At 65.6% G+C, this 54,380-nt stretch carries 62 protein-coding genes and 1 tRNA gene (1 of these 63 running past the window's edge); 17 read left to right on the forward strand and 46 right to left on the reverse strand.

The window, feature by feature from the left end; translation table 11 throughout:
* On the forward strand, window positions 1–91 hold a 91-nt coding region (locus LC407_RS19820), incomplete at its 5' end, for an IS3 family transposase (protein WP_140227454.1).
* 483 nt (window positions 92–574) lie between these two features.
* Here the strand turns inward: LC407_RS19820 and LC407_RS19825 are convergent.
* From LC407_RS19825 to mdoH, 4 genes are read right to left on the reverse strand one after another with little or no spacing between them, the layout of a single operon-like run.
* Window positions 575–1,303, reverse strand: coding sequence for a LytTR family DNA-binding domain-containing protein (locus LC407_RS19825; RefSeq protein WP_025879008.1), 729 nt, complete (start codon window positions 1,301–1,303; stop codon window positions 575–577).
* 10 nt (window positions 1,304–1,313) lie between these two features.
* The gene (locus LC407_RS19830; protein ID WP_032976712.1) at window positions 1,314–2,357 is read right to left on the reverse strand and encodes a sensor histidine kinase; all 1,044 of its coding nucleotides are present in this window, start codon (window positions 2,355–2,357) and stop codon (window positions 1,314–1,316) included.
* A gap of 3 nt (window positions 2,358–2,360) precedes the next feature.
* A complete protein-coding gene (locus tag LC407_RS19835) occupies window positions 2,361–3,020 on the reverse strand; it encodes an alpha/beta hydrolase (RefSeq protein ID WP_025879010.1) in 660 nt (219 codons plus the stop codon).
* 50 nt (window positions 3,021–3,070) lie between these two features.
* Window positions 3,071–4,996, reverse strand: a complete 1,926-nt coding sequence (gene mdoH / locus LC407_RS19840) for a glucans biosynthesis glucosyltransferase MdoH (RefSeq protein ID WP_223483457.1) — start codon at window positions 4,994–4,996, stop codon at window positions 3,071–3,073.
* A 495-nt stretch (window positions 4,997–5,491) separates the two neighbouring features.
* Between mdoH and LC407_RS19845 the strand changes: the two genes are divergently transcribed.
* Window positions 5,492–7,528: a TonB-dependent receptor gene (locus LC407_RS19845; protein WP_223483458.1), complete on the forward strand. Its 2,037-nt coding sequence runs from the start codon at window positions 5,492–5,494 to the stop codon at window positions 7,526–7,528.
* A 57-nt stretch (window positions 7,529–7,585) separates the two neighbouring features.
* Here the strand turns inward: LC407_RS19845 and LC407_RS19850 are convergent, their stop codons facing one another.
* A complete protein-coding gene (locus LC407_RS19850; RefSeq protein WP_162887695.1) occupies window positions 7,586–7,756 on the reverse strand; it encodes a hypothetical protein in 171 nt (56 codons plus the stop codon).
* A gap of 216 nt (window positions 7,757–7,972) precedes the next feature.
* Between LC407_RS19850 and LC407_RS19855 the strand changes: the two genes are divergently transcribed.
* Complete coding sequence (locus LC407_RS19855; protein ID WP_025879013.1) at window positions 7,973–8,359, forward strand: DUF2628 domain-containing protein; 387 nt, start codon at window positions 7,973–7,975, stop codon at window positions 8,357–8,359.
* 72 nt (window positions 8,360–8,431) lie between these two features.
* On the opposite strand, the gene LC407_RS20910 is transcribed toward LC407_RS19855, so the two are convergent.
* Together LC407_RS20910 and LC407_RS19870 are read right to left on the reverse strand one after the other, a co-directional pair.
* A complete protein-coding gene (locus LC407_RS20910) occupies window positions 8,432–10,966 on the reverse strand; it encodes a methyl-accepting chemotaxis protein (protein WP_317850733.1) in 2,535 nt (844 codons plus the stop codon).
* 222 nt (window positions 10,967–11,188) lie between these two features.
* Window positions 11,189–12,082 (reverse strand): NAD(P)-dependent oxidoreductase, encoded by an 894-nt coding sequence (locus LC407_RS19870; protein WP_080149788.1) that lies wholly within the window; start codon window positions 12,080–12,082, stop codon window positions 11,189–11,191.
* 329 nt (window positions 12,083–12,411) lie between these two features.
* Here LC407_RS19870 and LC407_RS19875 point away from each other — a divergent pair, with 329 nt between their 5' ends.
* Window positions 12,412–12,708, forward strand: coding sequence for a KGG domain-containing protein (locus LC407_RS19875; RefSeq protein ID WP_025879016.1), 297 nt, complete (start codon window positions 12,412–12,414; stop codon window positions 12,706–12,708).
* Window positions 12,709–12,812: 104 nt separating this feature from the next.
* On the opposite strand, the gene LC407_RS19880 is transcribed toward LC407_RS19875, so the two are convergent.
* The 5 genes from LC407_RS19880 to LC407_RS19895 all read right to left on the reverse strand — a co-directional run bounded on the left by LC407_RS19880 (window position 12,813) and on the right by LC407_RS19895 (window position 16,512).
* The gene (locus LC407_RS19880) at window positions 12,813–13,163 is read right to left on the reverse strand and encodes a VOC family protein (protein WP_099844401.1); all 351 of its coding nucleotides are present in this window, start codon (window positions 13,161–13,163) and stop codon (window positions 12,813–12,815) included.
* Between the two features lie 101 nt (window positions 13,164–13,264).
* A complete protein-coding gene (locus LC407_RS20915; protein ID WP_033832284.1) occupies window positions 13,265–13,465 on the reverse strand; it encodes a hypothetical protein in 201 nt (66 codons plus the stop codon).
* Between the two features lie 83 nt (window positions 13,466–13,548).
* Complete coding sequence (locus LC407_RS19885; protein WP_059065222.1) at window positions 13,549–14,079, reverse strand: hypothetical protein; 531 nt, start codon at window positions 14,077–14,079, stop codon at window positions 13,549–13,551.
* A gap of 129 nt (window positions 14,080–14,208) precedes the next feature.
* Window positions 14,209–15,390, reverse strand: coding sequence for a CmlA/FloR family chloramphenicol efflux MFS transporter (gene cml / locus LC407_RS19890; RefSeq protein ID WP_223483459.1), 1,182 nt, complete (start codon window positions 15,388–15,390; stop codon window positions 14,209–14,211).
* Between the two features lie 216 nt (window positions 15,391–15,606).
* Window positions 15,607–16,512 (reverse strand): LysR substrate-binding domain-containing protein, encoded by a 906-nt coding sequence (locus LC407_RS19895; protein ID WP_223483460.1) that lies wholly within the window; start codon window positions 16,510–16,512, stop codon window positions 15,607–15,609.
* A 109-nt stretch (window positions 16,513–16,621) separates the two neighbouring features.
* Between LC407_RS19895 and LC407_RS19900 the strand changes: the two genes are divergently transcribed.
* Window positions 16,622–18,088, forward strand: coding sequence for an MFS transporter (locus LC407_RS19900; RefSeq protein WP_223483461.1), 1,467 nt, complete (start codon window positions 16,622–16,624; stop codon window positions 18,086–18,088).
* 84 nt (window positions 18,089–18,172) lie between these two features.
* Here the strand turns inward: LC407_RS19900 and LC407_RS19905 are convergent, their stop codons facing one another.
* From LC407_RS19905 to LC407_RS19925, 5 genes are all read right to left on the reverse strand, one after another.
* Entirely contained in the window at window positions 18,173–18,625 is a 453-nt protein-coding gene (locus tag LC407_RS19905) for a PA2169 family four-helix-bundle protein (protein ID WP_032952113.1), read from the reverse strand.
* A 209-nt stretch (window positions 18,626–18,834) separates the two neighbouring features.
* Window positions 18,835–19,332, reverse strand: coding sequence for an Ohr family peroxiredoxin (locus LC407_RS19910; RefSeq protein WP_025879021.1), 498 nt, complete (start codon window positions 19,330–19,332; stop codon window positions 18,835–18,837).
* Window positions 19,333–19,364: 32 nt separating this feature from the next.
* Entirely contained in the window at window positions 19,365–20,132 is a 768-nt protein-coding gene (locus LC407_RS19915) for an SDR family oxidoreductase (protein ID WP_108268298.1), read from the reverse strand.
* A gap of 115 nt (window positions 20,133–20,247) precedes the next feature.
* Window positions 20,248–21,279 (reverse strand): LysR family transcriptional regulator, encoded by a 1,032-nt coding sequence (locus LC407_RS19920; RefSeq protein WP_223483462.1) that lies wholly within the window; start codon window positions 21,277–21,279, stop codon window positions 20,248–20,250.
* Window positions 21,276–21,533: a sigma factor-like helix-turn-helix DNA-binding protein gene (locus LC407_RS19925; protein WP_223483463.1), complete on the reverse strand. Its 258-nt coding sequence runs from the start codon at window positions 21,531–21,533 to the stop codon at window positions 21,276–21,278. Before LC407_RS19925 ends, LC407_RS19920 begins: the two co-directional genes overlap by 4 nt.
* Window positions 21,534–21,677: 144 nt before the next feature.
* Between LC407_RS19925 and LC407_RS19930 the strand changes: the two genes are divergently transcribed.
* The 3 genes from LC407_RS19930 (at window position 21,678) to LC407_RS19940 (ending at window position 23,564) form a co-directional block, all read left to right on the forward strand.
* The gene (locus tag LC407_RS19930; RefSeq protein ID WP_025879025.1) at window positions 21,678–22,157 is read left to right on the forward strand and encodes a carboxymuconolactone decarboxylase family protein; all 480 of its coding nucleotides are present in this window, start codon (window positions 21,678–21,680) and stop codon (window positions 22,155–22,157) included.
* 35 nt (window positions 22,158–22,192) lie between these two features.
* Window positions 22,193–22,600 (forward strand): cupin domain-containing protein, encoded by a 408-nt coding sequence (locus tag LC407_RS19935; RefSeq protein ID WP_049466772.1) that lies wholly within the window; start codon window positions 22,193–22,195, stop codon window positions 22,598–22,600.
* Between the two features lie 82 nt (window positions 22,601–22,682).
* A complete protein-coding gene (locus LC407_RS19940; protein WP_025879027.1) occupies window positions 22,683–23,564 on the forward strand; it encodes an RNA polymerase sigma-70 factor in 882 nt (293 codons plus the stop codon).
* Between the two features lie 589 nt (window positions 23,565–24,153).
* On the opposite strand, the gene LC407_RS19945 is transcribed toward LC407_RS19940, so the two are convergent.
* The 7 genes from LC407_RS19945 to LC407_RS19975 form a co-directional block, all read right to left on the reverse strand.
* Window positions 24,154–25,107 carry an alpha/beta hydrolase gene (locus LC407_RS19945; protein WP_032976695.1) on the reverse strand — a complete coding sequence of 318 codons (954 nt, stop codon included), beginning with the start codon at window positions 25,105–25,107 and terminating at the stop codon, window positions 24,154–24,156.
* Window positions 25,108–25,198: 91 nt separating this feature from the next.
* Entirely contained in the window at window positions 25,199–26,119 is a 921-nt protein-coding gene (locus LC407_RS19950) for an MBL fold metallo-hydrolase (RefSeq protein WP_105164699.1), read from the reverse strand.
* A gap of 312 nt (window positions 26,120–26,431) precedes the next feature.
* On the reverse strand, window positions 26,432–27,496 hold the full coding sequence (locus tag LC407_RS19955) for a prolyl oligopeptidase family serine peptidase (RefSeq protein ID WP_088101451.1): 1,065 nt from the start codon (window positions 27,494–27,496) through the stop codon (window positions 26,432–26,434).
* Window positions 27,497–27,573: 77 nt separating this feature from the next.
* A complete protein-coding gene (locus tag LC407_RS19960) occupies window positions 27,574–27,873 on the reverse strand; it encodes a hypothetical protein (protein WP_025879032.1) in 300 nt (99 codons plus the stop codon).
* On the reverse strand, window positions 27,861–28,076 hold the full coding sequence (locus LC407_RS19965) for a hypothetical protein (protein WP_025879033.1): 216 nt from the start codon (window positions 28,074–28,076) through the stop codon (window positions 27,861–27,863). The genes LC407_RS19960 and LC407_RS19965 overlap by 13 nt, the downstream gene beginning before the upstream one ends.
* Window positions 28,077–28,119: 43 nt before the next feature.
* Window positions 28,120–28,377, reverse strand: a complete 258-nt coding sequence (locus tag LC407_RS19970; protein ID WP_223483464.1) for a hypothetical protein — start codon at window positions 28,375–28,377, stop codon at window positions 28,120–28,122.
* 97 nt (window positions 28,378–28,474) lie between these two features.
* Window positions 28,475–28,705, reverse strand: a complete 231-nt coding sequence (locus LC407_RS19975) for a hypothetical protein (RefSeq protein ID WP_133119357.1) — start codon at window positions 28,703–28,705, stop codon at window positions 28,475–28,477.
* Between the two features lie 167 nt (window positions 28,706–28,872).
* On the opposite strand from LC407_RS19975, the gene LC407_RS19980 reads away from it, so the two are divergent.
* Entirely contained in the window at window positions 28,873–29,175 is a 303-nt protein-coding gene (locus tag LC407_RS19980; protein ID WP_025879036.1) for a hypothetical protein, read from the forward strand.
* A gap of 17 nt (window positions 29,176–29,192) precedes the next feature.
* Here the strand turns inward: LC407_RS19980 and LC407_RS19985 are convergent, their stop codons facing one another.
* On the reverse strand, window positions 29,193–29,513 hold the full coding sequence (locus LC407_RS19985) for a hypothetical protein (RefSeq protein ID WP_080149919.1): 321 nt from the start codon (window positions 29,511–29,513) through the stop codon (window positions 29,193–29,195).
* A 195-nt stretch (window positions 29,514–29,708) separates the two neighbouring features.
* Here LC407_RS19985 and LC407_RS19990 point away from each other — a divergent pair, with 195 nt between their 5' ends.
* Window positions 29,709–30,350 (forward strand): glutathione S-transferase family protein, encoded by a 642-nt coding sequence (locus LC407_RS19990; protein ID WP_223483465.1) that lies wholly within the window; start codon window positions 29,709–29,711, stop codon window positions 30,348–30,350.
* Between the two features lie 120 nt (window positions 30,351–30,470).
* On the opposite strand, the gene LC407_RS19995 is transcribed toward LC407_RS19990, so the two are convergent.
* On the reverse strand, window positions 30,471–30,797 hold the full coding sequence (locus tag LC407_RS19995; RefSeq protein ID WP_218788028.1) for a nuclear transport factor 2 family protein: 327 nt from the start codon (window positions 30,795–30,797) through the stop codon (window positions 30,471–30,473).
* An 87-nt stretch (window positions 30,798–30,884) separates the two neighbouring features.
* Between LC407_RS19995 and LC407_RS20000 the strand changes: the two genes are divergently transcribed.
* Together LC407_RS20000 and LC407_RS20005 are read left to right on the forward strand one after the other, a co-directional pair.
* Window positions 30,885–31,229, forward strand: coding sequence for a winged helix-turn-helix transcriptional regulator (locus LC407_RS20000; protein ID WP_025879040.1), 345 nt, complete (start codon window positions 30,885–30,887; stop codon window positions 31,227–31,229).
* Complete coding sequence (locus tag LC407_RS20005) at window positions 31,226–31,480, forward strand: hypothetical protein (RefSeq protein ID WP_223483466.1); 255 nt, start codon at window positions 31,226–31,228, stop codon at window positions 31,478–31,480. The genes LC407_RS20000 and LC407_RS20005 overlap by 4 nt, the downstream gene beginning before the upstream one ends.
* 18 nt (window positions 31,481–31,498) lie before the next feature.
* On the opposite strand, the gene LC407_RS20010 is transcribed toward LC407_RS20005, so the two are convergent.
* From LC407_RS20010 to LC407_RS20025, 4 genes are all read right to left on the reverse strand, one after another.
* Window positions 31,499–32,275, reverse strand: a complete 777-nt coding sequence (locus LC407_RS20010) for a hypothetical protein (RefSeq protein WP_223483467.1) — start codon at window positions 32,273–32,275, stop codon at window positions 31,499–31,501.
* Window positions 32,276–32,368: 93 nt separating this feature from the next.
* Complete coding sequence (locus LC407_RS20015) at window positions 32,369–33,508, reverse strand: hypothetical protein (protein ID WP_223483468.1); 1,140 nt, start codon at window positions 33,506–33,508, stop codon at window positions 32,369–32,371.
* A gap of 537 nt (window positions 33,509–34,045) precedes the next feature.
* On the reverse strand, window positions 34,046–34,513 hold the full coding sequence (locus tag LC407_RS20020; RefSeq protein ID WP_223483469.1) for a PIN domain-containing protein: 468 nt from the start codon (window positions 34,511–34,513) through the stop codon (window positions 34,046–34,048).
* Complete coding sequence (locus LC407_RS20025) at window positions 34,513–35,691, reverse strand: ImmA/IrrE family metallo-endopeptidase (RefSeq protein ID WP_223483470.1); 1,179 nt, start codon at window positions 35,689–35,691, stop codon at window positions 34,513–34,515. Before LC407_RS20025 ends, LC407_RS20020 begins: the two co-directional genes overlap by 1 nt.
* 898 nt (window positions 35,692–36,589) lie before the next feature.
* Here LC407_RS20025 and LC407_RS20030 point away from each other — a divergent pair.
* Window positions 36,590–36,955 carry a hypothetical protein gene (locus LC407_RS20030; protein WP_223483471.1) on the forward strand — a complete coding sequence of 122 codons (366 nt, stop codon included), beginning with the start codon at window positions 36,590–36,592 and terminating at the stop codon, window positions 36,953–36,955.
* Window positions 36,956–37,126: 171 nt separating this feature from the next.
* Here the strand turns inward: LC407_RS20030 and LC407_RS20035 are convergent, their stop codons facing one another.
* The 15 genes from LC407_RS20035 to dtd all read right to left on the reverse strand — a co-directional run bounded on the left by LC407_RS20035 (window position 37,127) and on the right by dtd (window position 48,919).
* Window positions 37,127–38,164, reverse strand: a complete 1,038-nt coding sequence (locus tag LC407_RS20035) for a phage portal protein (protein WP_223483472.1) — start codon at window positions 38,162–38,164, stop codon at window positions 37,127–37,129.
* The gene (locus tag LC407_RS20040; protein ID WP_223483473.1) at window positions 38,164–38,913 is read right to left on the reverse strand and encodes a hypothetical protein; all 750 of its coding nucleotides are present in this window, start codon (window positions 38,911–38,913) and stop codon (window positions 38,164–38,166) included. The genes LC407_RS20035 and LC407_RS20040 overlap by 1 nt, the downstream gene beginning before the upstream one ends.
* Before the next feature lie 72 nt (window positions 38,914–38,985).
* Entirely contained in the window at window positions 38,986–40,836 is a 1,851-nt protein-coding gene (locus tag LC407_RS20045) for a DUF927 domain-containing protein (RefSeq protein WP_223483474.1), read from the reverse strand.
* Between the two features lie 58 nt (window positions 40,837–40,894).
* On the reverse strand, window positions 40,895–41,737 hold the full coding sequence (locus LC407_RS20050; RefSeq protein WP_223483475.1) for a toprim domain-containing protein: 843 nt from the start codon (window positions 41,735–41,737) through the stop codon (window positions 40,895–40,897).
* Complete coding sequence (locus LC407_RS20055; protein WP_223483476.1) at window positions 41,724–42,362, reverse strand: hypothetical protein; 639 nt, start codon at window positions 42,360–42,362, stop codon at window positions 41,724–41,726. The genes LC407_RS20050 and LC407_RS20055 overlap by 14 nt, the downstream gene beginning before the upstream one ends.
* Entirely contained in the window at window positions 42,359–42,574 is a 216-nt protein-coding gene (locus LC407_RS20060) for a hypothetical protein (RefSeq protein ID WP_223483477.1), read from the reverse strand. Before LC407_RS20060 ends, LC407_RS20055 begins: the two co-directional genes overlap by 4 nt.
* Window positions 42,571–42,780 carry a hypothetical protein gene (locus LC407_RS20065; RefSeq protein ID WP_223483478.1) on the reverse strand — a complete coding sequence of 70 codons (210 nt, stop codon included), beginning with the start codon at window positions 42,778–42,780 and terminating at the stop codon, window positions 42,571–42,573. Before LC407_RS20065 ends, LC407_RS20060 begins: the two co-directional genes overlap by 4 nt.
* Window positions 42,781–43,073: 293 nt before the next feature.
* Entirely contained in the window at window positions 43,074–43,358 is a 285-nt protein-coding gene (locus tag LC407_RS20070) for an ogr/Delta-like zinc finger family protein (RefSeq protein WP_223483479.1), read from the reverse strand.
* A gap of 10 nt (window positions 43,359–43,368) precedes the next feature.
* The gene (locus LC407_RS20075) at window positions 43,369–43,572 is read right to left on the reverse strand and encodes a hypothetical protein (protein WP_223483480.1); all 204 of its coding nucleotides are present in this window, start codon (window positions 43,570–43,572) and stop codon (window positions 43,369–43,371) included.
* A complete protein-coding gene (locus tag LC407_RS20080; protein ID WP_223483481.1) occupies window positions 43,569–43,841 on the reverse strand; it encodes an AlpA family transcriptional regulator in 273 nt (90 codons plus the stop codon). Before LC407_RS20080 ends, LC407_RS20075 begins: the two co-directional genes overlap by 4 nt.
* Window positions 43,842–44,459: 618 nt before the next feature.
* On the reverse strand, window positions 44,460–45,650 hold the full coding sequence (locus LC407_RS20085) for an integrase arm-type DNA-binding domain-containing protein (RefSeq protein WP_223483482.1): 1,191 nt from the start codon (window positions 45,648–45,650) through the stop codon (window positions 44,460–44,462).
* Window positions 45,651–45,831: 181 nt separating this feature from the next.
* A tRNA-Ile gene (locus LC407_RS20090) sits at window positions 45,832–45,907 on the reverse strand.
* A gap of 44 nt (window positions 45,908–45,951) precedes the next feature.
* Window positions 45,952–46,263: a hypothetical protein gene (locus LC407_RS20095; RefSeq protein WP_223483483.1), complete on the reverse strand. Its 312-nt coding sequence runs from the start codon at window positions 46,261–46,263 to the stop codon at window positions 45,952–45,954.
* A 274-nt stretch (window positions 46,264–46,537) separates the two neighbouring features.
* Complete coding sequence (gene rpoD, locus LC407_RS20100; protein WP_032976684.1) at window positions 46,538–48,388, reverse strand: RNA polymerase sigma factor RpoD; 1,851 nt, start codon at window positions 48,386–48,388, stop codon at window positions 46,538–46,540.
* A gap of 90 nt (window positions 48,389–48,478) precedes the next feature.
* Window positions 48,479–48,919 carry a D-aminoacyl-tRNA deacylase gene (gene dtd, locus LC407_RS20105; protein WP_032976683.1) on the reverse strand — a complete coding sequence of 147 codons (441 nt, stop codon included), beginning with the start codon at window positions 48,917–48,919 and terminating at the stop codon, window positions 48,479–48,481.
* Window positions 48,920–48,980: 61 nt separating this feature from the next.
* On the opposite strand from dtd, the gene LC407_RS20110 reads away from it, so the two are divergent.
* From LC407_RS20110 to LC407_RS20125, 4 genes are all read left to right on the forward strand, one after another.
* Window positions 48,981–49,901, forward strand: coding sequence for a lauroyl acyltransferase (locus tag LC407_RS20110; protein ID WP_223483484.1), 921 nt, complete (start codon window positions 48,981–48,983; stop codon window positions 49,899–49,901).
* 74 nt (window positions 49,902–49,975) lie between these two features.
* Window positions 49,976–51,109, forward strand: coding sequence for a GTP cyclohydrolase II RibA (ribA, locus tag LC407_RS20115; protein WP_032976682.1), 1,134 nt, complete (start codon window positions 49,976–49,978; stop codon window positions 51,107–51,109).
* 112 nt (window positions 51,110–51,221) lie between these two features.
* Window positions 51,222–51,698 carry a PH domain-containing protein gene (locus LC407_RS20120; protein WP_088101515.1) on the forward strand — a complete coding sequence of 159 codons (477 nt, stop codon included), beginning with the start codon at window positions 51,222–51,224 and terminating at the stop codon, window positions 51,696–51,698.
* The gene (locus tag LC407_RS20125; RefSeq protein ID WP_154881121.1) at window positions 51,695–53,236 is read left to right on the forward strand and encodes a PH domain-containing protein; all 1,542 of its coding nucleotides are present in this window, start codon (window positions 51,695–51,697) and stop codon (window positions 53,234–53,236) included. Before LC407_RS20120 ends, LC407_RS20125 begins: the two co-directional genes overlap by 4 nt.
* A 146-nt stretch (window positions 53,237–53,382) precedes the next feature.
* On the opposite strand, the gene LC407_RS20130 is transcribed toward LC407_RS20125, so the two are convergent.
* Window positions 53,383–54,380, reverse strand: partial view of a CDP-glycerol glycerophosphotransferase family protein gene (locus tag LC407_RS20130; protein ID WP_223483504.1) — the 3' portion only. Its footprint extends 61 nt past the window's final position; 998 of the gene's 1,059 nt are visible here — the last part of the coding sequence; the start codon falls outside the window, past its right edge; it ends in the stop codon at window positions 53,383–53,385.

Below are 54,380 nucleotides of genomic sequence, written 5' to 3' on the forward strand. Positions count from 1 at the left end.
CATCCGGTACTACAACGAAGACCGTATCCGACTGAAACTAAAGGGCCTGAGCCCGGTAAAGTACCGGGAACAGGTCGCGCTGGCCGCCTGATCCCCCAACTGTCCAACTTTAGGGGGTCACTTCACCCTGGGGGCTTGGCCGCGGCATCCATGCCGCGGACACCCCCACGCAGCCCACCCCGTCCGGCCTCTGACAGTTTCCGTGTGCGTCAGCCACGGAAGATCAAAAGAAAAAAGAAAGAGCAGAAGCAGAAGCAACAGCCGGCGACTTCCGGGGTCAGATCCCTTTTCCGCAGGAAAAGGGATCTGACCCCTCTTTCCCCACCCGATAACACCAACGCTCTTGCTGTCCGTCACCGGGAAATTCGCGAGGGCGAGGCGGGATGGGCGGGCGGGACCGTTGGCGCCATGGATGGCGCCATCGAGCCCCCATGGATGGGTTTACGGCGTGTCCCGCCCGCCCATCCCGCCTCACCCAACACGCAACAACACAGAGCCGACAACCCGCTGTTGCTGTTGCTGTTGCTGTTGATGTTGATGTCGAAGCAGTCGCGGCCGCAGGCCGCGCGGAACCTCACAGATGCCGCAATTCCTGCTTCAGCGTCGCCACGCAGCGCCGGCTCACTTCCAGCGGCTGCTTGCCATGCCGCAGCACCGCCTGCACCTGGCCTCCGCTGCCACGCCGCAGCTCCACCAGCTCGTGGCGCGCCACCAGGCAGTTGCGATGGATGCGCACGAAGCGGCTGGCGAACTCCTCCTCCAGCGACTTCAACGATTCCTCGATCAGGTCCTCGCCACGTGCGTGATGCACCACCACGTACTTTTCTTCGGCCTGCAGATAGTGGATATCGTCCAGCGGAATCAACCGCAGGCTGCCGCGCAGGCGGGCACACAGCATGCTGCGGGCCTGGCCGCCGGTGTGCTGGGGTTGCCCGTCACGGCCGGCCAGGAAGGTGCGGGCACGCGCGATCGCCGCCGCCAGCCGCTCGGCACGCACCGGCTTCATCAGGTAATCGATGGCCGCTGCCTCGAACGCCGACAGCGCGTGCGCATCGTAGGCGGTGCAGAACACCACCGCCGGCCTGGGCTCGAAACTGGCCAGGTGGCGGGCCGCTTCCAGGCCGTCCAGGCCGGGCATGGCGATATCCAGCAGCACCAGGTCCGGCTGCAGTTCGGCGCACGCGTGCAGGGCCTGCTCGCCGTTGCCGGCCTCGGCCACTACGTCCACCCCTTCCTGCGCGGCCAACAGGCTGCGCAGGCGCTCGCGCGCCAGCGGTTCGTCATCGGCGATGACTACCCTCACGATCGTCCCCTCACTGGATCGGCACTGTCACCTGGCAGGCATAGTAGCCCTCGCTCCAGCCAGCCGTCATCCGCGCGGCGCGGCCGAAGCGCCAGCTCAGGCGATGGCCGATGCTGTGCTGGGCGTGGCCCGCTCCCTGGGCCAGGGCCAGCCCGGGCACCTGCGGATCCGGTGCAGGATTGCGTACGCGGATCTGCAGCTCGCTGCCCACACAGGCCAGATGCAGCTCGATGGTGCCGCCTTCGGGCAGGCGCGAGATGCCGTGCAGCACCGCGTTTTCCACCAGCGGCTGCAGCACCAGCCGCGGCATCGGCAGGTCCCAGGGCAGGGGTTCATCGCGCTGCCAATGCACCCGCAGGCGGTCGCCCAGGCGCAGTGATTCAATCGACAAATAGCGCTCGGCCAGTTCGCACTCATCGCGCAGGGTCGAATCGCCCTCGCCTGCACCCAGTGCGGCGCGGAACAGATCGGACAGGTCGAGCACGGCACGCTCGGCCACCGCCGGGTCGCGATGCAGCAGGCTGGCGATCAGGTTCATGCTGTTGAACAGGAAATGCGGGCGGATGCGCGCCTGCAGGGCGTCGGCCTGCGCGCGGGCATTGGCCTGTACCTGCGCCGCCCAGCGGTCGCTGACATAGAAGTAGCGCAGCGCCAACGCGGTGATCAGCGCCGTGGTGGCCGCGCTGCCCAGGGTGAAGCGCCAGAAGCCGATGCCGCGCGCGAAGTTGTCGCCCAGCACGCCATACAGGGCATGGATGATGCCCGCGCACAGGATGGCGATCAGCGCGGCCAGGCCAACGGCGGCGACGGCGCCCAGCAGTTCCGGCAGCTTCGACAGCGCCTGCCGCAGCAGGCACAGGCTGGCGGTGACCGCCAGCGCCAGCCACAGCGCGAAACCGCTGGCCGAGGCCAGTTCCCCCATCGTCCAGTGGCGGCTGCCATCGGGCGCCAGCGCCAGCACCACCACCACCAGTTCGGCCAGGCCGAGCATCGCTGCCAACCGCGGCAAACGGCAGAGTTCCGGCATCCACGGGGTGGCAGCGCTCGCGGCCATGGGTCAGGCGACGCCCAGGCGTGCCTGCAGCCAGTCGCCCAGCGCGTCGATTTCCTCGGCGCAGACCTGGTGGGCCATCGGGTAGCTGTGCCACTGCACGTGCAGCCCAAGCGTGCGCAACGTCTCGGCGCTGTGCGCGGCCACCGCCTGCGGGATCACCGGATCGCTGCTGCCGTGGGCCATGAACACCGGCACATCCACCGCACCATCAACGCGCGACGCGGTTTCGGCCTCCGGCAGGTAGGTCGACAGTGCGATCAGTCCGGCCAAGGGGGCAGTGCGTGCCAGCGCAGCGCTGAGGATCACCGCCCCGCCCTGCGAGAAGCCGGCCAGGAAGATGTGATCAGCGGCGACACCGCGTTCGATCTCACGGGCGATCAGCGCATCCAGCTGCACCACCGACTCCTGCACGCCGGTCATGTCGGCGCGCGAACGGAAGTCCATGCCGACGATGTCGTACCAGCCACGCATCGGCACGCCGTTGTTGATCGTGATCGGCCGCACCGGTGCGTGCGGGAACACGAAGCGCAGCGCCGGCCAGTGCGGGCGCACCAGTTCGGGCACGATCGGCGCGAAATCATGGCCGTCGGCACCGAGGCCATGCAGCCAGATCACCGACCACTGCGGCGAGGCGCCGGTTTCCTGTTCCACCGTTTGCAGCATGTTGCGGCTCCTGTACGTTCGAGCCGCATTATGCCGCTGGCACGGTGCGATCAGTACAGCGGCGGTTGCTCGGCCGCTTCCCGGCGCAGCTGTGCGGCGCGCACCAGCACCGGCGGCGGGATGTTCTCCTCGGGAATGTCGAGCAGGCCCAGGCGATGCAGGAAGGCGCCCGGCCCACGCAGCGAGGTCAGTGCCACCACCGGCACCGCCAGCACCATGCCGATCACCACCGGCGCCATCCAGGCCGCCAGCGACGGCGACACCGCCCACGCCAGCACGCCCATGAAGGCGCCAAACACGCCCAGGCCGCCGTAGCCGCGCACCAGCGAAATCCACGAGATGCCACCGTCATCGCGCTGCTGTGCATCCCAGCCCGAGTCGCGGCCGGACAGCACTTCGGCCACGCCGCGCGACTGCACGTACATCACCACCGGCGCCATCAGCGCGGCCAGCACGGTTTCCACCAGCATCGACAGGAACGCCCGGATCGCGCCACCACAGCCACGGCGTTCAACCGGATCGAGCAGCATCGCAAAGTAACCCAGCACCTTGGGCATCAGCAGCACCGCCATGGTGGCGGCGAACAGGCGCACCACCTGTTCTTCATCCTGCGCACGCCAGTACACGCTGGGCGACAGGTGCAGCAGGGCGTTGAAATCGATGCCTTCCTGGAACAGCGGGATGGCGATGCCGATCAGCATCAGCATCGCCCACATCGGTGCGGTGAAGTAATGGCCGATGCCGATCAGCATGTGCACGCGGCTGATCCAGTGCAGGCCACGGCTGCCCACCACCTTGCCGTGCTGCAGGTTGCCCTGGCACCAGCGGCGGTCGCGCACCAGCAGGTCGGTCAGCGTCGGCGGGCCTTCCTCGTAGCTGCCGCCCAGGTAGGGCACCATGTGCGCGGCCCAGCCACCACGGCGCATCAGCGCCGCTTCCACGAAATCATGGCTGAGCACGTGGCCGCCGAACGGCTTGCGCCCCGGCAGCTCCGGCAGGCCAGCGTGGTCGGCGAAGGCACGGGTGCGGATGATCGCGTTGTGCCCCCAGTAATTGCTTTCGGCACCGTGCCACCAGGCCACGCCACGGGCGATCACCGGCCCGTACACGCGCCCGCCGAACTGCTGCATGCGCGAGAACAGGGTGCGGCCGCCGATCACCGACGGCAGGGTCTGGATCAGGCCGACGTCGGCGTTGTGCTCCATGCCGGCGACCAGGCGCACGATGCTGTCACCGGTCATCAGGCTGTCGGCATCCAGGATCAGCATCTGCGGGTAGGCACCGCCGAAACGGCGTACCCAGTCGGCGATGTTGCCGGCCTTGCGCGCGCTGTTGTCGCCACGGCGGCGATAGAACAGTCGCGCACGCCCATCGGGCACCAGCTCGCGCAGCTCGGCGAACACCTGCTCTTCGGCCCGCGCGATGTCCTCGCGACGGGTATCGCTGAGCACGAAGAAATCAAACCGCTGCAGCTGGCCGGTGGCCGCCACCGATTCGTAGATCGCACGCAGGCCGGCCAGCAGCCGGCGCGGGTCTTCGTTGTAGGTGGGCATCAGCAGCGCGGTGCGGCTGTGCACGGTCGGCAGCGGCTTGTCCGGATCGATGCCCAGGCGGTAGCCCCGGTCGAACACGGCCGTCAGGAAGCCGGCCACCGCACTGGCAAAGGACAGCGCGATCCAGGCGAACAGGCCGACGAACAGCACCAGCAGGCAGGCCTCCAGCACGCTGATGCCGTTGCCGGACAGCACCCGCCACATCATCCGGGTGGCCACGGCGGTCATCGCCACGGTGCCGCCGAGGATGTACAGGCGACGCAGGCCGATCATGCGTGGCGAGGTGCGATGGCGCCGGACCTTCAGCGAGCCTTGCCGCAGCGTCTGTTCGGGCATCACCAGCGGTGCTTCGGTCGGAAGCAGGGCCCAGCCCGCGTCGGGACCGGCCGTGACCGGTTCCGTGTCGATGGTTTCACTCCCCATGGCCGCCTACTCCCTGCAGGCCGCAGGACCAGCCGTCCCGGCCAGGCTGCATGCACCAAGGTTCCTGGCCCGCATTCCCGGCGTCCGCACTTGTCCTGTCTGCCACGGCGTCATGCCGCGCAGTCGCTGTCTGTCACTACCAGAACCCACACGATCTCCAACGGGGCGGAATCGAAAAATGCGGCCCAGTCTATGGCCCCGAATGTAAGCCGGGTGCGAAGGTCTACGCCGGAAAATCTCCCCATTCAGCAATCAGCAGGCGAACCACGCCGTGCGCCCCGCGGGTGTCGATCCATCCCGGAAAGTACTGGATCGTAACAAACGAGAACGGTTATCATTACGTTAACCAGGCAGGTCGCCGTGCTCCGCGCACCGGACCCACCCAGCTGCGCCGGACCCTCCGCGCGCCCGACGACCCAGGGAAGGGGTTGGCTGCCTGCAGTCTGCGTGCGCCTGCTGCTTCCACCGGGTCTCTCCTCTCCCTTGGAAGCCGTCATGTCCCCTCTCCGTTCCGCGCGCCTGTCGCGCACCCGCCTGGCCAGCGCCCTGGCCGCCGCCTGCCTGCTGGCCCTGCCTGCCCTCGCCGCCGCTGAAGCCAGCGCCGATGCCTCGACCAAGGACCTGGATACCGTGGTGGTTACCGCCTCGGGCAACCAGCAGTGGATCAAGGATGCCCCGGCCAGCATCAGCGTGATCAGCCGCGAAGACATCGAACGCCAGCCGGTGCACGACCTGGCTACCCTGCTCAGCCGTATTCCGGGCGTGACCGGTGGGCTCAGCGCCATTGGCGAGCAGTCCAAGATCAAGCTGCGCGGCATGCCGTCCAACTACACGCTGGTACTGGTGGACGGCAAGCGCATGGGCAGCTCGGCCTCGACCAACTATCGCCCCGACCTGGGCCGCCAGGACCTGAACTGGATTTCCCCCGACCAGATCGAGCGCATCGAAGTGGTGCGCGGTCCGATGTCCTCGCTGTATGGCTCAGATGCGATGGGCGGGGTGATCAACATCATCACCAAGCGCATCGGTGACAGCTGGAACGGCAGCGCGACCCACAGCTACACCCGGCCGCAGGATGGCGACCGTGGCGACACCCAGCAGATCGGCGCGACCTTCTCCGGCCCGCTGGGCGAGCGCTTCGGCCTGCGCATCGGTGCCAACAGCATGCGCCGCGACTCGGACCGCTCCAACGGCGGCGTGTATGGCAACGCCTACGCTGGCGAGAAGGACCGCAATGTCGACGCGCTGCTGCAGTGGAAGCTGAGCGAGGCACAGGAAGTGTCACTGGAAGCTGGCCACGGTGTGCAGCAGGCCTTCATCGCCCAGGCGCTGGAAAAGCAGGACGAAGGCGCCTGGGGTGCCAGTGAGCTCAAGCGCAGTTCGCTGGCGCTGAACCACGACGGCAAGTGGGATTTCGGTACTTCCAAGCTCAGCGCGTACTGGACCGAGTACAAGAACGACATCGGCGCCACCGGTCGCTCCGAGGCAACCGATACGATCATCGAAGGCAGCCTGAGCACGCCCTTCACCCTGGGCGTGGACCACCAGTTCGCGGTGGGCGGCCAGTGGAAGCGCCAGGAGTTGACCAACACCGACACCATCGGCCAGGCGCCGGTGGACTATGCCGGCAACCCGGTGGTCGGCTCCAGCCTGGAAGTGGACACCTGGGCGCTGTTCGTCGAAGACGAGCTGAAGCTGCACCGTACCCTGGCACTGACCCTGGGCGCGCGCCTGGACCACCATGAACAGTTCGGCAGCCATGTCAGTCCGCGTGCCTACCTGGTCTGGCACCCGAGCGAGCAGTGGACGATCCGTGGCGGCGTGTCCAAGGGCTTCCGCGCGCCGAGCCTGACCGAGAATTCGCCCAGCGCGGCGACCCAGTCCGGTGGCCGCGGCTGCACCTCGCTGTACCCGCTGGGCTATACCCGCGGCGGTTGCTACATGGCCGGCAACCCGGACCTGGACCCGGAAACCAGCACCAACCGCGAGATCGGCATCAGCTTCGACAACGACCTGGTCGACGCCGGCCTGACCTACTTCCATACCGACTTCAGGAACAAGATCGAGTATGAAGCGCTGGGCTTCTTCAACGGCTACTGGTGGACGCGCATGAGCAACGTGCAGCGCGCGCGCACCAGCGGCATGGAAGGCAACCTCAACTTCCGCTTCGGCGATCACTGGCGCTGGCGCACGTCGGCGACCTGGATGAAGGAAGCCAAGAACCTGACCACTGGCCGCAACCTGATCGACACCCCGGAGTTCTCAGGCTATTCGTCGCTGGACTGGACCCCGAACACCACGTTCTCCAGCAGCCTGTCGGCGCAGTACACCGGCAAGCAGACCGGCGTGGTCAATACCTTCCTGAAGGCCTACACGCTGTATGACCTGACCGCTGCCTGGAACGTCAATGAGGTGCTGACCCTGCGTGGCGGCGTCAGCAACCTGGCCGACAAGAAGCTTTACGCCGACGGCTCTACCGACTACTTCGTCGCCGGCCGCAGCTACTTCCTCAGCATGACCGCGCGCTTCTGATGCGCACTGCGATCGCGCTGGCAGCAGGCCAGCGCGATCGCCGCTGGTTTCCCAGGCTCAGTCGTTTTCCAGCACGGCCGGCGCAGCGTCGCGGCTGGCCGCGATGCGTGCACGGTCCATCGCCACCGCCAGTTGCTGGCGGGCGAGCAGTTGTTGTGCCTGCACCACTTCGGGTGTCGGCAGGAGCACCGGTCCGGGTGCGTTTTCCGGTGTAGCTGGTGTGGTCATGCAACCTCCATGGACATACCGCTGCCACCCGCAAACAGCCGGGGTAGCAGCGGAACTGCGCACCCTATCCTAAAAACAAGGCGGATGGGTGACGGTGCGGCACCGGGACGCAAGCCCTTTGCCGTAGGAACGTCACATTTTTGACGCTCCAAGCTGGTTTGCTGAATGTGACTCACTTATCATGAAAACGTTTTCCTAACAGGGAAGTCCCTACACATGAACACCGTTGACCTGACCCGCTTCAGCCCGAAGTGGCAGTTCCGCTTCAACTTCTTCCAGCAGCACGGCGCTCCCAAGGAGCCCGGCTTCAAGCAAGCCTGGAAGGCGCTGTCCTTCGGCGACCGCCTGAAGATCAACCTGAACTTCTTCGCCTTCTTCTTCGGCGCGATCTATCTGTTCATCCTGGGCATGTGGCGCAAGGCGCTGGTGGTGATCGGCATCAACATCGTGCTGATCGCGGTCAGCCTGGTGCTGCCGGACATCGTGGCCCGCGCACTGTTCATTGCAATGAACTTCCTGGTCGCCTCGAGCACCAACTACAGCTACTACCTGGAACAGGTGAAGGGCAACACCAGCTGGAACCCCTTCGAAGGCATGTTCTAAGCCCAGCGCACCGCATGCGCAGTGGCACATCGACGCCCGGCCTTGGCCGGGCGTCGTCGTTCAAGCCCCGGCTCAGGCGGCGCGCAACGCAGCAGCCGGTCGGGTGTCGGCCTGCAGGCGGAAGCGGGACACCGCCACCGCCAGCTGCTCGGCCTGTTCTTCCATCGCCCGCGCCGCAGCGGTGGCTTCTTCCACCAGCGCAGCATTCTGCTGGGTGGTCTCGTCCATCTGCACCACGGTCTGGTTGACCTGCTCGATACCGGCCGACTGCTCGCGCGAGGCGGCCGAAATCTCGGCCATGATCTCGTTGACCCGGCCGACCTGGCCGACGATCTCCTGCATCGTGCGGCCCGCACCGTGCACCAGCTGCGCGCCGGCGCCGACATGGCCGACCGAAGCGTCGATCAGCTCCTTGATCTCCTTGGCCGCGCCCGCCGAGCGCTGTGCCAGCGCGCGCACTTCGCTGGCGACCACCGCAAAGCCACGGCCCTGTTCACCGGCGCGCGCCGCTTCCACCGCTGCGTTCAGGGCCAGGATGTTGGTCTGGAAAGCGATGCCATCGATCACCGAGATGATCTCGGCGATGCGCTGCGAAGAGGTCTCGATCTGCTCCATGGTCTGCACCACCTGGCTGACCACCTGCCCGCCTTCGCTGGCAACGCCTGCGGCCGAGGCCGCCAGCTTGTTGGCCTGCAGGGCATGATCGGCGTTCTGGCGCACGGTGGAGGTCAGTTCCTCCATCGACGCGGCGGTCTCTTCCAGGTTGGCCGCCTGCTGCTCGGTACGGCGTGACAGGTCGCTGTTGCCCGACGCGATCTCGCCTGCGGCCAGGCGGATGCTGGCCGCAGACTGCTGGATCTGGCCGACGATCTGGGTCAACTGCTGCACAGTGCTGTTGGCATCGTCGCGCATCACCGCGAACACGCCGTGGAAGTCACCCTCCATCCGTGTATTCAGGTCACCGGCGGCGATGGCGCGCAGCAGCGTCGACAGCGCAGCCAGGTTCTGGTCGCTGACCTGCATCATGGTGTTGAGCGTTTCCACCATGCGGCGGAAGTCATGCTCGAAGCGCTGGGCATCGCCACGCACGGCGAAATCACCTGCCGCCGCCGCAGCGGCCAGCTGCTGGATCTGCTCGTTGATCGCCGCCAGGTTGGTCTTGGTGGTTGCCATGGCAGCGGTGAATACCGCCTTTTCGCCCGGCAGTGCCTCCATGTCCACGCTCAGGTCACCCACCGCGTAGCGCTGCATCACCTCGACCAGGCGTTGGGTGACCGCATTGCTGTCGGCCACCAGCTGGTTGCTGTCGGCCACCATGCGGCCATATTCGCCCGGGAACACCGAGGCATCCATGCGGTAGCTGATTTCACCGGCATCATGGCGGCGCGCCATCTCCGCCTGTGCGGCCATCACTGCCTGCAGCTGGCCACGCATGCCCTGCATGGCGTCCAGCAGGCGGCCCACTTCGTCGTTGCCCAGCGCCGGCATGGCGGTATCCAGCTTGCCCGCAGCCACGTCGCCGGCGATGCGCACGGCCTGCGCCAGCGGTCGCACGGCCAGGCGCTGCAGCAGCAGGTAGACACCACCACTGAGCACCAGCGCAGCCACCACCCCCACCAGCAGGATGATCCACAGCAGCTCGCGGGCCTGCGCGATGATCACCGCATGCGGCACCACCACGCCCAGCGCGAAACGCTGCGGCGCGTCACCCACCTGCAGCGGCACGTACAGGCGGACGTTGCCGGCAGCGTCGGGCTCGAACGCTTCGTAGGTCTTGTCGGCGGCGATCTGCGCCAGCATGCCGAGGGTGGCGGCATCGGTACGCGGCTTGCCGATCTCGGCAGCATCGGCCGAGGCCAGCACCACGCCCTTCGGCGACAGCAGTTCGACGCGGCCGGCGCCCATCGGCGTCAGCGTGGCCAGGTGCTTCTGCAGCGCGTCCAGCGAGAAGTCGACGGTGAAGACACCGAGGAAGGTGCCGTTCTCGACGATCGGCGTGCTCAGCGTGCTCATCAGCACCTGCTTGCCGCCGATGTCGTAGGCATACGGTTCGCTGACCAGCGGCAGCTTGTCGCGGCTGGGCACCATGTACCAGTTGCCCGAGCCGCTGGGCGTCTCGGTGTAGTCGGTCATCGTCGACTGCTGCGGCTTGCCGTCCTGCCAGGCCCAGTAGCTCATGTAGCGGCCGGTGGCGTCGTGCGCCTCGCTGTTGACGAACTCGGCGTCCTTGCCGTCGAAGGCATTGGCCTCCCACATGGTGCTCTTGCCCAGCCATTCCGGGTGCGCGTGCAACTGCTCGCCGATGACATTGGCCAGGCTGGCGCGATCAGGGGCATCACCGCGCGCACGCTGGGCCAGCACGGTTTCGACCATCGCATCGTTGCTGGCAAAGGCCGTGCCCAGGTCGGCAGCCACCTGCCGCGCCTCGGCACGGGCTTCGCTGGCCATGGTCTGCCGCGAGGACGACACCAGCGCCGAACTGGCCTGGTGATAGATCAGGAACGCGGTCGCGCCGAAGCACAGCAACGCGATCACCGCGGTGCCCAGCATCAGCTTGTGGGCGATGCTGCCGGGGCGACGGGCAGCGACGGAACGGGAAGAAGACATGGGAGGATCCGCAGGCAGTTCAGGTCGACCGGTGCCACCAGGGCACCGCGCAGATGCGCGATCCGTCGCGCGGGCCGCCTGCCCGCCGGATCGGAACCCGGCGCGGGAAGGCGCGCACCGGGTTAGCGGCCATGGCCGGGCGAGGTTGAGGCTCGCCGCACGCACAAAACCTGAACCCGCTCAGCTGCGGCCGTCGACCCAGGCCTGTGCTGCTCGCCTGCGCTATTCGGCGACGCGGTCGCGGATCCACTCCGCACGGGGCAGGACCTCGATGCTGCCCGCGGCGTACTGTTGCAGCACGTCCTCCGGACCGAAACGTGGCTGCCAGCCCAGCGCTGCACGCATCCGGCTGCTGTCATAGACCCGATCAATGCTGAGCGGCAGTGGCCAGCCACGGCGCTCGAACTCGGCCAGCAGCTGCGGTGCGCGGCGCGCCAGCACCTGGCGCGGATCGGCGGCCAGCTGCAGGCAGTCCTCGCGCCGGAAGGGCGTCGGCGCACAGGCGAGGTAACGCTGGAAGGCCGCGCCTTCATCGTGCAGCAGCGCGGCATGCGCGCTGGCCACGTCGCGCGCGTCGATACCACGGTGCAGGCGGAACATCGCCATGCGGTCAGGCGGTTCGGGGAAGCAACGTGCCATCCGCAGCACGCGCACGGTGAATGTTGCACTGGCCGCCGCTTCGGCAGCCGCCTCAGCCTGCAGCTTGGTGCGGTGGTAGATCGTGCGCGGCAGCGGCTCGGTGTCCTCGTCGATCCAACGGCAGCCGCCGGACACCACGGCATGGCCGTACAACGCCGTGGTACTGGTCAGCACGAAGCGCTGCACGCCGGCCTCGCGCGCCAGCTGCAGCAGGTTCGCGGTGGCCTCCACGTTGATCTGCTGGAACACCGCGTCAGGTACCAGGCCCACGTGCGGGGCGTGCAGGGCCGCGGTATGGATCACCGCGTCGACCCCCTGCACGGCGCGTTCCAGCGCCCGGCGATCGGTGACATCGGCAATGACGCGCGTGGTGGCGAACGGACTGCGATCCAGCCCCACCACCTCATTGGCAGCGGCCAGCGCACCGAAGATCGCCCGCCCTATCCGCCCGGAACTTCCGGTCAACAGAATCTTCATTGAATCCATTCACTCGACAGCGCCCGGGACCTACCGGGATGGCTTGATTCTAGGCATGCACGATGGCGTCGGCGATAGCAGACGATGACATTGTGCATGCCATCCACATCCGGCCAACCGCTCGGACTCTCCCTTGCCAGGGCGCCACGGGTGACTGCCGTGACGACCGGTTGCAGAGCCCGGCGCTTCCTGCACGGTAACCGGTTGTCAAACGCGTGCGCAGGCCATGTGAGCCTCGTACAGCCCACTTCGACCTGTCTTTAGCCTGCACTGTGCAACATGGGACCGTCACTGATGGCAGCGACCCATGTTCACACCGGAGACCGGTAATGACCAACTCACGCAATGGCAACAGCAATCGGGGCTTTGCCTCGATGGACGAAGACAAACAGCGCGCGATCGCGGCCAAAGGGGGACGTGCTGCCCACGCATCCGGCAATGCGCACCAGTTCAGCCCGGCCGAGGCACGGGTGGCGGGCCGGAAGGGCGGTGAAGCGATCAGCCAGGACCGCCAACACATGGCCGCGATCGGCCGTGAGGGCGGCCATGCGCGGCACGCCAGCAGCCGCCAGCAACAGCAACAGCAGGACATGGCCGACAAACCTGACAGCGGTCAACAACGTTGACGTGCTGCGGTTACTGCGCCGCGTACCGGCGGTGCGGCCGACGTCGATCAGCACTCAGCACTGCCAGCACAGTGGGAAAGCGCCGCTGAGCTGGCGCGCGCCGGCTAGGTGTGGGCGAGGATGTTCAGCAGGCGCCCAAACGGGTCGCGCACGTAGAAGCGACGTACACCCCATGGCTCTTCGGCCGGGCCATATTCAAGCGCAATGTCCGCGTGTCGCAGGCGTTCGAGCACGGCGTCCAGATCATCCACCTCGATCGAAAGATCCGGCACCGGCGTACCCGATCCGCCTTCGCTGGCAACGCTGAGCTGTGCCAGCGCAGCGCCCTGCCCACCGTAGGTGACGATCCAGCCGTGGTCCATCACGATGTCCATGCCGAGGATGTCGCCGTAGAACGCGGCCGCCTGCGCAGGATCGGCACTGGCGATGTTGGCGACGACACGTTTGACGGCCATGTTGCGGCTCCAGACGATCAGGACCGCGGACATCGTGCCTGCGGCTAGGTGAAAAGGGGCCCCTGGATCGGGCCCCCCCCATTGCGAACGGTATGCAGGCCTCAGACGGCGCCGCACCTGTCCATGACACAGCGATCGTATTCGAACTGGCACTCCATGGCATCGCCGCCGCCGGAAACGCAGGCCTGGTAGGCCTTCCAGCACGGGAAGTCGCACGGCTGGACCGGACCGGCCACCGCCACCGAACCGGTACACGCAAGTGCAAACACTGCAGCAACGATCACTTTCCTGATGGCTCGCATCGATATCACTCCCTGATAGGCCTGGTGACTCCAGGCTGCATCACCGTAGCCATGCGTGCGGGATAGGAAGTGAAGGCGCCGGTTCAGCCTGCCAGCAATTGCAGATCACGCAGCTGCGCGCGCAGCTCCGCGAGGTCATGCCACGGCAGTATCGGCGAGTTCCCGCGCTCATCGGGAGGGTTGCCCGGAAGCCCCTCCGACCAGCCACCCGCGCCCACCAGCGGCAGCAAAGGCCGCTTGTGCAGCCAGGCCAGACACACTTCGGAAATCGTGCCCGCGCGCCCGCCGATGACAATGCAGGCATCGCCGGCCAAGGCCATGATCAGGTTGCGGGCATCGCCCATGCCGCATGGCACCACCACCGTTGCCGGCCAGTCTGCTGCGGGCATGTTGCCTTCCGGAATCACGCTCAGCACCGTGCCGCCGGCTGCGACTGCATGCTCGGCTGCCACCCGCGTGGCTGGGCTGCCACAGCCGCTGACCAGGGTGATTCCATTTTCAGCGAGGAACCTGCCCGCCTGTGCAGCGAGGTCGAACGCCGGTGAGCCAGGATCGGCACTTCCCAGGATGGCGATCTGGGGCTTGCGGAAGGACTTGCGGGAGGTTGGTGTCATGGAGCGACCTGGGTGACCGAACGGAAGGACAGCATGGAGACGGAACCGATCCGGGCAGCCACTGTTCAATTGCCCGACGCGGGACCGTATCACGCCAGCAGTTTGTCTTTCTGATGCTGATTGCACAGTTCACCGCCTCAGCATCACCAGGCCACCCAGGCTCAGCGACGGCAGCAGCAGCCCAAAGGCCACCAGCGGCCAGACCGTATCGCCCGGCAGCAGCAGCGTCGCGAGCGTGCCAAGCGTTGCCACGATCAGGCTCTGCACGGCGTAGTACAGCGCCACTGCCGTGCCGGAGGCATCGGCAAAATCGCGCAGCGCACCGTTGGCCGCCACCGCAGCCACCATCACGATGCCGATGGCCACCAGCCACATCGGCAACACGACACTGGCAAAGGATGGCGGCAGCATCGCCGTCATCGCCATGACCAGCGCGCCGCCGATCATCACCATCAGCCCACGCAGGAAACTGCCGCCAATGCCCCATCGCCCGATGAATCGAGCAGCGAAGCGCGAGGTGACGATCATCACCAGCGCCACGGTCGCGAAGGCCAGGCTGAAGCCCATCGCCGAATAGCCGGCCCTCCCCATCAGCACCCGCGGGGCGATCGAGAAAAACACGAAGAACGTGCCCATCGCCGCACTGAATCCCAATGCATGAACCCAGAAGCCGGCATTGCCGAGGATGCGCGCGAAGGCTGGCGATGCGTGGACATGCTGCGGTGGCCGTGTCTCCTGCCAGCCGCGGCATGCGCGTGCACCCGCCAGCAATCCCAGCACACCCAGTGCGATGAAAATGGCCCGCCAGCCCAGCGTATAGGCGATCAATGCGCCGAGGATCGGACCGAGCGCCGGCACGAACGCCAACATCGAGGCGAACAGGCCATAGAGCGTGGCGCCCTCGGCCGTGTCGGCATACACGTCGCGCACCGTGGCGAAGGTGGCCACCAGTGCGGCCGACGCCCCAACCGCCTGCACGCCGCGCCACGCAAGGAATGCCGCACCACCGCTACACGCGGCCAGCGCGAACGACGCCAGCGTGAACAACAGCGCGCCCATCAGCAGCACCGGCCGTCGCCCGATCCGGTCCGACAGCGGGCCGAAGATCAGCTGGCCCAGCCCCAGCACGAGCATGTACAGGCTCAGCGTCAACTGGATGAGGGCGGGCGACGTGCCAAGTGCCTGCGGCATGGCCGATACGACCGGCAGGTAGATATCCATGGCCAGCGAAGCCAGGAGGTCGAAGGGAGCCATCAATGCGATGGCGCCCGGCAGGGAATGGGCCCAGCGAAGGGCTTTTCGATCAGACATGGGGAAACATCCGCTCAGGAGGGAATCCGGCGGTGATCAACCCAGTGCGTGGAAATCGCAGGACAAGATCACCGCAACAACGTGCGTACCGTTGTTGCGGCTCAGCGGACTGTCTGCGGACCGTTCCCGTTCATCTGATGATCCGGTGGAAGATCGAGTGCGGCCAGTGTAGCAAGGCCATTGCGGGGCAGCCCGGCAACGTCGTCCGGCAGGGCTTCAGGGCAAGGGCAGCATGTCGATGCGCCGGGAGGGGGTACGCCGCACCTGCTCGATGAGCCGGCGGACCGCTGGCGATGTTTCCTGTTCACGGTACAGCGCAGCGATAGTCGAGGCGATGACCGGCCCGGCGATAGGCAGATACACCACGCCTGGCAGCAGCAGCGTCCGCTGCAGCACCGACGGCACGATCGCCACGGCGCCATCGCCCACCGAGACCTGCGCGAGCACCGCGACAAGATGACCGGGACGGGAGCGGATGTCCGGCACGAATCCGCCACGGCGGGCGACTTCCAGCGTGCCGGCGGGCTGCTCCGGCATGATGAACGCCTCCTTCGCCAGCAGCGCCGGCTGCACCGGCACCCCCGCGTGGGCCAGCGCATGCGATGCCGGCAACGCCACGCAGAACTGATCTTCGATCAGGATGTGCGAACCGAGCGCATCGGGCACCTCCATCGGAAGCCGGCAGAACACCACATCGATGCGACCGTCCAGCAGGAGGTCCGGCAGGTCGGCCATCGGCCATTCGCCGACCTTCAGCTCCACGTCGGGCGATGCGCTGCGGAACCGCTGCAACTGCTCCTGCAGCGCGCCGGCATGGACCGCCGAACCTACGTAGCCGATCTCGATCCTGCCGATTTCCCCGCGACCAGCGCGGCGGCCCACGGCCTCTGCCTGCTCGAACTGGCACAGCACGTTGCGTGCTTCGGCCAGGAAGATCGCACCGGCAGAGGTCAGCGTGACCTCGCGCCTACTGCGATCAAACAAGGGGGTGCCCAGGCGACGCTCGATCTGCTGGATCTGAACGCTCAGCGTCGGCGTGGCGATGCCCAGGCGCAGCGCGGCGCGCCCGAAATGCAGCTCCTCGGCCAGTGCGACGTAGTACTGCAGATGTCGACGGTCCATGCGTGCCGGTTCGTTAGCTTTTGCCTAACGTACTTGAAGAACATCGGCAATGAAACAAACAATCGAAGTTGCTTGAATGGGCCTTCTTCCTTCCCCACCCGAGTGCCCGGTGTCTCTCTTCCCCCGCCGCAGACCACCCAACTGGATCCTGATCATCGCCTCGCTCGGCTGCACGATGACGGTGCTGGAAACCAACGCCGTGGCCGTCGCCCTGCCGACCATCGCGCGGGATCTGCAGGCTGACTTCGCCGACATCGAATGGGTGATCAGCTGCTACATCCTCACCTTCACCTCGCTGCTTCTGCCCGCCGGTGCCATCGCCGATCGTCATGGCCGCAGGCGGGTGCTGCTGATCGGCATCGCACTGTTCGCCCTCTCATCGCTGACCTGCGCGCTGGCCCCCACGGCCAGTGCGCTGTATGTGGCCCGAGCGTTGCAGGGCGTGGGTGCCGCTTTCCTGCTGGCCCCATCACTGTCGGTGATCGGCCACGAATTCCACGAGGGCAAGCAACGCGACGATGCCTGGGCCTTCTGGGGCACGGCAATGGGCATGATGATGGTGCTCTCGCCGCTTATCGGTGGGCTGTTGTCCTCGCTGTGGGGATGGCGCTCGGTGTTCATCGCGATCCTGCCCTTCCTCGCCTTCCTGGCCTATGGTGCGATCCGCTGGGTTCCCGACACTGCCGATACCGTGGTACGCCCGCTCGATCCGCCCGGCATCATCACCTTCAGCGTGGCGATCTTCGGCATCGTGTTCTTCCTCGTGGAAGGACTCGCGCAGGGATGGACATCGGCGGTGGCCCTGGCCGGCCTGGGCCTGGGCATCGCGATGGCCGCGCTGTTCACCTGCATCGAGCTCACGCGTCGGCATCCGATGGTCGACCTGCGGCTGCTTGCCAGCCCGCGCTTTGTCGGTGCCCTGACCGCCATGATCGGCTACGCGGTCAGCGCGCAGGTGATGGCCTCGATGCTGCCGCAGTACCTGCAGAACGGCGTCGGCCTGAGTGCACTGGCCACGGGCGCCGGCATGCTGCCGTTCGCTGCGGCGATGCTGCTGTTCCCCAGCGTGGGCAGGCGCCTGGGCAGACGATTGTCGAGTGGGATGGTGCTGGCCATCGGCCTGTCCATCACTGCCGCCGGCAATGCGCTGGCCGGTATCGGTGCATGGCACAACCAGCCGACGGTGGCGCTGCTGGCGATGGTCATCATCGGCGCAGGCGGTGGCATCCTCAACGGCGAAACATCCAAGGCGATCATCGGTTCGGCGCCCCGCGACCGCGCAGGCATGGCCTCGGGCATCAGTGCGACGACGCGCTTCGTCGGCATCCTGCTCGGCTTCACGGTCCTCTCCAGCGCCCTGACCGTCGGCATCCGCGCCGGACTCTCAGCACGCGTTCCTGCAGATGAAGTCATGCGTCTGGCCGACACCATCGCCACCGGTGCACTGACCCGAGGAGCCCCGGTTGATCTGGCGCGGGCGATCTACAGCCAGGGCTTTGCCGCGTCCCTGTGGACTGCCGCCGCAGCAGCGACGCTGGCCAGCCTGGCCGTTGCACTGCTCAGGCCACGCGCCTGATCGCAGATGGCAGACGTAGAAACGACCAGGGCAGCACTGGGCTGCCCTGGTCGCGGCGATGTGGGGGACGATCGCCGGATGCGATCAGGCAGCCTTCATCGCATGCTTGCGATCGCGCATCACCGAGTGGCATTCCTGCACTTCCGGCAGCCACTGGGTCACTTCCTGGCGCACCGCCGGCGGCAGGTCGTTGTCCTTCAGCACATCCTTGAACGCGCCCAGCAGGCGATCCTCGGACTCTTCAAGTTCGGCCACGTAACCGTAGTTGGTGTCACCGAAGGCCGCGCGCACCTTGCCGTAGAACTGCTGCATGGAACCGACCATGGTGCCGTGCTCGGCCGGCTTGCCGCCGGTAGCGGCCACCGAGCTGCTCAGCGAGGACACGATGCGGCCCTTCACGCCGGCGATGCGGACGAACAATGCCGACAGCTCGGCATCCTTCACCTTGGTTGCGGCTTCCTCGTAGAAGGACTTGCCATCACGTGCGATCTCGATCAGGTCGTTGAGGCGATGCTCGATGGTGGACTGGGTGCTCATGTGTAGTCTCCTCTGGGGGAAAAAGGGCAACAGTGGAATCCGTTACCTGCGAGCCCAGACTGGCCGACCGGGTGTGGTTCGCGGGTGAGCATCGATTGATGCGGTGATCATGCTGCCCAACGGCGCCCCACCCACTCACGCGGGCGACGCGGTGTCTTCACCGCATCTGAATCCTGGCAATGACCTGCCCGATCATCCGCACCGCATGTCTAGTCCACCGCTACCCGCACCACGTGGCTGATGCCCCGATGGAACATCTTCGCGTACGGACAGACCCGCTCGGTGTTGCGCACCAGTTCGGCTGCACGTATCGGGTCCATGCCAGGCAGGCACACCACGATCTCGGCCGACAGCAGGTACAGGCCGTCCACGGGATCTCGCGCGAACGTCACCGCTACCTCGATGCTCGGCTCGACCAGTTCCATTCCCGCACGCGCAGCCACCAGCACCATCGCACCGTGGAAGCAGCCGGCGTAGCCCGCCGCCAGCAACTGCTCGGGATTGGTACCGCCACCGGGTCCGCCCAGCTCAGCAGGCAACCGCAGGTCCACTGACAGCGCACCGTCATCGGACCGCACCACGCCCGACGCGCGGCCATGCTGTGCCACGCCACCGCTGACCCGCACCCGCCCGGTATACAGCGGGCGCACCTCATCACCGTGGTACTTGTCGAGCACCGTGTGCGGAGGTGGTTTCAGCCCGGTCATCGCAGGTTCCTGCTGTCAGCGTCCACCGCCGATCAGGCCGGCTGGCCCTGTGCCAGCCCGGACTGCTGCAACCAGCGCTCGAAGCCGATCGTGCCGAGCCATGCCTGGCCCACCGGCACCAGCGTGTCCTGCTGCAGCTGCGCACCGAAGTAGCGCGCCTGGGCATCGCCAACCACTTCACGCGCGTCACCGGTTGCCTGCAGGAAGCGCTGCGCCAGCACCGCCATCGATTCGCGTTCCGGGCCGGCGATCTCCACCACGCCATTGGCTGGTGCCTGCTGCGCGATGCGTGCAACCGCATCGGCTACATCCTCGGCGGCGATCGGCTGCACTGCGGCGGTCGGCAGCTGCAGGGTCTGGCCGTCACCGGCTGCCTGGAGGATGCCCGGCAGGAACTCGAAGAACTGCGTCGAGTGGATGATCGTGTACGCTAGGCCCGAATCGCGGATCAAGCGCTCTTGGGCGATCTTGCCGCGGAAATAGCCGCTGGCCGCCAGCTTGTCGGTACCCACCACCGACAGCGCGACATGATGGCGCACGCCTGCCTGCGCCGCGGCCGCCAGGATGTTGTGGCCGGCAGTCACGAAGAACGACAGCACCGCCGCATCTTCGAACGAGGGCGAGTTGGCCAGGTCGACCACTACCTCGGTGCCCGCCATCGCAGCGGCCAGGCCCTCGCCGCTCAGCACATCGATACCGGTGGAGGGTGCAGCGACGACGACCTCATGGCCGGCCGCATGCAGGCGATCGACCACCTTGCTGCCGATGCGGCCGGTGCCACCGATGACGAGGATCTTCATGACAGGTCTCCTGGAACGTGGAAAGTTCGGATGTGGCTGCATGCTAGGAACGCATTGGCCGGCGCAGTAGATCCGCAGCGGGCCACGCACTGTTGCCGCATCGGCACCAATGCGGTCATGCCCATGCCGGGGCCGAATCGCGCTGCGCTGCCACCTGCTGCCGCGCTTCCCAGTGCGAGAACACATCCAGATCCAGCGCGCGTATGCGCTGGGTGCTGAAATCGATGAACGCGCGGATCCGCTTGGGCAGCTGGCGTCGGCTGAGATAGCACAGGTAATGGCCACGATCGTGCGGCGCGTAGCGGTCCAGGCAGGTCACTACAGCGCCTGTGCGCAACGCATCACTTACCTGGTAGCTGGGCAGCTGGGCGATCCCCAACCCGTCGATCACTGCCTGCAGGACAAGATCGGCATCATTGAACACCACCTCCGCCGGCGGCTGCAGATTCACATCCTGGCCGTCCACACGGAAGTCCCAGCGCTGCAGGCGCCCACCGGGAAGGCGTCGACCGATGCAGGCATGGCTGGACAACGCTTCGATGGTGTCTGCCAGGCCATGTGCCTGCACATACGCGGGCGATGCACAGACCACCAGCTGCATCGGCACCAGCTGCTTGGCGATCACCTGGCTGTCTTCCAGCACGCCATCGCGGAACGCCACATCGATGCGATCGGCGGCCAGGTCCGGTGCCTGCTCGTCCAGCAGCAACTCCACAGAGACCTCTGGATACTCCGCGCGGAACGCAGACAGCAGCGGCGCGATCACCCGGCGTCCGAAGCCATGGGTCGCACTGATCCGCAGATGCCCGCGCGGCGGTCCCTCGCGCAGGTCGCGCATTTCGTCCAGCGCCTGCAGGATGCTGGCAACGCCCGGGCTGCAGCCCTCCAGGAACAGCTCGCCTTCGCGGGTGAGTGTTGTCGAGCGCGTGGTGCGCAGGAACAGGCGCACGCCCAGTTGTCCCTCCAGCTTCTGCACGCTGCGGCTGACGGCCGAACGACCGATGCCGAGGCGATCACCGGCGCGGGCGAAGCTGCCCTCGGCGGCTACCGCGATGAATGCCAGGACCCCGGCATAGCTGGCGGAAAAGGACGCCGTGAGGGAATCGCGGCCGTCGCTGGCCAGGCAGGACTGCGGCATGACATTCATGGTGTTCCGGGCTCCTGGAAGTCGCGTCGGGCAAGCAGGTGGGCGCGTGCATGGGCCAGTCGCTGGCGGCATGCCGGCAGCTCCAGCCCAAGCAGCGGCGCGATGTCTTCAAAGCCCGCGCCCAGCACGTCATGCAGCAACAGCACGGCCCGCATGTCCGGTGGCAGTTCGTGCAATGCGGCAAGGAAGGCCTGCCAGACCCGCTCACTGGCGGGGCAGGCTGCTGCGCGGTTCGGGGCGGATGAAGTGTCCATGCCCGGCAGACGGGTGAGCATCCGCCGCTGTGACAGGCCATTGGTGTTTTTCGTGCAACACCGTGCAGCCCTGCCCTCGCCTACCGCCCCGCATGCAGCGGGCCTAGCCTCGCTGCGTCCCTCAACTCCCATCGGAACACCGTCATGAGCCAACGCCTGGACTACGCCGCACAGTCGCCCGAACTCTTCAGGAAGCTCGGCACCTTCTCCCACGCCGTGCACAACAGTTCGATCGAAGCGGCCATCATCGACCTGGTCAACATCCGCGCCTCGCAGCTCAACGGCTGCGGGTTCTGCCTGGACATGCACGTGAAGGAAGCGACGATCCGTGGCGAGCGCGCACTGCGCCTGCACCATGTCGCGGCGTGGCGCGAATCGAACCTGTTCAGTGCGCGCGAACGGGCCTGCTTGGCGTGGACCGACACACTTACCCACCTCCCTGCGCAGGGGGTTGCGGACGACGTGTATGAGCGCGTGCGTAGTCAGCTGTCCGAACAGGAAATCGTCGATCTGACCTACGCGGTGATGGCGATCAATGCCTGGAACCGCGCCAACGTCGCCTTCCGTACGCAACCCGGCTCGCTGGATCAGGCCTTTGGCCTGGACAAGGCCGGTCTGGCCTGAGCGTCGACTGCACACTTCCCTGCTGGAGACCTGCCATGCGTTCTCTCTGTTCCCTGGCGCTGCTGGCCCTGCTGCCGTTGACCAGCATCGCCGCCACACCGCCGCCCACCGCGCCCGAGCCCATCGTGCGCGAGGTCATGACCCGTCCGTTGCCGGAACAGCCGGGCAAGGAAGCACTGATCCTGACGGTGCAGTACCCACCCGGCGGCGCCGATCCCGTGCACCGGCACGACGCCCACGGCTTCGTCTATGTGCTGCAGGGCCGCATCGTGATGGGCGTGGCCGGCGGCCGCGAGGTTACCCTCGGCCCGGGGGAGGCCTTCCACGAGGGCCCGGACGATCTGCATACCGTCGGCCGCAATGCCAGCCAGACCGAACCGGCGACATTCGTCGTGTTCCTGATCAAAGACATCGGCAAGCCGGCGGTACTGCCACCACGCTGACCGCCACCGGTCCGGGCAGTACCCGCCACTCCCACAGGTCCGCCGGTGTCACAATCGGCGGACCTGTCCCGTCTCTGCTGGCATGGACGACCCCACCGCACTGTTCACCCGACTACGCCCGCGCCTGTTCGGCGTGGCCTACCGCATGCTCGGCTCCTCGCACGAGGCCGAGGACGTGGTGCAGGATGTCTGGCTGCGCTGGCATGGCGCCAACCAGCAGGACATCGAGAACGCCGAAGCCTGGCTGGTGGCCACCACCACCCGCCGCGCCATCGATGGCCTGCGCCTGGCCCGGCGCACGCGCGAGCATTATGTCGGCATGTGGCTGCCCGAGCCGCTGCTCACCGAAGACACCGGCACACCCGAGTACATGCTGGAAACGGCCAGTGATCTGTCGGTGGCCTTCCTCAACGTGCTGGAGCGGCTGGCCCCGGACGCGCGTGCCGCGTTCCTGCTGCACGATGTGTTCGACCAGGATTACGACGTGGTGGCACGCACGCTGGACAAGACCGAAGCCGCCTGCCGGCAGATCGTGCACCGCGCACGCCTGCAGCTGCGGCAGGAGCGACCGCGCTACAACGTGCCGCAGGACGTGCACCAGAAACTGATGCGGCGTTTCGCAGAGGCCATCGCCAATGGCGACTTCAGGACGATGAAAACCCTGATGGCCGAATCGGCCGTGCTGATCGGCGATGGCGGCGGCATCGTCACCAGCTTCCCGAAACCGATGGTCGGCGGCGCACGCATCGCACAGCTGCTGTACGCCCCGCACCTGCGGCGCAAGGACCAGCTGCGCATGGTGCCGAGCATGATCAATGGACGACTGGGGCTGCTGCGTTACTTCGACGACGTGCTGGAATCGGCAATGGCCTTCGATACCAACGGCGAGCAGATCGTGCAGATCCTGGTGCAGCGCAACCCGCACAAGCTGCAGGGCCTGAACCAGCCAACCTCGATCCAGTAGATCCACGCCATGCGTGGATGCGGTTGCCTTCATGCACAGCAAAGCCACGCATGGCGTGGCTCTACCGGCAGGCTTTCCACCCTGCGTCAATCCAGTAGATCCACGCCATGCGTGGATGCGATTGCCTTCATGCACAGCAAAGCCACGCATGGCGTGGCTCTGCCGGCGGGCTTTCCACCCTCCGTCAATCCAGTAGATCCACGCCATGCGTGGATGCGGTTGCTCTCATGCACAGCAAAGCCACGCATGGCGTGGCTCTACCGGCGGGCTTTCCACCCTGCGTCAACCCAGTAGATCCACGCCATGCGTGGATGCGGTTGCTCTCATGCACGGCAAAGCCACGCATGGCGTGGCTCTACCGGCGGGCTCTCCACCCTGCGTCAATCCAGTAGACCCACGCCATGCGTGGATGCGGTTGCCTTCATGCACATCAAAGCCACGCATGGCGTGGCTCTACTGGCGGACTGTCCACCCTGCGTCAATCCAGTAGATCCACGCCATGCGTGGATGCGGTTGCCTTCATGCACGGCAAAGCCACGCATGGCGTGGCTCTACCGGTCTCCGTGCTGCCTGACGGCTGCCCTTGTGGCTACTTCTGCTGCAGGAAGGCCAGCAGGTCCTGGTTGACCTTGTCCTTGTGGGTCTCGGTCAGACCATGCGGCGCACCCGGGTAGACGATCAGCCTGGCGCCCTTGATCAGCTTGGCCGACATCCGTCCCGCCACGTCGATCGGCACGATCTGATCGTCGTCGCCGTGGATCACCAGGGTCGGCACATCGAACTTCTGCAGGTCAGCGCGGAAGTCGGTCGCCGAGAACGCGGCGATCGAGTCGTAGGTGTTCTTCTGTCCACCCAGCATGCCCTGCGCCCACCATGCATCGACCATCGCCTGGTTGACCTTCGCGCCCGGCCGGTTGAATCCATAGAACGGACCAGACGGAATGTCCTTGTACAGCTGCGAGCGGTTCTCCAGCTGCGCCTTGCGGATGCCGTCGAACACTTCGATCGGAACGCCACCGGGGTTGTCTGCGGTCTTCAGCATGAACGGCGGCACCGAACTGATCAGCACGGCCTTCTTCACCCGTCCCGTGCCATGGCGGCCGATGTACCGCGCCACTTCGCCGCCGCCGGTGGAGAAGCCCACCAGCGTGACGTCTTTCAGATCCAGCGTATTGATCACCGTGGCCAGATCATCGGCATAGTGATCCATGTCGTTGCCGTCCCAGGGCTGGCTGGAACGACCGTGGCCACGGCGGTCGTGTGCGACCACCCGATAACCGTGGTCCGCCAGGAACATCATCTGCGATTCCCAGCTGTCCGAATCCAGTGGCCAGCCATGACTGAAGGTCACCACCGGCCCGTTCTTCGGGCCCCAGTCCTTGTAGTACAGCTGCACGCCATCGGCGGTGGTGATGGTGCTGGCGGTGCGCGTGACAGCGCTGGGTGCGGACGGGTGTGCCGGCGCGGCGGCCTGGGCGGACAGGCCCGCCTGCATCGACAGGGCCAGGGCAGTTGCAGCGAGGGTGCGGGTAACGGTGTTCATGGTGGACCTCCAGCGGATGGGTGGGTTTCGACAGGGGCTACTTTGCGCCCCTGTCCGGGACCATTGGTGACTTGAAGTCCAGAAAACTTGATCAGAAATCCCAGAACACCGGCACCCAGCGGAACGCCTCGCCCTCGCGGGACACCCGGCCCACCGACGGGAACGGCAGGTGCGTGGCTACCAGCATCTCGCCGGTGCCGGCCAGCGCATTGAGCAGTTCGATGCGCACCCGCGCCGCTTCCTCCGGGTCGTGCTCGAAGCCGTTATGCCAGTTCGGTTGATCGAAACCGACGGCGAACACGGCATCGCCAGCAAACGTCAGCGCCTGGCCCCCCGAGGCAACGCGCACCACGCAGTGGCCCGGCGTGTGGCCGCCGGTGCGGCGCGCGACTACGCCCGGTGCGATCTCATGCTCATCCTCGAAGGTGTGCACGAAACTGCCGTACTCGGCCCAGAAATGCGTGGCCGTTGCGCGAAGCGCGTCCGGGAACCCCTGCGGCATGTTCGTGCGGGTGAAGTCGGGCGACTTCCAGAACGCCACTTCCGACGCCGCGACATGGATCTTCAGATCCGGCCGCAGCTGTGCTTTCACTCCGTCCACCAGCAGGCCACCGATGTGGTCCATGTGCATGTGGGTGATCACCACATCGGTGATCTCGCGCAGGTCGATACCGGCAGCGCCGAGGCGACGGATCAGCTGCCCGGCGCGCGGCAGCTGCAGGTCCGGGTCCATGCCCAGGCCAGCGTCGATCAGGATGGTGCGCTCACCGCTGTGCACCACCATCACGTTCAACGCCCAGTCGAACGCATCCTGTGGCAGGTACATCTCGTCGAACCATTCGGCGCGCTCGGACGCCTGCACGTTGTGGCCGAGCATCTGCGTCGGCAGCGGCAGCACGCCGTCGCTGACCACCAGCACATCGATATCGCCGACTTTCAGGGCGTAACGCGAGGGAACAAGCTCGTCGAGCGCGGGCGCGGCAGGGGCAATGGTGTTTTCCAGGCTGAACATGAGGCGATCTCCACGAAGGTTGGCTGGCAGGCAGTGAAGCAGGGCCGGCGGACAGTTCCGGGGTACGCCTTCGCACGGCGCAGGGCATGGCGTTGCCGGGCAGCAATGCCCTGCAGCACAGCGCCGCTGGTTCGATTGAAGACGGGATCCACGAGCTGTCGTGGCCCCGGAGCACGGCAAGGGCCGTGTGGGATCAGCGTAGGCAACGCAGGCAGTGCGCAGTAGACCCGCAGGCGGGCTCGCGGCGTTGCCTTTTGGGAAGCAGTGGGCGACGTGGTTCCCGCCCACCGCCTGCCACCCGGTGGGCTTCGCTCAGCCGCCCTTGCCCATCAGCCAGCGGATGGCCTGCGGAAACGAGGTCTTCCAGTCGTCCGGATAGAAATGGCCACCCTCATGGGTACGCGACCGGAGCTCGTTGCCATCGCTGAAAAGGGCGCGGAAATCCGCGCTCATCTTCTGGTTCGCCGGCCCTTCCTGCTCGCCGTTGATGACGAACACCCGCTTGCCGTGTGCGCTGCTCTGCGTGGGCACCGGCTGGCGCCAGCCACCCGGCGACACCAGCAATGCACCGGCATAGTCATCCGGATGCTGCGCCAGCAGCGCGCCGGCATGCTGCGAGCCCTGCGAGAAACCCATCAGGTACACCTGCTTGCGGTCGATGCACTGGCGCGCGGCCAGTTGCTCCAGCCCCGCCTGCACCACCTTGTGCGTGCCCTCATACGGGCCGGTCCAGCTGAAGCTGTCGAACGACTCGCGCATCTCCGTACCGTTGATGCCCAGCAACACCACACCAGCATCGGCCAGCGGCTGCTCGCTGCTGTCCAGGTGGCCATTGATGCCGTAGCCGTGCAGCCACACCAGCACCGGCGCACAGGCCGGCATCGCAACCCCCTTCGAAGGGGCCAGCACCGAGATGGCGCCCACCTTGCCGACCGATACCTTCGCGTAGCGTGCCTGCGTATTGGCCAGCACCTGCTTGAAGAACGGCGTTCCGCGCAGGTGCTCGAAGTCATCGTTGTCGGCCAGCGCGGGCGCGAACCACATGCCACGCTCATCGGCTTGGCGCAGATAGCGCTCGGCCAGCGCATCGTCACCGCGGCGTGCGAACAATGCCGCTGCGTGGTACGGCGCCTGCGCCAACGTGGGGTCTTCGCGGGTTGCTGCCAGATAGAGCGCCAGCGACTGCAGCAGCGTGGCGTCGTCTTCCTCGGCCCGCTCCATCAGGTCCTGCGCATCGTCGGCATTGATCAGGGCATTCAGCACCGGGCTGATCGACTTGAACGCGATGGTCGAGGCGCTGTCCTGTTCCTCGGCGTGTGCGGTTGGCGCGCAGACAGCGATCGCCAGGAAAACAGCAAGAGCAGACAGCTTCGGCATGGGGAATCTTCCGTGATTGCGGCAACGCGCGGGGCGCGCAGTCTAGCAACCTCCGGGCCGATCAGATCACCCTGCGCTCAACCGTAGGCAGGATGGCTGCCGGTAAGCACGCCCATCGAAAACGCGTAGCCCGCTTCTTCCAGCAACAGCCGCATGCGCAGTTCCGCGCGCCGCGGAACACACAGCCCGCTCGGTGCGTACAGCGCATAGACGAAGCCGGCGCCTTCCACGTGCTCGCGGCGCACCGAACAGTTGTTGGTTTCTGCGGCATCGGACCACACGGCCCGCAGCTTCTCCGGGCCGATGGATTGACCGTTGCGCAGGCGGAACGTCAGCCAGCGCACGCCCAGCGGCGGATGGTAGGTCAGGTTAGCCATTGCGCACCTTCAATACGGCGGCGGAGATGGTTCAGGACGTCCGGTTGCAGATCAGGATGCTCGTTGCGCGCGGACGCCGGCAGATCGATGCGGACAGCGCCGTTGACCAGCGCGGGGGGATCGGTGTGCAGGTCGATCCACCATCCATCGGGAAGGCGAAGCCCGCGTCCATCCCTGTCATAGAGGTTGATCTGAAAAGACATGACGCTCGCTCCCATTGGAGTTCGAGCATACGCCTGCGCAATGTCACTCCAGACTGCGACCCGCCGACGCGATTTCCTCGACCCGCTTGGCACACACGAAAACGAACGCCTCGTCCTGCTGCACCTTCAGGAACGAATCCAGCCAGCGTGCCGCAGCACCGCGGTTGCCGATCACGCCCCCGAGTTCTTCGGTAAGGCAACGCGCGCACTCCATGCCACCCGGACTGGGGGCCTGGCAGGCGCGGCAGCGCGCCATCGTCGTCGTTCTTGCCGGACGGCACTGGTACATGATCTTCGTCATCAGGCTTACCGCACGGGCATGGGATGGCATCAGCGCTCTTCCCGAACGTTGGACAGAGGAAAGCCGCGCAACGCGCGGCCTCTTCTTCGCTTATTGCTCAGCGACGGGTGTCACGGCCCGGCTCGCTCTTCTGTTCCTGCCCGGACTTCTGCGGGCCGACCGGCTTTGCATCCTGCTGGACCTGCTGCTCCTGCTGGCGCTGCTTGCCGTCCTGCTTCCGGTCGCCGCCCATTGCGTTGCCATCAGCCTGGCCGTGCTGGGCGGCCTGCTTGATTCCGGTCGGGGCGTTGGTGCGGTCGGTCTGGCCTTGCGGCGTATTGTTGTTCATGTCTTGCTCCACCGCAGCGATCTGCTGCAACGCCACTGTGGGCGTGGGCCGGTTACGCAGCTGCATGAAAGCCGGAGATTAATGAACGGGCACCATGAACAGCGCTGCGCGCACACAGGCTCCTGACATGCCCAGGTGTACGTTGGCGTTCCAACAGGAGAAGTCTCATGGAACGCATCACTAACAAGGACTTCGTTGACGTCGAGCGCGAGCTGCAGCACTGGCAGGCCGCGTTCCAGACGGGCGATCTGCCCGCCATCAACTTCCGCCACGAGGTCGCACCGGTCATCCGCCTGGCCTGCGACATCTATGTCCGCAACCCACATGGCACGCGCACGGCGTGGCTCACCGATCTGCAGTCACGGCTTGCGCTGCGCACCAGCCTGCGTGGCCACCCGGGGTCGGCGGAAATGGCGATGGGCTGCTGGGCGCGCCTGTCCGGACCGGCATTGGCCCCGCAGGCGGGCTGACACCGGCTGCGCGCAGATCACTCCTCGCCGGCGAGCTGGTTGCCTTCCTGCATCAGCTGATCATTCAACCGGTTCACCAGCGCGATGACCGCATCGGCCAAGGCACGCGCATCGGCGATCGAACCGTGGAAGGCAATGCGGGTGCCCTCCACCCTCACTTCCGCCAATGAAAGCTGCGACGCCAGCGTCGCGCAGTGCTGCAGGAAGCGGCCGGTCCACTGTTCATCGGGTGCCTGATCGAGCAGCGCGGTGATGGCTTCATCGGCAGTCGCATCGACCTGCTGGTGAAGCCGTGGCACGTCGAACCCAACGATGCGCGGCAGTCTGGACGTGCTCACGTACTTCCCCAAGGGTGTGCAGGACGGCAGTATCGCTGCACCGACCCTCCCGGGCGAATCGTCCGACGTGAACCGTTCATCCGGGCCGGCGATGTCGGGCCCTCGGTCAGCGGAGGCGTGTCGATTCCCGAGCCGTCCGGGCGTCGAGAGAAGAAAGGCCGGCCAACGTGGCAGCCAACGCCGATGGACATCCTGATGACGCCGATCCTGACCGCATTCAAGCATTCCCCGGACCGTGGCCAGGGGCTGGCCCGCGACATGCGCGTGCGCTGGGCGCTGGAAGAGCTGGGCCTCGCCTACGACGTCCATCTGCTCACCTTCGAGGAGATGAAGCAACCCGCACACCTGGCGCGGCATCCGTTCGGTCAGATCCCCACCTATGAAGATGGCAACGTAGTGCTGTTTGAATCAGGCGCGATCCTGCTGCACCTGGCCGAACAGCACCCCGGGTTGCTGCCCGCCGACGCGGGTGCGCGCATGCGCGCGATCACTTGGATGTTCGCCGCGCTGAACACTGTGGAGCCGCCGATCGTCGAACGCTCCATGGCGTGGGTGCTGGAACGCGAACAGCCTTGGTACGCGCAACGGCTGGTGATGCTGGACGAGCGCGTGCGCAGGCGGCTGAGCCAGCTGTCCGCCCGGCTGGGCGATGCACCGTGGCTGGACGGAGACTTCAGCGCCGGCGATCTGCTGATGGTGTCGGTGCTGCTGCGGCTGCAGAGCAGCGGCATCGTTGGCGAGTATCCAGACCTTGCTGCCTACGTTGACCGCGCGACCGCGCGGCCGGCCTACCAGCGTGCCTTCGCCGCGCAGCTGGCGGTGTTCCAGAACCTGTAGCTCCACGCCGCTCCCAGTAGCTCCACGCCATGCGTGGAGATCGCCATCCATTGGTACTGCTACGCGTCAATCGGCTGCCATCCGCGTGCCACCCGATCTCCGGAAGCAACCGCCACTGGATCAGTGGATGTCCAGCGCGACGATGCCATCCCCTTCCAGGGTGAACGCGTGCGTCAGCACCACCGGGCTGCCCGGGAACGTGCCGCTGACCTCCGCAGACACGATGTGGCGACCGTCCTGCACGTGCAGCTGCAGGGGGACCACGTGTTGCTGGTAGGCCGCACGCGTCTGCGCCACCCAGGCGGCAATCGCCGTGTGTCCCTGGTGCCGCTGGCGCTCATCGCCCACCGTCGCGCCTGCGGCAAAGCACTGCTCCACGTGCGTTCCGGGCTCGCCATTGGCCAGCAGGAAATAGCGGGACAACGGCGCGGGAAGATCAATCGACATCGCAGGCACTCCAGGCGGGACTGGCGCTATTCTCGAACCGCACCCTGGCCGCCACAAGAACGCACCTGAAGGTAAGTGACCCACCCCATGAGAAAGGCCTATACCCCTGAGACCGCCGCTGCGGACGTGGCCAGTGCACTCGCGCTGCTGGAAGGCCGCTGGAAGCTGTTGATCCTTTTCCACCTGTTCGACGGCAAGGTGCAGCGCTATTCCGACCTGGAGCGGCTCATCCCCGGCATCTCGCAGAAGATGCTTGCGCAGCAGCTGCGTGCACTGGAAGCAGACGGCATCGTGCTGCGCACGGTGTATCCGCAGGTGCCACCGAAAGTGGAGTATCGACTCAGTGCGTGGGGGCAGGCACTGTGCCCGGCACTGGACGCGCTGCTGCTGTGGCAGGAGCAGAAACCAGCGGCAGGCGAGCCATCGGCATGACCATTTTCCGCGCAGCCACCATGCTGCTGTGCCAGATCCACCGCGACCAGCTGGCCGATCGCGGGGAGAACTCGCAGACCTACCAGCAGGCCAAGGCCGTCTGTGATCTGCTCGCCCGCGAGTACAAGCAGAACTGGGATTTCGACGCCCACGATGCGCTGGCGGCGGAGGCAGTGGATTTCTTCGACCTCCTGCAGCGCGGTGAGGCCACGGCAGTGCCACCGCGCAAGTCCGATCACGCTCTCGAGTGATCGCCGCCCTGTTGAAGATCAGAGGATGACGGCAGCAAACAGGCCGACAACCGCGATCGTCGTCAGCAGGAACGAGACCACTACCGAGCCGAGTGCACGCAGCGCTGATCCTCCATTCAAGGCCACGAAGGCCCGCATGCGGGCCCACAGGTACCACGCCACCGCCAGCACGCTGATGCAGGTCGCGGTGAACGGGCCAGCCTGTGCCGGGGACGCGGCTGCCACCTGCGACAGCGCGAGTGCCACCACGAAGGGGCATGCGATGAACGCCTGGATGGAGAAAGGCTCCCGCAGCGTCTCGCGGTTCACGGGCAGCCGCTGACGCCGAAGCGTGCCCAGTGCCGCGCCGAGCGCGTACACGCAGAACACCGCAGAGCGGGTGAGCAGCAGCCCCTGCTCGCTGCTGAAAAGCAGCTGCCCCACCGGCGTACTGAGTCGGGGCGAGGACATGCGCATCGCCATTTCCAGCGCATGGGCGATGGCCACCGACAGGATCAGCATCAGCACCGGGCTGATCGCATCGGAAAACCTGTGCTCCAGATCCTTGCCGAGCTCGCGGCGGGTGTAGAGCGCAACCTCACCGGGGTGAATCAGTACCCGCCAGAACATCCGCGGATAGAACACCAGCCAGCCGACCAGCTCGTAGAGGAATTCTTCCAGCGATCGCAGCAGTCGTATGAGGTCCATGACCGCCGTGGATAGCGTGCGGGGCGTGAAGCCGGGATCACGGGCGGGGGGAGGAGTGGCCGCGCTCTGGTCAAAGCCGATGCCGGCAGGTCCCATCTGCAGGTCCAATCCTGGACAACGTCACTCGCCGCGGTGCTCCATGTCTGTCCTGGCTCGGATGTTCTTCGCCAGCGAGTCGCAGAATGCGGCAATCGCTCGAGCTCATTCGCAGACGGAAGCCGCTGCCTCCAGCAACGGCCCCACGGCAAGTGCTGGCGCCGGGCGCTCGGCCGGGAATGCAGTCGCGATTGCCTTGGCTGCGCGGTCAGCGTGCGGCTGGGCATACCATGACGAATCGCTGGACAGTGCTTTCCCACGCACGTCCCGTTCGAACCGGTACTGGCCCCAGTAGATGGCCAACGGTTCTTCCAGTGCGTTCAGCGGATTGGGCAGGGCCAGCGCACTGGGGCACAGCTGCGCGAACGCCGCCGCCATCGCCTCCCGGTTGGCAGCAGGCTGCCCCGCCGACAGGAAGTGCGCGTACTCGTGCAGCACGATCGGCGCCCAGTCATCCTGCACGTGCTGCTCGGAGAACAGCACAATGGAGCCACCGCGCAGCTTGGCCTGGGTGCGGTTTGAATACGGCCACCACACGAATCGCACCTGGAAGATGGGTGCGGCCTCCGCGCCGTAGAAGGTGCGCAGGCGCGCGGCAAATGCGACGGCCTCCGGCGCCGCCAGTTCCCGGGTCAACGTCTCCTGCTGCTGGCTGAAGCGCGCCGTCCCGGTCAGCAGTGCGCGCGCACGGGGCGCAAAGCGTGCATAGAAACGCCTCAACAATTCCCGGTCACCAGCGGCCTGTGCGGCGATGGCGGCCTCGGTGGCGGCAGAGAATGATGCCGCGTTCTGGAAGTAGCCGGTGTATGGGTCGCCAATGCGTGTATCGCTGCCGGCAAACAGGCTGTCTGCCAGAGGCCGCTTCCCCTCGTCATTGCGGGCCATCGGGGAAGTGCGTTGACGAAACCGTGCATAAGCCTCGAGCGCAGCACGATCCTTAGCATCCAACCCGAACCTGCGCTCCCAGTCCTGCTGGTAGATCGCGTTGGTATAGCCAGGCAGCCAATCGGGCAGGTTGTCCAACAGATTGAACAGATCAAAGGCTTCGTCGTAGCCCACCGTAACCAATGGGGGCGCCTGCAGTGTCGAGCTTGCCGACCCGGCACGGGCCCACTGGGGCGCCAGCACAAGAACGGCGATGCACACAAAATGCACTGCCTGCGATCTGAATGACATCCGACATGCTCCTGGACGATCGGGTGGCCCGATTCGAGCATGGCGCCGAAGGTTCCACAACGTGACCATCGGCAGGGGCTGGCAGGCCCCTCCCCTCTTAACAACCTCGGGCAGATTGCCGACACGTATTCCATTGAATGAAGCGTGCGAACCGAAGGAGATCCATCTTCGGCATCAGCGAGCCCACGCTCCAACGACAAGAGCAGGAGATGCTGACCGAGCTGCGCACAACGAATCAGGATTGTGGATTTCGAGGATGAGGAGCCATCGGGAGAAGGCTGCGCTGGCTCAGCTCCGAAGTGCAGCAGGGGGCGCGAAGAATGGCAGCTCCCAACAGCGGCATGGGCACTGCCGGGAATGCAGCCACCAAGTAGGCACCAAACGAAAAAGGCACCGCATGGCGGTGCTCTTTTTGATGGCCTAAGCCATTGAATACAATGGTGGCCCATCATCAAACGAACAAATCCAATAAGCTTTTGAATTTTAAAGAATTTATAAATTCACACAAGACTAGTTACCGCCAATGTTACCGCCATTGCACGGAGGAACTTGCGACAGACGCGGGCGCCGGCCGGGATTACCTGGACTCGTCAGCCACCGACGGCATCAAAAACTGAGCCGCTCCTGAGCCATAAATTGTTCCAAGTTGATGCATGGAACACTGAAATGCTCGCAAACGTTAGGAATCTTCGCGGAGTGGGGCTTGAAGTGCTCTTCCGTCACCACTGTGAAGCTGCGGACAGCGCCAGCCGCGATTACAAAAGGATCGGCAACAGGAGTACCGGTGAGACGCTGCTGCTCACCGATAATGCTCTGAAAGTGAGGAATAGCGAGGATCCTAGCTACGAACTGTAGCTCCCCAGCACTCGGTGTCGTAAACATCTGAGCGTTGGCATCAAGCCACTCCGTGACGTATGGCACAGGAGACCCATTGCCCAACTCCCGTCGCACCTCGCGGGTTGAGACAATAGAGCCACTTTGAGCGAGAGCCCCAAGGTGGCGCCACAACGACCCAAAAACCTGCGGGTAGTAGTGTTTCAGCTTGCTATAAGAGCCTGTATCGAAGACATACATCAGTTGCGCGTCCTATGCAAAACCAGATCTTCCAGACCAGGCAGGTTCGCGGGCTTAACTCCAAGATACTCAGCGGCGCGCTCAGAAGAGAGCTGCCCTCGCAGGCGCCGAGCAAAGACCTCCCGCAGAAGCGTATCGCTAAGATACGCCCCTCTACTGGCATACCAGCTGCCCCCGCCCCCGTCACGCTCAACCATTTGATCCGTCCACTCCCTGGCCTTGCTCTCGTAAAAATCCCGCGTTGCTCGCCCCGAATCCAAGAAGCGTCGCAAGATGGCCTCACGACTCACACCAAAATACCGAGCTACACGAGAAAAATAGGCATCGTCCAATGCGTCTACATTGGAAGGAACGCCAGCGGTTACACGAGAAAACTCATCAAATGGGATCAGCACCTCAGCAGCCACTGCGTTGCAGAACACCTCCAGCTCTTGCTCTCGGGCTGGCAATTCCGTGATGTAAGACGTGTCGAACTTCGAAATGCCACTCACGTCGAAAAGAATATGCGCAAGCTCATGTAGCAGCGAGAAGATTTGACGGGTCTTCGTGGTGCTGTTGTTGATATAGATCAGCGGAAACTCGTGATCCCGCAGGCAGAACCCAGAGATGGTCTTCTGTTTGAAGCTGTCCTTGAAGACGAATACCCCCATCCTCTCTATCGCCGATCGCCAAGCCTTCAAGGCTTGATCATCGCCTCCCCACTGCGCTTGGATTGGGCTATCTATTCCGAGTTCACGACGAATGTTCATGGCCTGAGCGGCAACGTCCTGGTTACGCTGCAGCGACACGTGATGCCAGATCTTCCTAGGAGCAGGATTGGTCTCGCTGTACAGGTCTTCCAGACCTGCCTGATAGGCGCGCGCCTTTCGTAGGTGCAGGTACGTATCCCGCGACAGACTCGCCAGCTCCTCGGCCGGCAGAGTACGGAACTGTTGCCTCGGGCTGACCTCCTGCGGTGGCTCCGGCAGGAAGAACACGGCCAATGGCCTTTTGTAAAGCTCATAGGCAAGCCGCTCAAGTTGCGGGTAAGTAGGCGCGCCGTCGCCGGACTCCCACGATTCCACCTCGGCCAGCTGCCGCTTGAGCCTGGTCGCCACATCATCCACTGACATTCCGGCGCTCTCTCGAGCCCAGCGCATCACGCTGGGCTGGATGCCCACAACTGGCTCGCCTCTCATTGTTACTCCTTCCTAGCGGGCGAAGTATCGCGGCTCTGGGTACGCTGCGCCAGTGCCTCCCCATGGCCTTCTGGGAGGATCCTGCCAGACCGCGCCAGCCCAAGGCCCGGGCCGATGCGGGTCGCTCAGCTGCGTCCCGGCTGCGCCAGCACGCCTGGAGGGGACAGTGATGGGATCCGCCCCTGCTCCCCCGGCGAGCGCACTTGTCTCCCCGCCACACCTGCACACTTCATAGGGTGGTTTTTCTGCACTACCTGCACACGGGCCCACGACAGGCCCAGTAAGGCTGTCAGGGGCATCGAGAGGCCATGCAAATACCTGCGAATCCCTGCGCAAAAGGGTGGCCTAGTGGAGCGTTGGAGCGGCGAGATGGAAGCCGGACTTAGGCAGCCGCGTAGGAGAAAAAAGTAGGCATCCAATAGCGTCCAAGAAGAGAAATCCACTACTTACTGTGTTTCAGGAAGACCATGAAGAGGGGGTGTGGCACACTTTTTTGGTTACAGGTCCCGTGCAGGCACCGCTGCCTCCCTTCCCCTATGGCCCCTTGTCTCCCAAGGGTTTCGTCGGTCAACCCGCTGTCTTGCCGCCCGCCATCCTCCATGTGATATTCCTGACTAACAGTATTTGCTGGTTACACTGGTACGCTGGTTACACCATCCGTGTACACCTTGCATATCAACGACTTGCGATTACCCCCGACTCGTACCAGCCCGTGGACACGACTGGTTACACTGGTTACAGCCAGTGCCGCATAGAAGCGCATGGGCTACAGACCAAGGAAGACGCGGTGACCACTAGAGCCCCGATTCTGACGAGACTGGCCACATGGGCAGTCCCGTTCTTCAGCGCCACTTTGGCTGCGCCCCTTAGCGCGCAGAATCCCGTTGGGATCCAACTCATGAACGATTTGGCCTGGCATGGCGTGTCTGATCGTGTCCAAATTCATCAGCCATCTGTGCAAGGAAAGCCTCCCCACATCGACGTGTGGGAACGAATTGCCATAGGGAATACATACGGCAACTGGGCTTACGTGAAGAACCTCATCGATTGCCAGCAATGGACTCAAATTCCGTTTTCGACAATCGACCGGGGTGGCTACTTCGTCCTCTGGCCGAAGGCTCCTGCCTCTGTGAAGGCAGCTTGGGAGGCCCACGGCCAAGGCAATGAGACGGTTATTACGGGGATCTGTGCCCTGTACGGACTCGGGAAGCCGCGTCTAGAGACGGCCGCACCGGACAAAAGCGGGGACTTCGTAGAGCGCTAGGGGCAATGTGGGGCCGGCGGCACCTGCCGCCGATGACGGCGCCGCGTCAGCGGCCCGCTGTGGCCGCTGCGGGCCTATCCAGTCGCCGAGGAGACCGCATCCGAAGCAATCGCGCCTGCAGGCGTGTGCCCCACATCTTTTGAGGCCAGCATCGGCGCAACGGATAAAGCATCAGGTTGTTGCAGGCGCCAGGTCAAACGAGGCGAAGGTAATGACGTCCTCGCCGATCCACTCGTTCACCATGGCCATGCGCGATTGCAGGGGTGCCAGTTCCATCGACGCCCACACCGTGGCCGCATCCCGAATCGATCCGAATCCGCCCGCATTCTGCGGCACGATGCCCAGCAGCTGCGGGGGGACGCGCAGCGCAGCCAGAATGTCATCACGGGTCACGCGCTTGATGCCGGTGAACTCATCCTTGGCGGCGACTTCGCTGATGGGGATCAGCTGCAAGCCATCCTTCTTACCATTGGGCGAATGCACGAACAGGTTGCGGAAGTTACCCGGCCCACGCGAGTCTCGCAGCGCCTGACGCAAGGCGTCCACGTCCATGCCCTCCGGCTGCGGGTCGGTCATGTAGAGGATGAACCCGGCATGGGAGCCATTGGTGTAGTACCTGCGGCGAAACAACGTCGCCGATTCATTGAGCAGTGCCGACTGCACGACCGCCAGCCACTCCGGCATCCCGTAGATTTCCTGATCGGGGTCCACCTCACGTAGCTGATGTACAGAACCGGGCGCAAATTCATGCTCAACCCTTTCGGCTCGCACCTGAAAGAACTCAGAGGGTTGCACGCCACGGCGCATGTACTGCGCCATGAGAGGCTGAAGCTGCAGCAGGCGTCCGGAGTGCGAGAGTTGCCGCTCCAGGTACGCCATGCCGAACACCAGGTAATCCAGCGCCAACTGCGAAAACGCGGTGCGATCCAGCAGGCGATGTGGCACAAATGTGCGCACCAGCATGTTGCGCTTGAAGATCAGGCCGCTGTGCAGGAACGGATTGGAACGCGTGGTGCGCGACAGGCCACTGAGGGTGATCGGGGGTTCGTAGTAGCGACCGTTGCGCCAGCACTCCAGGTAGTCGAACAACCCACGCGAGTCCAACACGGGCGTTGGATCGCCAAAGGAAAAGGCCGTCACTGCTCCCGCTGTGCCTGCGCCAGGCGCGGGCACAATCTCACCGATAGCGGCATCGGTATGGGAATCCATCACACCGCGCTCCCGGCACTGATCTGTGCACGCAACTGTGAACGGCGCGCCGGGCTACGCACCAGATCCATGTCCACTGCACTCAAATCCATCGGCGGCAATGCCAACTGTTGCGCCACCTGATCGGTCACTGCGGAATCGTTTAGGCGATGGCGCACTGCTTCACCGAGACGACCGAAGAACGTGCTGGACAATTCGCCGGTACTGGCCGACTGACAATAGCCCACGCCCGCATTCTCCGCCTTCGCGAATAGCGCGAAGGCCACCGCCAGGCTATTGCCGGCTTGTGCAAGCAATTGCTCGTACGCTTGGCTGGCAGCTTCGCTGGTGACACCCTCTGCCGTGCTGAGGTAACAGTCGGCCAGCTCAGCCAATTCCAGCTCCAGCTGCGGCAGTTCGGCCGCAATCTCGTCCTCCATCGCCCCATATTCCTCAGCCAGCGACAGTGCCGAACGCTCGTTGGCGCGCAGCTTCTGAACATCGCGGGTGAGGTTGCCATCGGTGTCGCGCAGCTTGGCACCCCATTGTTGGCGCGCTGCGATCGCATCGCCCTGCGCAGCCTGTTTGGCACGCTGCATCGTATCGACCTTGCCCACCAAGGCGCGCTTGCGCTGCACTGCGCTGGCCAACTGCTGGGCCAGCTCGTTCAGCCGCTGCGTTCTCTCCGATACCGGCGCTGCTTCGGCCCCTTCGTCGGGTTGAATAGCCAGTTCGTTGGTGGTGGTGTTGATGCATTGGGTGTCGCTCATGTTGAATCTCCGTTGAAACGATTGGGGGCTCGCCGACACCTTGTCGGCGAGCTGTGGGAAGGACAGCGCCGCTTACAGGCCGCTGTCGTGAACCTTGCGAGGGTCGAAGACGAAGACACGGATGGCCCCCAAGCCGGGGACACGTACGGTTTGGGAGGGCCTGCCGTCAGCGCTGCGCTTAAGCCATCCAGCTTCGGCCAACGTACGTGCGGCCAAGCGAACATCGAAGCCCGCACACAGCTCCCGTCTGAACGCCTCCTGCAGTACCAGGTATTCCGTCAATCCAACCTCATCGAAACGTCGGAAGCCCACACGGTCGCGCACCGGCACAGTGCCTTCAGGGCTGCGCAGCGGCTCCAAGCGACTCTCGCCGTGGGCTTCAAAGAACGCACGCACGCGCGACAGCAATTCGTCGGTGTCAGCGCTGCCTGAGCCGCCTCGACGTTGCAGCCATGCCTTGAAGCACGTCGCCACGCCCTGGGTAGCTTCACCCTTGGGCCAGCCGGTGATGCGGCAGCTGCTGGCCAGTTCACCGGCAAACGCGACAACGGCAAAGCGCTCGGCCACTCGGCGTACCTCTCCCGAAGCATCTTCGGGCACATAGGTGGCTAGGAAGCGGTCAGTGGATTCGCGCAGCTGGGCGGTCAGAGTGGGGCTGTCCTGGTGGGTCAGGTAGCCCATCCACAGCGGCCACGGCGCGCCGTAGGTGCGCGCGGCGCCGTCTTTGAGCAGTGCCGACAGTGCCGCGCCGTCGCTGGCATCGTGCAGGCGCTCAAACACGCCGTGTCCGCCCTCGGCCTCGGCCGGCACGTCAGCCAGGCGCACCGCTTGGCCCGCCCGTGCCTGTTTGCCCGCCTCGGCCATGTGCTGGGCCAACCCGACCTCGCCGGCCGACAGGATCAGCACCCGCCAGCGAGCGGCCGCGCGGGCCTCACCGGCCCGATTGGCGCGGCTCTTGCCGTTGCCGTTGGCCAGCAGGTAGGCCGCATCACCGGCCTGCTTAGGATCGATCTGCGCCAGTTCATCCAGAATCAGCGTCGCATCGTTATGCAGCACCGCCACGCCTTCCAGCCCGTTGGCCGTGCTACGCCACTCGCGGGCATACTCCGGGGGACCGACCACGCTCGCCGCCACGCGCAGCGCCGTACTCTTGCCGCTGCTGCTGCCACCTACCAGGTGGAAGCCACCGCCCGTAGCACCCGTGAAGTGCAGGAGCGGCCCAGCGAACATGGCCGACACCGCAAGCAGCAAGCGCGAATTGTCCTGGCAGCGCCGGGCCACGTCGCGTCGCCACTCCTCCAGCGAGCCAACGGCTGCATAGTGGTGCTGCAATCCGCCGCTGTGCTGGTAGACCAGCCGCTCCGCGCCATCGCCGTAGCTTTCGCCATTGGGCAACACATAGCGGCCCTCATGCCAGCCTGGCACGGCGACGTTGCGGGCGCGGGTGTCGATGCGCTCCTGAATGATGTAGGCCAGCAAGCGCTGCATGGTGTTGCGGTGGGCCGACATTTCCACACCACCAGCGGCCAGCTGTCGCACGAACTCGCGTGGATCGCCCACCAGCATTTCCGCAGGGGCTGCCCACTGGTGGGGATGTCCATCGGCATCGGTCCAGGTCAGCAACCGCCCCCATTCCTCGCTCTGGCTGTTTCGGGTCTTTGCCTCGACCTTCAACGGCGAGCAGACAAACACCGGCTCGGCCAGGTCACCGTCCTCGGTGACACCGACGTAGTACACGCCGGTCTCGTTGAGTTGGTAGTGGGCGCGCGCAGCGCTGCCACTGTCGTTGTCGGCGGCGCGCTTTTCGCCCTTGGTCTTGCCCTTTGCGCCTTTGCGCACGGCGCGTTGAATAGATCCGCGTACGGCACCGGTACCGGCGTTCTTGGCGGCATCATTGAAATCGACGGAGGTAACGTTGTTCATGCACGGGGCTCCGGTGCCGCGTCGACGCGATGCGCCTTCGGGATAAAGAGAAAAATCATCAGGAAGTAGCCTCATGACGTGGCCGCGGCGGCATGGCCACCACCCCGCCCACGGCATCGGCGGCGCGCTGGGCGTTGGCCACGCCCGGATTAATGCCCAGCCGAGCGGCGGTGGCCGCATCGTCATCGGCGCATACCACGATCACCGCCGAGGGAAACTTGGCGCGCAAGGCACAGGCCACCGGCTCCAGGTTCCCGGCATCGAAGGCCACGGCGGTGGGATGGCCAGTGGCCTCATGGATGCTGGCGGCAGTGGCATAGCCTTCGGCGATACACACCACATCGCTGATCGTGCGGCCCACGGCGTAGTACAAGCCACGCTTACGGCCACCGGCCAGGAAGCGCTTGCTGCCATCGGCGGCGATGGTTTGCAGGCTCCACAACCTCCCCTGTGCATCGCGCAAGGGCACCAAGAGCAGGCCATCCAGCTGCCGCAGACCGTGAGCGCCTACGCCCTTGGCCATCAGGTAGGGATGATCGGGGGCAGCGGCGCTGGCGCGCTGCCAGCGCTCTCGCGCCTGCTGCCGAGCCACAGCCTGGCGTTGGGCACGCTCGGCCTGCTGCTGCCGCTGTGCGCGCACCACGGCCTCGCGCAGCATCGCGCGGTCGGCCTCGCTCAGCGCCTCGCTTCCAACTTCGCACCAGGACTCATTAAGTCCGGTCTTCCAGTTGCCGTAAGCACCGGCCTGCGGCGGGCCTGCGTGCAGCACATACCAGCCGCTGCGCTGGCCGCTGCCATCGCCCTCGGCGCGTACACGCCGCAGACCGCCATCTGCCACTGCCGTATCCAGCATCAGCCCCGCCGCGCGCAGGGTGGCCAGGAAGCCGTCAGGCCGCATCATCGTCGGCCTCCAGCTGGCTGCGGTGCTTGGCGCTGGCCACCACAGAGGCCAGATCCTCATGCACATAGGCTGCGCTGAACGCTACAGCGTCAAACGGCACCGCCATGCGCTCATCAACGCTTGCCAGCAGCAGCGCGGCCGAACGCGCGCGCTCCAGGCGATTGAAGCTGTCCTCGCTGATCCAGTAGCCAAAGGGCATGCGTGCGGCCCTGGGCGCGGGCGCTCGCGGCGGCTCGGCAGCAGCCGGCTTTGCCTGCAGATCCTCCAGCTGCAAGGCCATGCCTCGATCAAACTGCTCCTGCGACTGCGCAGGTGCAAACAAAGACAGGCGCACGCGCACCCGCGCCGCAACGCTGGCCAGCTCCACGCAATCGCGCTCCAGCGGCCACAGCAGACGCTCGCGCAGGCGGTCCTCCAACGGATGGCCTTCCAGCGCTTGATCCAATTCGTCACTGAGAGCGGCAAGACGGCGCGACGCCTTGCTGTGGAGCCGCTCAATGCGACGGGCTACCTCGACAATAGTGGCGGTACGCTCGGCATCGAACCAGGCATCGGTGATAGTGGCGCTTAGCGCGCCATCGGCCACGCCCGGCACGCGGGAGACACTCACGGTATCAACGTTCATGCAGCCACCTCGGCATCACGGACCATGGCCAGCAGCTGCCCCACGGGCAGGGATTCCAGTGCACCAGGGCGGCGTTCCAGCGCGGTGACCAGTTGCGACAGCGCAGCCATCGGCATCGTGTGGATGCGCTGCAACTGGCGCGCGGCGCTGAACAGGTCATGGGTGGCCGCATCGTCATTGATGGCGGCGGCATTCAGGGAGAGAGTGTTCATCGCGCAGCCTCCTGCACGGTGGCGGCAATGGCGTGCTGCACCTCGCCCAGCGTCAGCGCTTCGGGAGCCTTGCCGGTGGCCTCCAGGCGCACGGTGAGCGCCAGCCAACGGGAATGGTCCCAATCGAGGGTGTCGGCGATGTCGCCAAAGTGATGGGCAATGCGAACGGCGAAGCGCGAAGGCGCGGCCAGGGTGTCGTGAGACATGGCTGATTCCTTGTGTAAGTTGGAATCCGCCGCCTCGAGACCAATCGAGGTGACGGACGGTACGCGGTTGGTCTGCCGGCACAAGGACCGGTGGGGCCGAAGCCCCCCGCGCACCGCCCGCCGTAGAACTGGCAAGCAATCGCCCGCGACAACACGGCAGGCAATAAAAAAGCGCCGTGCATCGAACGATGGGCGCTGGTGCGCCTTGTGGTTCGGGAGACCAATCCCGGTCGCCGATTGTGCGGCGACGGAGCAATGCTGCACCTGATGCGCCAGTGCTGTCAACAGGTGCGTCATCGCCGCGCCTTGGCTGGAGGAATGGGCGTTTCAGCGCCCCCTGTACTGAGCGCGGCACGCTCTGCAGGGCTGCTGATCGGCAGGCAGATATCCCCGCTCGGACACGCGCTCGGCGAGACGGTGCGCACGATCTCCGTGTAGGCGCTGAACGTATGACCGCAAAGCGCGTTGCGACACTGGAGCAGTGATTCGCGCAGCAGTTTGGAATGCAGCACGCTGGTGCGCACGACAGCGGCGGTATCGCAATGCGGGCAGCGCAGGAAGGCTCTTGGACTGGTCATCGGAGCGGCCTCAGCAGTCAGTGATAGCGCTGCTGCCCGCGACACCACGCGACAGTGCGATGCGGCCACCTTGCTCAGTCCGGCTCTGAGAGAAATTCAGCGCGAGATTCGGTTGCGCAACTGCGGTGCGCAGATGCTCGGCCAGGAACTTGGCCTCTGCCGGGCTGAGGCTGAATTTCTGATTGGAGATGGTCAGGACGATGGCGTCTTTCATGGCTGCGCTCGCAGGTGGTTGTCGGGGATGTGGGTGGCAATCCAGGCGTCTACGTCCGACTCCAGCCAGACGGTCACGCGCGGGGAAAGGGGTATCGATGCCGGGAACCGGCCACGCGTCATCAGCCAGTACAGGTGCGAGCGGGAAATGCCGGTGCGGCTGAGCACCTCGGGCTTGCGCAGGAAGCGTTCACCGCGTGCGGCATCGGGCCGGGAATGGTCGGCAGGCTGACCAGGTGGGGTCGCCTGAGGGGCTGGGGAACCAAGCATGTGAGAGGTCGCGGGGCTGACGTTTTGTCAACCGCCGCCCTGTGTTGTGGGCTTGGTTAGAAGGCTAGAGACAGCTGCCGCTCAACTCACGCAGCTCGATGTGTAGGGAAGATTTTTACAATTTTTTGTAAAATTACACATGACCAACTTCCCTTGACAGCGCAACCTGGCGAGGATCTATCCAACTGGCGGGAGCCGACAAGCGAGCGCAGTCAGGCGCCCGACTGGTTGCGCAGGACAAACGGCAGCACCTCGCAACCTGCTGCTCCAGGCCAACGGCGCAAAATGTGCGGCGAGCGAATCATCGATTACCGGCGGGTTGGGTCTGGTCATCGGCCGTCATGGCGACAACTCGGCGGCCTTCTTAGCCACCCGCTGGCCGGAAAGAGGCTGCGGCAGAGCCATTCAATCGGCGCGCGCCATCGATCCGCATACGTCCAATGTGGATCGATAGGGCGCCACTGTAACCAGCGTAACCAGCTGTAACCAGTGAATGCGGCGCTCCGACAATGGACGCAACCGGCTGATATATAAGACGTTTCGCGGCGGTGTAACCAGTGTTACCACTGTAACCAGCAAAAGCAGTAAGTCAGAAATGAAAGATGGAAGAACGGGAGATCAGCGGGAGGCTCTCAGGCCGTCCAGATAGTCCGCCCACGCCTGCATCATTTTTGCCCGCTCAACCAGGTGAGCCGTACGGTTGTATGCCCGTCCGTTGGGGTCACGCACAGCGTGTGCAAGCTGATGCTCGATGTAGTCCGGACGGAAGCCCAGCACCTCATCCAGCACAGTGCGTGCCATCGCGCGGAAGCCATGCCCGGTCATAGTGTCGGAGTCGTAGCCGAGGCGACGTAGCGCTGCGTTGATCGTGTTCTCGCTCATGGGGCGCCCCTTGCCACGCACACTGGGGAACACGAACTCTTTCCGTCCAGTCAGCGGGTGCACAGACCTAAGAATCGCCACAGACTGCGAAGCCAACGGAACAACGTGCGATTGGCCGGTCTTGCTTGCCGTGAACCGCCATTCGCCATTGTCCAGGTCGATGTCCGACCATCGTGCACGGCGAAGCTCACCAGGGCGAACAAATACCAGCGGCGCTAGGCACAGGGCCGCCATGACAATCGGTGATCCTTGATAGCCGTGTATTGAGCGCAGCAGTTCTGCGATCTGCTTGGGCTCAGTCATGCTGGCGAAGTGACGACCTTCGGGCGAAGTGAGCGCTCCTTTCAGATCCTCTGCCACGTTCCTGTCTGCACGTCCTGTCGCTATCGCGTATCGAAGAACCTGGCTGACCAGCATCCGCGCCCGATGTGCAGTTTCGACAGCGCCCCGCCCTTCGATCTTGCGCAGCGTCTCCAACAGTTCACGCGCTGTGATCGCTGCAATGGGTCGTTGCCCGATGTACGGCGTCAGATCTTTTTCGATCAAGCGTGTCTCTCGTTTCACCGACCCGGCAGACAGCTTCTTGGCTCTCATCGCCAGGTGTTCGCGCGCCAGCGCCTCAAATGTGTTGGTGACCAGTTCCAAGCTGGCCACTTTCTGCGCCTTGCGCTGCTCGCCCGGATCAACACCTTCGGCCAACAGCTTTCGCGCAGCAGCATGGCGCTCGCGCACAGACGCCAGGCTCACCTCTGGATAGGTGCCAAGCGACAGCGTGTTGCGCTTGCCGGTCACAGGACGCCGATAGTCCCAGCGCCACCATCTGGCGCCATCAGGTTTCAGCAGCAGGTACAGGCCTCCACCGTCTCGCAGCTTCTGCACGGCAGCGGTGGGCTTGGTCCTGCGAATGGCGGTATCGGTCAATGACATGGTGGCGGCAACTGATTTGGCGGTAACAGGTGTAGAGCGGGTGGAGGTTACCGCCAAAGATACCGCCAGAGAAGTCTGGATTCTGCTGGATGACATAGGACGCAATCAGACGCAAAAAAGGCCGAAACCCCTGTTTTTTCAGGATATTTCAGCCTTCATAGGACGACATAGGATCATCAATTGGTGGGCCCACCAGGATTCGAACCTGGAACCAAGGGATTATGAGTCCCCTGCTCTAACCGTTGAGCTATAGGCCCTGCGCAGCGTCACAGTGTAGTGGAGCACGGCCGGAGTCGGCTACTCAGTCGGCAGCAGCAAGCGCCTCGCCAACACGCTGCAACCGTCGCTCCGCCATCCCCGCCAACCGCTCCATCTCCTGCAGGTGCGCCTGGAACAGCGCCACCGCCTTCATTGCGCCCTCCAGCCCCCTCCGGTTGCCACCGGCAAACCCCGCAACCAACTGTTCTCCCGATTGCGTCAGCAGCGCCAGCGTGGCCCGTCGGGCGAAGCCCAGCCGATCCTCCAGTTCGTTCTGCATGACGTCCTGCCACGTCATCAACGGCGGGAAACCCAGGGCAGCGACAAAAGGCACATCATGTTCAACAGCTTTCATGGCCAAGCTCCAATGCTCAACAGGGGTGATGCCGCAGATACACGCGTTGCACGTGTCCCCGCAGCGCGTCCGCCTCGGTGCCGGTGATCCGGCCCGCCCACGAGGTGTGTTGAGCACCTGCGACGCCAGCGTGCGTCTGTCATCTCCGCACGTCAAAGGGCGGATGCGTCATCGCCAACCGCGGCCAAGCATGGCCACGACTCCTCACCGGCTCCCCCAAAGAAAAACCCCGCCGAAGCGGGGTTTCTCTCAACACGTCAGCACTACCTGGAGATCAATCGATATCCAGGAAGCTGCGCAGCTGCTCCGAACGGCTCGGATGACGCAGCTTGCGCAGGGCCTTCGCTTCGATCTGGCGGATGCGCTCGCGGGTCACGTCGAACTGCTTGCCGACTTCCTCGAGGGTGTGGTCGGTGTTCATGTCGATGCCGAAGCGCATGCGCAGCACCTTGGCTTCCCTCGGGGTGAGGCCGGCCAGCACGTCGCGCACGGTTTCAGACAGGTTGATGTTGGTGGTGTTCTCGATCGGGGACTCCACGTTGGTGTCCTCGATGAAGTCGCCCAGATGGGAATCCTCGTCGTCGCCGATCGGGGTTTCCATCGAGATCGGCTCCTTGGCGATCTTCATCACCTTGCGGATCTTGTCTTCCGGCATGTCCATTTCCTTGGCCAGCTCCTCCGGCGTAGCCTCGCGGCCGTACTGCTGGAGCATCTGGCGGGAAATGCGGTTCAACTTGTTGATCGTTTCGATCATGTGCACCGGAATACGGATGGTGCGCGCCTGGTCGGCGATCGAACGGGTGATGGCCTGGCGGATCCACCAGGTCGCATACGTGGAGAACTTGTAGCCGCGGCGGTACTCGAACTTGTCCACGGCCTTCATCAGGCCGATGTTGCCTTCCTGGATCAGGTCGAGGAACTGCAGGCCGCGGTTGGTGTACTTCTTGGCGATGGAGATCACCAGGCGCAGGTTGGCCTCGACCATTTCCTTCTTGGCCTTGCGCGCCTTGGCTTCGCCATAGGCCATGGCACGGCTGAGTTCCTTCAGCTCGTCCAGGTCCAGCAGGGTGACCTTCTCGATGTCGATGGTGGCCTGCTGCTCGGACACGATCTGGTCCTTCACTTCACGCAGCGCCGAAGACCACTTCTGCTTGCGCTTCAGTGCGTCTTCCACCCACTCCAGGTTGGTCTGGTTGCCTTCCCAAGAGCGGATGAAGTCCTTGCGCGGCATGCGGGCAGTGACGGTGGCCAGGTTCAGCACGCGGCGCTCGTGGGCCTTGATGCTGCCCATGGTGTCGCGCAGCTGCTTGGTCAGCACGTCGGTCAGCGGCAGCGGCAGCTTCAGGGTGACGAACACCGCCGACATCTCCTCGCGGAGCTTCAGCAGGTTCTTCTTGTCGCCCTTGGCGGCAGCCTTCTTGAAGGCGTTGAGGGCATCGCCCAGCGCCTGCATGCGCGCAGCCACTTCCTCCGGATCCGGACCGGTCGGTGCGGCTTCTTCATCGCCGCCGTCGACGTCGTCTTCTTCCTCGTCGGCGTCGGCATCGGCGTCGTCCGCGTCATCGGCCACCACAGCGGCCGGGGCCGGCACGTCGTCGGTCAGGTCGTTGAAGCCGACGATCACTTCGGCAAGGCGCTTGCGGCCTTCCTTGTGCGCTTCGTAATCGGTCAGCAGCGATTCGACCGACACCGGGAACTGGCCGAGTGCGGCCTGGACCTGGGACAGGCCTTCTTCGATGCGCTTGGCAATGGCGATTTCGCCTTCGCGGGTCAGCAGCTCGACGGTACCCATTTCGCGCATGTACATGCGCACCGGGTCGGTGGTACGGCCACCTTCGGTGTCGAGCGCGCTCAGCGCGGCGGCAGCTTCTTCGGCTGCGGTGTCGTCGACCTCACGGTTGCCCGTGTTGCCGTCGTTGAGAAGCAGGGTTTCCACATCCGGAGCAACTTCATGGACATCAATGCCCATGCCGTTGATCATGCCGATGATGTCTTCGATCTGTTCCGGGTCGACCATGTCGTCGGGCAGATGGTCATTGACTTCGGCATAGGTCAGGTAGCCCTGTTCCAGGCCCTTGCTGATCAGTTGCTTGATTTCGGATTGGGCAGGACGTTCGTTGGCCATGTAGTGCTCGCGCCACCGGCTAGGGGGAAATAGGGAACGTAGCATTATACCAGCCCGGGGCCCGGCCTGCCGGGCGGTGGTCCCGGCGGCCTAGGGCCTGAGGAGGAAGGTCACGGGACCGTCGTTGACCAGGCTGACGACCATATGGGCACCGAAGCGGCCCGTTTCCACCCCCGGCGCGTGATTTTCACGACAGATGTCGACAAATCGATTGAACCCGCGTTCAGCCTCCTGCGGCGGTGCCGCGCTGGTGAAGCTCGGCCGCATGCCGGAACGGGTGTCCGCGGCCAGGGTGAACTGGCTGACCAGCAGCAGGCCGCCGCCGGTATCACGCAGCGAGCGGTTCATTTTTCCGGCCTCATCTGCAAACACACGGTAGCCGAGCAGGCGTTCGGCCATCCGCTGCAACTGGGCCTCGGTATCGCCCGGCTCCATGCCGACCAGGGCCAGCAGGCCGGGGCCGATCTGCCCCACCGCCTCACCTTCCACATGCACGGCAGCCTGGCTGACACGTTGAATCAGGACGAGCATCGGCGGGCTTCCGGGCAAGGGGCCGGCCACGATAGCAGCGCCCTTGGCTAAACTGGGGCCGATGAATCCACACCGCAAAGCCCGGCTGGTCTACCGCGCCACCACCCTGTTCGCCCGCCTGCCCTGGCCATTGCTGCGCGGGTTCGCGCGCGCCCTGGCCTGGACGTGGGTGCGCCTCGATGCCCGCGAGAGCCGCGTCACCCGCCGCAACCTGGAGCTGGCCTACCCCGAGCTGGACGCACCGGCACGCGACCGCCTGCAGCGCGAACTGCTGCGCTCCACCGCCCTGCAGGCCATCGAGACCCTGCGCCTGTGGAGCCGGAAGCCCGCCGACAACCTGCGCCTGCACCTGAAGGAGCGCCACGGCCAGGCGCTGTACGACGCGGCCCTGGCCAGCGGCAGGGGCGTGATCGTGGCGGCCCCGCACTACGGCAACTGGGAGCTGCTGAACCAGTGGCTGGCCTCGCGCGGCCAGATCGCCATCGTCTACAAGCCGCCGGAGGACGAGGCCAGCGATGCCTTCCTGCAGATCGTGCGCGGCGGCGACAACGTGCAGCAGGTGCGCGCCGAAGGCCCGGCCGTGCGCCAGCTGTTCAAGGTGCTCAAGGACGGCGGTGCCACCGGCATCCTGCCCGACCAGCAGCCCAAGGCCGGCGACGGGGTGTTCGTGCCGTTCTTCGGCGTGCAGGCACTGACCATGACCCTGGTCAACCGCCTGGCCGAGCGCACCGGCGCGACCGTGCTGTATGGCTGGTGCGAGCGCATCGGCCCGGACATGGAATTTGCCCTGCACATCGCGCCGACCGACCCGGCCGTGGCCGATCCGGACCCGCACGTGGCAGCCACCGCACTCAACGCGGGCATCGAGCGCATCGCCCGCCGCGACCCGGCGCAGTACCAGTGGACCTACAAGCGCTATACGCTGCGGCCACCGGGCAGCGGCGAGGAAGACCCGTACGCGACCGACGAACATCCGCACTGAGAGCCGCTGCACCGGCCTGCGACACACCGCCGCAGCACGTTGAATACGACGCTGGCGCCCCCATAGAGACACCGATGTCCGCCTCCCCCGGTCCTGCCATGTCTGCTTCCTCCCTGTTCGGTGATCCGGCAGCGATCCGCTGCGAGCGCGCGGTCGCCGAACTGCGCGCCGGTCGCCCGGTCCTGCTCCACGATGGCCAGGGCCAGCGCCTGGCGGTGATCGCGCTGGACAGCGCCACTGCCAGCAGCTTCGCCGCCTTCGCCAGTGCCGCGCGCGAGCGCCATTACCTGTACCTGACCGCCACCCGCGCCCGCGTGCTCGGCGTGGAGGCCCCCGAGGGCGCGCGCCTGCCGCTGGCCGGCGTTGCCTTCGATGCCCTGCCCTCGCTGGGCTACCTGCGCGAACCCGGACCGATGCCCGCGGCTTGGAGCGCAGGCGATGCGTTCGATGCCGGCGCTGTCGAACTGGCCCGGCTGGGCCTGCTGTTGCCGGCGATGGTGGCCGTGCGCCTGGATGCAGACGACGCCACGTTCGATGGCGCGGCCGAGGTTGGCCTGTGCGATCTGGCCGAAGGCGCCGCGCACGCCGCACATGATTACGAACTGGTGGCGCGTTCTCCGGTGCCGCTGCGCGACGTCGGCATGACCACGTTCGCGGTGTTCCGCGGTGGCGTCGCCCAGCGCGACCAGGTAGCGATCATCGTCGGCGAACCGGACCTGTCCGCAGTGGTGCCGGTGCGCGTGCATTCGTCCTGCCTCACCGGCGACCTGTTCGGTTCGCTCAAGTGCGATTGCGGCGACCAGCTGCGGCGCGGCCTGCGCAAACTGAAGGAACTGGGCGGCGGCGTGCTGCTGTACCTGGACCAGGAAGGCCGCGGTACCGGCATCGCCGCGAAGATGCGCGCCTACGGCTACCAGCACGACGGCCTGGATACCATCGACGCCGATGCGCAGCTGGGCTTCGGCGCCGACGAGCGCCGCTACGGCAGCGCGGTGGCGATGCTGCGCGGGCTGGGTGTATCCCGTGTTGCCCTGCTCAGCAACAACCCGACCAAGGCACAGCGCCTGCGCAATGCCGGCATCGAAGTGCTGGACTGCATTCCGGTCACCGGCGAGATCACCGCCGAGAACGAGCACTACCTGCGCACCAAGGCCGACCGCGCCGGCCATCTGCTGGATGTCGATGCGCTGATCCAGGCCGCCCAGTAACGCGGGCGACCTGCTAACGTCTGCGCGGTGCGGCCATCACCGCGCCTGCCCGCCCTGCTGCCCGACGGACGCCCGCGTGACCGAACTGCCCTTGCCTGTTGCTGCTGCCGAAATGCCCCTCGACCACTGGCAACCCCTGCCGCGGCGCGCCGCCCGGTTGGCGGCGCTGGAGGGCGCCTTCGGCGGACTGTTCATCCCCGGCGCACCGCTGGCGGCCCTCTGGTGGTTCTTCGATCTTCCCGGTGGCCTGTGGGCAGCGATGCTGGGCCTGCTGGTCGGCCTCGCCTTCGGCGCCTGGATCGGCCATCGGCGCCTGACCCGCACCCGCTGGCGGCTGGACGCACAGGGCCTGGGCCTGCGCCGCGACCTGATGTGGCAGCTGGAGACCCGCATTCCCATTTCGCGCGTGCAGCACCTGGACCTGCGTCGCGGGCCCCTGGAGCGGCGTGCAGGCCTGGCCACGCTGATCGTGCACACCGCCGGCACCCGCCTGAGTGCGGTCACCGTCAGCGGCCTGGACGAAGCCGATGCCGAGCGCCTGCGTGACACCCTGGCCCATCAGCTCGACCAGGACGCCGACGCCCTGTGAGCCTGCCCCCGCCCCTGCCGCCCTCGCTGCCCAGCGGTGGCGACGAGCATCGCCTGCATCCGTGGTCGTGGCTGTTCGTGCTGCTGATGCAGCTACGCCACTATTTCCTGCCGCTGGTCGCGTTGCTGGTGTTCGGCCAACGCGGCGACCGCGATCCGATGTGGGCACAGTTGATCCCGTTGACCGCCATCGCCGCCCTGGTGCTGGTGTCGGTGCTGCAGTACCTCAGCTACCGCTATCGCATCGGCAACGATGCGATCACCGTGCGCAGCGGCCTGCTGGCGCGCAACCGGCGCGAGATTCCCTTCGCCCGCATCCACAACGTGGAAGTGCGGCAGAACCCGTTGCACCGGTTGTTCGGGGTTGCCGAACTGCGCCTGGAATCGGCCGGCGGGGTGCGTCCGGAAGCGGAGATGCGCGTGCTGCGGCTGGACCAGGCGTTGGCCCTGGAACAACTGGTGCGCCAGCGTGGACAGGCGCCCCAGCCGACGCCGGGCGACGCGCCGGCTGCCGATGTCGTGCCATCCGACGACGAGCAGGTATTGCTGCGCCTGTCGAGCTGGGACGTGCTGCGCATGGGCTTGCTATCCAACCGTGGCTGGGCGCTGGCGATCGCCGCCTTCGGCGTCCTGTTCCAGACCGTACCGCGCCCGGTGATGGACGACGCCATCCAGCGTGGTGGGCGCGAGGCCTTCGGCTACGCCAGCCACCTGCATGCCGGGGTGACCGGCGGGCTGGTGCTGTTGGCGGCCGCGTTGCTGCTGGGCTGGCTGCTGCTGCGGGTGTTGTCGGTGGTGTTGACGCTGCTGCGCTACCACGGCTTCACCCTCAGCGAGCGCGAGCGGCGCCTGACCGTCTCCACCGGCCTGCTCAGCCGCACCCGCAGCAGCGTCGCGCGCCGCCGCATCCAGGCATGGACGCTGGGCGAGAGCACCCTGCAACGCTGGTTCGGGCTGCGCCAGCTGCGTATTGACAGCGCCGCCGGTGGTCCCTCGCGCGACGACGACCGCGCGCTGCGCGAACTGGCACCGCTGGCTGGTGCAAGCGCCTGCGATGGGCTGGTGCGCCACCTGCTGCCGCAGCTGCAATGGCCGCCGCAGCAGTGGCAACCGATTCCGCAACGCGGATGGTGGCGATTGTCGCTGTCCACCTTGCTGGTGGTGCCGTTGCTGACCGCCGCGCTGTACTGGCGCTGGGGCCTGCCGGCCCTGGCACTGCTGGCCTGGCTGCCGGTCAGCCTGTTGATCGCGCACCGGCAGATGGCACGGATGGGCTGGCACCTGGATGGCCAGTTCGTGGCGGTGCGCGGCGGCTGGTGGAAGCGCTGGTGGCGCTGGGCCGAGCTGGACAAGGTGCAGGGCCTGCGCCTGCAGCGCTCGCCGCTGGACAAGCTGCTGGGTACGGCCAGCCTGCAGCTGGACACCGCCGGTGCGCATGGCGATGTGGCACTGGCACTGCGCTACCTGCCGCAGGCGCGTGCACATGCCTTGATGGAAGAACTGGCCACGGCGCTGGCACGGCGCAAGCTGCGCTGGTAGCGCGGCCGATCGTTGAACCGCCATCCACGCGTGGCGTGGATCTACTGCACCACCCACGCATGGCGTGGATCAACGGTAGTGCCGGCCGCTGGCCGGCAAACGCACGCATTCCGGTGGTTGCCGGCCAGCGGCCGGCACTACCCACATCACCGCTGCGACGGACCCCAGTAGCCCAGGTCCTTGCGGATCTGCAGGTCGCGCACCCAGCTGCCAAACGGCTTGCGACGCAGCACGCCCATTTCGCCGGACAGGAAATCCTCGGTGGCGGCGATCACCCGCTCGCTGGACAGGCCATCGCGATAGGGGTGAATGGCATCGGCGTAACGCACGATCTCCGCCTGCAACGCCGCGTCGGGATGCAGCGCGCGCGCCAGCATTGCCGGCAACTGCTGCGGATCGTCGAAATCGATCATGTGCGGCTTCGGCACGCGGTTGCGGAAGGTCACCACCGGCTTGTGCTGGACGATGAACTCCGAAACGATCGATGAGGTGTCCGACACCAGCACGTCGGCCGCGCGCTGGGCGGCCATCACCTGCTCCGGTTCGATGAAACGCGCATTGGCGCCGGCCAGCGCGCGGTAGCGTTCGAACAGTTCCGGCGGGCACTTCGGGTGCAGGGTCAGCAGCCAGTAGTGCTGCCCGGCGGCGATGTCGGCCGCGATCTGCGCATGCAGGTGCGGGGCGGCACTCAAGCGCTCGGTGAAGGTAGATCCGAACAGGATCACCTGGCGGCCGCCGGCTGCACTGCGCAGCGCGGCACTGTCGCCACCGTCGTCGCGGAACAGCGGGTCCAGCTTCGGCCAGCCGGTTTCCGCCACGGCGAAATGGCCCTGCACTGCCGCGATCCCGCGGAACGGCGCGGTGGTGGCAGGGCCCTGCGTGCAGTACAGGTCGAACATGCCGCGCACCCGGAAGTGGCCACGCGCACTGTCGCGCTTTTCCACGTTGAAGCCATGGAACAGCTGCACCTTGGCCCCCGACAGGAAGGTCGGCACCCAGTTGGCCGCGCTGAACACCGCCCGCGGCCGCATCGCCAGGGCCTGCTTCAGGCCGATGTTGGGCACGCCGGGCAACTGGCTACCGGCCGCACCATCTTCGAACCAGGCCGCCACTTCCTGGCCGGAAGCGTGCAAGGCCTGCACCA

The sequence above is a fragment of the Stenotrophomonas sp. OVS01A genome (assembly GCF_019969775.1).
Taxonomy (GTDB): domain Bacteria; phylum Pseudomonadota; class Gammaproteobacteria; order Xanthomonadales; family Xanthomonadaceae; genus Stenotrophomonas; species Stenotrophomonas indicatrix.

Coding starts and splice junctions, on each gene's coding strand:
- LC407_RS19830 (WP_032976712.1), bottom strand. CDS start 2,357: ATGGCCGCGAGCGCTGCCACCCCGTGGATGCCGGAACTCTGCCGTTTG.
- LC407_RS19835 (WP_025879010.1), bottom strand. CDS start 3,020: ATGCTGCAAACGGTGGAACAGGAAACCGGCGCCTCGCCGCAGTGGTCG.
- mdoH (WP_223483457.1), bottom strand. CDS start 4,996: ATGGGGAGTGAAACCATCGACACGGAACCGGTCACGGCCGGTCCCGAC.
- LC407_RS19845 (WP_223483458.1), top strand. CDS start 5,492: ATGTCCCCTCTCCGTTCCGCGCGCCTGTCGCGCACCCGCCTGGCCAGC.
- LC407_RS19850 (WP_162887695.1), bottom strand. CDS start 7,756: ATGACCACACCAGCTACACCGGAAAACGCACCCGGACCGGTGCTCCTG.
- LC407_RS19855 (WP_025879013.1), top strand. CDS start 7,973: ATGAACACCGTTGACCTGACCCGCTTCAGCCCGAAGTGGCAGTTCCGC.
- LC407_RS20910 (WP_317850733.1), bottom strand. CDS start 10,966: ATGTCTTCTTCCCGTTCCGTCGCTGCCCGTCGCCCCGGCAGCATCGCC.
- LC407_RS19870 (WP_080149788.1), bottom strand. CDS start 12,082: ATGAAGATTCTGTTGACCGGAAGTTCCGGGCGGATAGGGCGGGCGATC.
- LC407_RS19875 (WP_025879016.1), top strand. CDS start 12,412: ATGACCAACTCACGCAATGGCAACAGCAATCGGGGCTTTGCCTCGATG.
- LC407_RS19880 (WP_099844401.1), bottom strand. CDS start 13,163: ATGGCCGTCAAACGTGTCGTCGCCAACATCGCCAGTGCCGATCCTGCG.
- LC407_RS20915 (WP_033832284.1), bottom strand. CDS start 13,465: ATGCGAGCCATCAGGAAAGTGATCGTTGCTGCAGTGTTTGCACTTGCG.
- LC407_RS19885 (WP_059065222.1), bottom strand. CDS start 14,079: ATGACACCAACCTCCCGCAAGTCCTTCCGCAAGCCCCAGATCGCCATC.
- cml (WP_223483459.1), bottom strand. CDS start 15,390: ATGTCTGATCGAAAAGCCCTTCGCTGGGCCCATTCCCTGCCGGGCGCC.
- LC407_RS19895 (WP_223483460.1), bottom strand. CDS start 16,512: ATGGACCGTCGACATCTGCAGTACTACGTCGCACTGGCCGAGGAGCTG.
- LC407_RS19905 (WP_032952113.1), bottom strand. CDS start 18,625: ATGAGCACCCAGTCCACCATCGAGCATCGCCTCAACGACCTGATCGAG.
- LC407_RS19910 (WP_025879021.1), bottom strand. CDS start 19,332: ATGACCGGGCTGAAACCACCTCCGCACACGGTGCTCGACAAGTACCAC.
- LC407_RS19915 (WP_108268298.1), bottom strand. CDS start 20,132: ATGAAGATCCTCGTCATCGGTGGCACCGGCCGCATCGGCAGCAAGGTG.
- LC407_RS19920 (WP_223483462.1), bottom strand. CDS start 21,279: ATGAATGTCATGCCGCAGTCCTGCCTGGCCAGCGACGGCCGCGATTCC.
- LC407_RS19925 (WP_223483463.1), bottom strand. CDS start 21,533: ATGGACACTTCATCCGCCCCGAACCGCGCAGCAGCCTGCCCCGCCAGT.
- LC407_RS19930 (WP_025879025.1), top strand. CDS start 21,678: ATGAGCCAACGCCTGGACTACGCCGCACAGTCGCCCGAACTCTTCAGG.
- LC407_RS19935 (WP_049466772.1), top strand. CDS start 22,193: ATGCGTTCTCTCTGTTCCCTGGCGCTGCTGGCCCTGCTGCCGTTGACC.
- LC407_RS19940 (WP_025879027.1), top strand. CDS start 22,683: ATGGACGACCCCACCGCACTGTTCACCCGACTACGCCCGCGCCTGTTC.
- LC407_RS19945 (WP_032976695.1), bottom strand. CDS start 25,107: ATGAACACCGTTACCCGCACCCTCGCTGCAACTGCCCTGGCCCTGTCG.
- LC407_RS19950 (WP_105164699.1), bottom strand. CDS start 26,119: ATGTTCAGCCTGGAAAACACCATTGCCCCTGCCGCGCCCGCGCTCGAC.
- LC407_RS19955 (WP_088101451.1), bottom strand. CDS start 27,496: ATGCCGAAGCTGTCTGCTCTTGCTGTTTTCCTGGCGATCGCTGTCTGC.
- LC407_RS19960 (WP_025879032.1), bottom strand. CDS start 27,873: ATGGCTAACCTGACCTACCATCCGCCGCTGGGCGTGCGCTGGCTGACG.
- LC407_RS19965 (WP_025879033.1), bottom strand. CDS start 28,076: ATGTCTTTTCAGATCAACCTCTATGACAGGGATGGACGCGGGCTTCGC.
- LC407_RS19970 (WP_223483464.1), bottom strand. CDS start 28,377: ATGACGAAGATCATGTACCAGTGCCGTCCGGCAAGAACGACGACGATG.
- LC407_RS19975 (WP_133119357.1), bottom strand. CDS start 28,705: ATGAACAACAATACGCCGCAAGGCCAGACCGACCGCACCAACGCCCCG.
- LC407_RS19980 (WP_025879036.1), top strand. CDS start 28,873: ATGGAACGCATCACTAACAAGGACTTCGTTGACGTCGAGCGCGAGCTG.
- LC407_RS19990 (WP_223483465.1), top strand. CDS start 29,709: ATGACGCCGATCCTGACCGCATTCAAGCATTCCCCGGACCGTGGCCAG.
- LC407_RS19995 (WP_218788028.1), bottom strand. CDS start 30,797: ATGTCGATTGATCTTCCCGCGCCGTTGTCCCGCTATTTCCTGCTGGCC.
- LC407_RS20000 (WP_025879040.1), top strand. CDS start 30,885: ATGAGAAAGGCCTATACCCCTGAGACCGCCGCTGCGGACGTGGCCAGT.
- LC407_RS20005 (WP_223483466.1), top strand. CDS start 31,226: ATGACCATTTTCCGCGCAGCCACCATGCTGCTGTGCCAGATCCACCGC.
- LC407_RS20015 (WP_223483468.1), bottom strand. CDS start 33,508: ATGGTCACGTTGTGGAACCTTCGGCGCCATGCTCGAATCGGGCCACCC.
- LC407_RS20020 (WP_223483469.1), bottom strand. CDS start 34,513: ATGTATGTCTTCGATACAGGCTCTTATAGCAAGCTGAAACACTACTAC.
- LC407_RS20025 (WP_223483470.1), bottom strand. CDS start 35,691: ATGAGAGGCGAGCCAGTTGTGGGCATCCAGCCCAGCGTGATGCGCTGG.
- LC407_RS20030 (WP_223483471.1), top strand. CDS start 36,590: ATGAACGATTTGGCCTGGCATGGCGTGTCTGATCGTGTCCAAATTCAT.
- LC407_RS20035 (WP_223483472.1), bottom strand. CDS start 38,164: ATGGATTCCCATACCGATGCCGCTATCGGTGAGATTGTGCCCGCGCCT.
- LC407_RS20040 (WP_223483473.1), bottom strand. CDS start 38,913: ATGAGCGACACCCAATGCATCAACACCACCACCAACGAACTGGCTATT.
- LC407_RS20045 (WP_223483474.1), bottom strand. CDS start 40,836: ATGAACAACGTTACCTCCGTCGATTTCAATGATGCCGCCAAGAACGCC.
- LC407_RS20050 (WP_223483475.1), bottom strand. CDS start 41,737: ATGATGCGGCCTGACGGCTTCCTGGCCACCCTGCGCGCGGCGGGGCTG.
- LC407_RS20055 (WP_223483476.1), bottom strand. CDS start 42,362: ATGAACGTTGATACCGTGAGTGTCTCCCGCGTGCCGGGCGTGGCCGAT.
- LC407_RS20060 (WP_223483477.1), bottom strand. CDS start 42,574: ATGAACACTCTCTCCCTGAATGCCGCCGCCATCAATGACGATGCGGCC.
- LC407_RS20065 (WP_223483478.1), bottom strand. CDS start 42,780: ATGTCTCACGACACCCTGGCCGCGCCTTCGCGCTTCGCCGTTCGCATT.
- LC407_RS20070 (WP_223483479.1), bottom strand. CDS start 43,358: ATGACCAGTCCAAGAGCCTTCCTGCGCTGCCCGCATTGCGATACCGCC.
- LC407_RS20075 (WP_223483480.1), bottom strand. CDS start 43,572: ATGAAAGACGCCATCGTCCTGACCATCTCCAATCAGAAATTCAGCCTC.
- LC407_RS20080 (WP_223483481.1), bottom strand. CDS start 43,841: ATGCTTGGTTCCCCAGCCCCTCAGGCGACCCCACCTGGTCAGCCTGCC.
- LC407_RS20085 (WP_223483482.1), bottom strand. CDS start 45,650: ATGTCATTGACCGATACCGCCATTCGCAGGACCAAGCCCACCGCTGCC.
- LC407_RS20095 (WP_223483483.1), bottom strand. CDS start 46,263: ATGAAAGCTGTTGAACATGATGTGCCTTTTGTCGCTGCCCTGGGTTTC.
- rpoD (WP_032976684.1), bottom strand. CDS start 48,388: ATGGCCAACGAACGTCCTGCCCAATCCGAAATCAAGCAACTGATCAGC.
- dtd (WP_032976683.1), bottom strand. CDS start 48,919: ATGCTCGTCCTGATTCAACGTGTCAGCCAGGCTGCCGTGCATGTGGAA.
- LC407_RS20110 (WP_223483484.1), top strand. CDS start 48,981: ATGAATCCACACCGCAAAGCCCGGCTGGTCTACCGCGCCACCACCCTG.
- ribA (WP_032976682.1), top strand. CDS start 49,976: ATGTCCGCCTCCCCCGGTCCTGCCATGTCTGCTTCCTCCCTGTTCGGT.
- LC407_RS20120 (WP_088101515.1), top strand. CDS start 51,222: ATGCCCCTCGACCACTGGCAACCCCTGCCGCGGCGCGCCGCCCGGTTG.